Here is a 57671-nt window from a genome sequence, read left to right on the forward strand (position 1 = left end):
TGCGGTCGTGACCGGGTCGGCCGCGAGATGCACCAGGTCGGCGCGCATTCCGGGGTGCAGGACGCCCCATTCCTTCTCCTCGAACGCCTGGTGGGCGCAGCCGGCGGAGTAGGCGGCGAGAGCGGTCGCGGTGTCGATCCGCTCCTCGGGCAGCCAGCCGTCCTCGGGGGTTCCCTCGGGTGTCTGGCGGGTGACTGCGGTGGCGATGCCCCGCAGTGGTTCGTGGGCGGTGACCGGCCAGTCGCTGCCGAAGGCGACACGGGCACCGGAGGTGAGCAGGGTGGCGATCTGGTACTGCCGCCGGCCGCGCTCGGGGCCGATCCGCGGCAGGATGAGTTCGCTCATCAGGGGGTCGCACTGGGCCCACAGCGGCTGAAGGTTGGCGATCACCCCCAGTGCGGCGAAGCGGGGCAGGTCCGCTGGATCGATCAGTTCGGCGTGGGCGATGACGGGGCGGCGGTCGCGGAGGCCGTTGGTGCGGGCGGCCGTCTCGACGGCGTCCAGGGCGGCACGGATCCCGCCGTCGCCGATCGCGTGGATGTGCGGCCGGAATCCCAGGGCGTCGACGGCGGTGACGGCCTCGGCGAGTTCCTCGGGCGTCCAGGTGGCGATGCCGTGCGAGTGCGGGCAGTCGGTGTAGGGCTCCAGCAGGGAGGCGGTGCCGGACTCGATGACGCCGTCGGCGAAGAACTTCACGCTGCGTGCGGTGAGCAGTCCTGGCGCGCCGCTCTCCACGCGCCGGCGGTCGGCGGTGAACCGGGCGATGCGCTCGCGCCAGCCGTCGGGTTCCAGGATGAAGCAGAGGTCGGCGCGGACCGGCAGTCCCGGCCCGGTGGTCGCGGCGGTGACCCAGACGTCGGCGTGGTGCGGCGCCACCCAGGCGTCCTGCACCCAGGTGATGCCCGCGGCGGCGAACCGGGCGGCGGCCTCGCGCAGGGCGTCGACATGTGCTTCCGGGGACGGAGTCGGGATGAGGTCGAGGACGGGGTCGAGGGCGCCGAACTCGCGCAGGGTTCCCAGCGGTTCGGTGGAGCCGGCCCGGCGCACGATCTCGCCGCCGACGGGGTCCGGGGTGGTGGCCGAGTACCCGGCCCTGCGCAGGGCTTCGCCGTTCACCCAGGCCGTGTGGTGATCGGAGGTGCGCAGGGCCACGGGACGGTCCGGGACGGCGGTGTCGAGCCACTGTGCGTCGAACCGGCCGTCGGGGGCCAGCCAGGGGTCGAAGCCGTCCCCCGTGATCCACTCGGCCTCCGGGTGTTCGTCGGCCCATCGCCGTACGGCCGCGACGATCTGGTCGGTGGAGGTGCACTCCCGGACGGGCACGCCGCGCAGTCCCAGCCCGCCCATCACCGGGTGTGCGTGCCCGTCGCCGAAGGAGGGCAGCAGGACCCCGCCCGCCAGGTCGACCACGGTCGTGCGGGCCCCGCGGGCGGCGAGCGCCGCAGTGCCCAGCGCGGCGATCCGGCCACCGGTGACGGCGAGGGCGTCGTGGACGGGAGCGTCCGCGTTCCCGGTCCGGACGGTCCCCCCGGTGAAGACGATGTCGGCATGCATGGCGTGTGGCGATGCCCTTCCCTGACCCGAGCGGCTGACGAACACCAAATTGAATGGCATTCGGTTTCCGGCAATGTAGGCGTCGCCCGTACGGTCGGGGAAGGTTTGCCCGAAAGGCATTCAATAACGGTTCAGTAACGGCCCTAGGTAGGGGTGGGGCACGGCACGCCGCGGAGTGCCGTTCGCTTCAGCGGGATGTTCCCCCGCGCCGCAGGCCCCCTGCCGAGGTCATGCCTCCGGTCGGCAGCACCGAGGAGACCGGTTTTCGGGGCCCGTCCTCAGGTGTCCGTGCCGTTCAGGAGTCCGGCATAGTCACGGGCCTGCTTGGAGGCGTTGCGGTGCCAGTCGGCCTGTGTGCGGTGCTCCTCCGCCAGGGGGGACTCGGCGGTGACGAGCTGGTCGTAGACGTCGGCTATCTCCTCGTGCACCGCCGCGATGGCGAGCCGGTTGGCGCGCACGGCGTCTGCGTGCCCGCGGTGGGCGGCGATCACCGCGAGGGGATTGCCGTCGACCGACGGCCCGGCCGCGGGACCCTGGGCGTGCAGCGCTCCGTACTCGTCGTTCAGCCGCGTCGCCCGCGCGTCCAGGTCCGTACGGCGGGCGTGCAGGGCGGAGCCGCGCGTGCGGAGGCTGGCCTCGTACGCGTGGGAGCCGGGGAAACGGACCGCGTCCAGGCCCGACGTGATGGCGTGCGGCCGGTCCGGCCGCAACGTCGCGTACCGGGCATCGGCTTCCGCCGCCACTTCGAGCGTCTTCAGGTCCGGCGGCAGCGCGCTCCGGCCGATGGCCGCCCAGGCGTGCACGTCGCCGTACCACTTCTCGTGGGCGGACTGCCGGGTGATGCCGGCGGCCTCGCCGATCTGGAACCACGTGGTGCCGCGCTCGCGCTCGGCGACCACGGCCTCACGGACCACGTCCTCGACCCGGCGCTGCAGACGAAGGGCGGTACGGAGCAGATCACCCGGCGCGGGCTCCGGCGCCACCGGCACGGCATCGAGGACGGCGTCGGCCAGTTGACGGAGGGTCAGGGCCAGCGCGATGCGCGACTCATCGCGCGGGGACAGCCTGTGCGGCTCGGATGCGGCCGGAGTGGAGGAGGCGTCTGCGGCGTCGGTCATGCCGTCAGGCTATCCCTGACGGTCCGGGACAGGGAGAAGGAAGTCCGGCACCGGCCAAGGGAGCGCCCCGGGCAACGTAGTGATCATCGTCGTTCCACCGGACTGACCCCGGCCGAGAGCCCCGTGGAAAGCCCTTTGCGGGGCGGCACATGAGGCACCACGCCGTGTCCGGCGTCGTCCCCGGCCCGGGCAGGGGCTCAGTTCCCCGTACCGGAGAACCGCCGCGCGAGATCGCGATGCCTGTCAGCGGCCGGCTTTGCCTGGGCGGCGCCGATGGCCGAGCCGGGCATGCTGCTCAGGCGTTCGACCTGCTCCGCGAAGCGGAGGTGCTCGACCCGCGCGTGCTCACGGCAGGCGAGGCAGGTGACACGTTCCGGACGCGCGGAGGTCATGGCACGGGGCACCCGCAGTCCGCATCCCGTGGTCACGACGCTCGGCAGATCTCCGGCCAGACCGAACGTGGCCGCCAGCACGTTGCGGACATCGGCACCGCCGTTGACCACCTTCGACTCGACATGGATATGCGGATCCGTCCCGCCCATGCGTCCTCCCCGCCCGGCGACTGGACCGGCCGGCTCCCGGCCGGCCGCCGACTGGAACACGAGTCTGCCAGGCATCCCGACGACTGGGACACGAGTCTGCCGGGCATCCCCCAGCACCGGCGCCCCAGGATGGTGAGAAATCACCAGTAGTGAGTGAACCGGGCCCACGCACCGGCCGGTGCCGCCGCCTACCGTCGGAGCCATGACGAACACCAGTCCGCCTCTGCTGAGTTCACGGCAGATGGCACACTTCGTGGCCCATGGTTCACTGCGCCTGGACGGGATCGTCCCTCCGGAGATGAACGAGGAGGCGCTCTCCTTCCTGGCCGCCGGAGTACCCGGCATCCCGTTCGGAACTCCGGTGCCCGACGCCTACCCGGAGGGTTCCCTCCCGCGTCGTCTTCTCGGCATCCCGCAGGTGGAGGGCGCGTTGCGCAGCCTCGTGGGACCGGATCCGCTCGTCGACCACCACGCCGTCCACATCCGTGAGCCCAAGGAGGGCAGCGCTCAGCCGCTGCACGCGGACGCGATCATCGATGTGCGCGGCCGTGCCTTCGACGTGCAGCTCATGTACTACCCGCAGGACGTGACGCTGGAGATGGGCGGCACGCTGAGCGTGCCCGGCAGCCATCTGCGGCGCGTCAACGAGACCGACACCGGCCGCTACCAGAACCTCCTGGGTCAGAGCCGACTCGTCTGCCCCGCGGGCACGGTGGTGTTCCTGCACCACGGACTGTGGCACGGCGGCAGGCGCAACGACAGCGACACCGTGCGGTACATGTTCAAGATCCGCTTCAACCCGACCGTACGCCAGCAACTCCTGTGGGACACCTCGGACCTGCACTCGCCGGAGGTCCACGAGGAACTGACCCGTACCTTCCCCTGGTACGAACAGGCCACCGGCCGCCTGGAGATCTACAACCGGGCGTTGATGTGGCGCTTCCTGACCGGCGACGCCCGGTTCGACCTCGACCACTGGGTGACCCGCGTGACCAACGAGCCCACCACCGCGGCCCCTTCCACTCCCACTCCCACCTCCACTCCCAGTTCCCCTTCCACCGCCAACGCCACAACCGAGTTCGAACGAGGAAACGCATGAGCACCCGCCAGCAGGTTCTCGCCCTCTACCTGGGCACCTCCGCCCTCGACGCCAAGGTGGTCGGCTGGGCCCGGTATGACGGCACCGGCCGCACGACCCCGACCACCGGGGACAGCGACGAACCCCCCTACGTCACCGGCCTGGACGCCCTGCTCGACGGCTGGCGCCTCATCCAGGCCTCACCGATGCTGCCGCCCTTCCCCGGCCACGAGTACGACGTGTCCTTCCTCAAGCACGAGTTCCTCTTCGAGAAACTCGTCGACACCCGCATTTGAGGTCGTGGCTGCGACGGCTCCACCTCACCCCGCAGGACCCTGAACCGACCCGGGAGCCGGGCCTGGCTCGGCTCCACCGGCTCGGCACGAAGATGTATCGGGCATATCGAACATCAACCTTCACAAGGGCCACATGCATTGGCTAGCGTGCCAAGCGGACCGCTCGCCTCCACCGACGAACACCGCCGGGCCGAGCGGCCTCCGCCGAGTCCGGTGCGCCCCCGCGGCAGCCGGAGCCGGGGACCCACCGACCTTGGGGTGAATCGGCCCAACGCCCTTCGGGGCAGGGCCGTAGGGCACACCTTCCACAGCCGTTCCGCCCGAACCCGACAGCTAACTCGGTAGGCGGATGACGGAAGGAGTCGCCTCTCTTGGCGTCGCACCGCAAAGAGCGGACCACCATCAGTGGTGTCGCCGGCATCCGGACCCCAGCACTCGCCACGGCGGCCGTGACCTCCGTGGCCCTGCTCGCCCAGACAGCGGGCGCCACCCCGTCGGCCGAGCCGAAGCCCAGCATCGAGGAGGTGCAGAAGGAGGTCGACGACCTCTACCACCAGGCCGAGTCGGCCACCGAGAAGTACAACGCGGCCAAGGAGCGCACCGCCGAGCAGCAGGAACGCGTGGACCGCCTGCTCGACGACCTGGCGAAGCGCACGCAGAGACTCAACGAAGCCCGCGAGGAACTGGGCATGTTCGCCGCCGCCCAGTACCGCACGGGATCCTCGGCCTCCGACACGGCCACCTTCCTGCTGTCCGACGACACACAGGGCTACTTCGACAACAAGCAGTTGATGAGCCGTCTGACCGCCCGCCAGAGACAGGCCGTCGACGACTACCGGGCACAGCAGGCTCGGACCGCGAAGAAACGCGAGGAGGCGGCCGAGAGTCTCGAGGCCCTCCACGAGTCCCAGAGCGATCTGCGGACCAGCAAGGCCACCGTGCAACAAAAGCTCAGCGACGCACGGGAACTGCTCTCGAAGCTGACCGCGGAGGAGAAGGCGCGGCTGGCGGCGATCGAGAAGCAACGACAGGAGGAGGCCAGGCGCAAGGCGGAGGAACTGGCACGCCGGCAGGCCGAGGAGGAGGCCAGGCGCCAGGCCGAGGAGGCGGCGCGGCAGGAAGCGGCCTCGACCGCGGACTCCGGTTCGGCGGCCGACTCAGGCTCGGCGAGCGACTCCGGCTCCGCCTCGGGGACGGGCGCGGACTCGGGGAGCACGAGCGACACCTCCTACGCCACCAAGGCCGACAAAGCTCTCGCCTTCGCCCGCGCACAGATCGGCAAACCGTACGTCTGGGGTGCCACCGGACCGGAGTCCTACGACTGCTCCGGCCTCACCCAGGCCGCCTGGAAGGCCGCCGGGGTCACCCTGCCGCGCACCACATGGGACCAGGTCGACGCGGGCACCACGGTCCCGCTCGCCGATGCCCGGCCCGGCGACCTGGTCTTCTTCTACGACGACATCAGCCACGTCGGCATCTACATCGGCGAGGGCAAGATGATCCACGCCCCGAAGCCGGGGGAGTACGTCCGAGAGGAGTCGATCTACTACATGCCGATCCACAGCGTGGTGCGGCCGGCATAGCGCGACGCATCGGCGCCGCGCTCTTGTGCGGGCAGGATCAGCGGGCGAGATTGCGGGCGTCGTCCGGGTCGTCCTCCCGCTCGACGAGACCGCGGGGTCGGGTGGGCCGGTACGCGGTCCAGCTGCTCGCCACGCGCAAGGTGACCGTCGTGGCACCGGTACCGCCGACGACGTGGAACGGCTCACCGCCCTCGGGGCCACGACCGTCGTGGACTACACCGCCGGTTCCATAGCGGACCAGGTGCGCGACGCCCACCCCGACGGCGACGACGCGCTGGTCAACCGGGTCGGCTACACCGCCGCCGAGGTCCCGCTGGACACGGTCCACAGGGGCGGCACGGCAGCGACCACCTCCCAGGGCGGACCCCGAGCGGCATCGGTGGAAGAGCGGATCAGCCCAGCTTCCGGAACAGCCCCTCCTGCACCACGGACACCACCAACTGCCCATCCCGGTCGTAGATGCGACCCCGGGCCAGGCCCCGACCGCCCACCGCGATGGGGGACTCCTGGTCGTACAGCAGCCATTCGTCGGCGCGGAACGGCCGGTGGAACCACATCGCGTGGTCCAGGGAGGCCATGTCGAAGCCTCGCGGCCCCCACAGCGGTTCGACCGGGATGCGGACCGCGTCCAGCAGGGTCATGTCGCTGGCGTAGGTGAGCGCACAGGTGTGGACCAACGGGTCGTCGCCCAGCGGACCCACCGCACGCATCCAGACCGCGCTGCGCGGCTCGGCGCCCTGGAGTTCGTCGGGCGTCCAGCGCAGCCGGTCGACGTAGCGGAGGTCGAAGGGCTGACGCCGGGCCATGCGCTCGAACTGCTCGGGGAGGCTGCCCAGATGGGCCCGGATCTCGTCCGTGACCGTCGGCAGCGCCTCGGGGTCGGGAACCGTGCGGGCCGGCGGCAGCTGGTGCTCGAAGCTGCCCTCCTCCGGCTTGTGGAAGGACGCGGTGAGGTTGAAGATCGTGCGGCCCTGCTGCACGGCGGTGACGCGACGCGTGGTGAACGAGCGTCCGTCCCGGACCCGTTCGACCTGGTACACGATCGGCACGCCCGGTCGGCCCGGGCGCAGGAAGTACGCGTGCAACGAGTGCACCGGCCGGTCCCCGTCGGTCGTCCGGCCGGCCGCGACCAGCGCCTGGCCCGCGACCTGGCCGCCGAAGACCCGCTGCAGGGACTCCTGCGGACTGCGCCCGCGGAAGATGTTGACCTCGATCTGCTCCAGGTCGAGCAGATCGACGAGCCGCTCCGCCGGGTTCGTCATGGCTGATTCTCTCCTCTGCTGGGAAGCCGACCGATGCTCACAGCTGACCGACCTCGGTGACCCGGACCACGGCGCGGCCCTCGGCGTCGGAGGCCGCCAGGTCGATCTCCGCGCTGATGCCCCAGTCGTGGTCTCCGTTCGGGTCGGCGAAAGCCTGCCGCACCCGCCACAGACCGTGCTGCGGCTCCTCCTCGATCATCAGCAGCCGTGGGCCGCGCGCGTCGGGACCGGTGCCGAGCTCGTCGTACTCGTCCCAGTACTTGTCCATCGCCTCGCCCCACGCCTCGGCGTCCCAGCCCGACTCCGCGTCCATCTCGCCGAGTTCGCCGATCTGGTCGAGCGCGGCGAGTTCGACCCGGCGGAACATCGCGTTGCGGACCAGCACCCGGAATGCGCGGGCGTTGGAGGTGACCGGCTTGACCTGGTCGGCCTTCTCCTGGGCCTCCTCGGCCGTCATCTCCTCCGGGTTGGCGAGCTGCTCCCACTCGTCGAGGAGGCTGGAGTCGACCTGGCGCACCATCTCGCCGAGCCAGGCGATCAGGTCCTCCAGGTCGTCGGACTTGAGGTCGTCCGGGACGGTGTGTTCAAGGGCCTTGTAAGCGCTGGCCAGGTAGCGCAGCACGATGCCCTCCGTGCGGGCGAGCTCGTAGAAGGACACGAACTCGGTGAACGACATCGCCCGTTCGTACATGTCACGGATCACGGACTTCGGCGACAGGGGATGGTCGCCGACCCAGGGGTGGCTCTTGCGGTAGGTGTTGTAGGCGTGGGAGAGCAACTCCTCCAGCGGCTTGGGGTAGGAGACGTCCTGGAGCCGCTCCATCCGCTCCTCGTACTCGACACCGTCCGCCTTCATCGCCGCGACCGCCTCGCCGCGTGCCTTGTTCTGCTGGGCGGCGAGGATCTGCCGGGGGTCGTCCAGCGTCGACTCGACGACGGACACCATGTCCAGCGCGTACGAGGGTGATTCGGGGTCCAGCAGCTCGAACGCGGCCAGCGCGAACGTGGACAGCGGCTGGTTGAGCGCGAAGTCCTGCTGGAGGTCGACGGTCAGCCGCATCGTCCGGCCGGTGGCGTCCGGCTGGTCGAGCTTCTCGACGATGCCGCCGTCGAGGAGCGACCGGTAGATCGCGATCGCCCGCCGGATGTGCCGCAACTGCTGTTTGCGCGGCTCGTGGTTGTCCTCCAGCAGGTGCCGCATGGCCTCGAACGGATCGCCGGGCCGGGCGATCACCGACAGCAGCATCGCGTGCGTGACCCGGAACCGGGAGCTGAGCGGCTCGGGTTCGGAGGCGATGAGCTTCTCGTAGGTGTTCTCCGTCCAGCCCACGAAACCCTCGGGGGCCTTCTTGCGGACCACCTTGCGGCGCTTCTTCGGATCGTCGCCCGCCTTGGCGAGTGCCTTCTCGTTCTCGATGACGTGCTCGGGCGCCTGCGCGACCACCAGCCCGGCCGTGTCGAACCCGGCCCGTCCGGCGCGGCCCGCGATCTGGTGGAACTCCCGCGCGCGCAGCGTCCGTACACGGCTGCCGTCGTACTTCGTCAGGGCCGTGAACAGCACCGTGCGGATGGGGACGTTGACGCCCACGCCGAGCGTGTCCGTGCCGCAGATGACCTTCAGCAGCCCCGCCTGGGCCAGCTTCTCCACCAGCCGCCGGTACTTGGGCAGCATGCCCGCGTGGTGGACGCCGATGCCGTGGCGCACATAACGGGAGAGGTTGCGGCCGAACTTGGTGGTGAAGCGGAAGTTGCCGATCAGCTCGGCGATCTGGTCCTTCTCCTCGCGCGAGCACATGTTGATGCTCATCAGCGCCTGCGCCCGCTCCACGGCCTGCGCCTGGGTGAAGTGCACGATGTAGACCGGGGCCTGCCGGGTCTCCAGCAGTTCGGTGAGCGTCTCCGTCAGCGGGGTCAGCCGGTACTCGTAGGACAGCGGCACCGGCCGTGTCGCCGAGCGGACCACGGCGGTGGGGCGGCCCGTGCGGCGGGTGAGGTCCTTCTCGAACATCGAGACGTCGCCGAGGGTCGCCGACATCAGGACGAACTGCGCCTGCGGCAGTTCGAGGATGGGGATCTGCCAGGCCCAGCCGCGGTCGCCCTCCGCGTAGAAGTGGAACTCGTCCATCACGACCTGGCCGACGTCCGCCTGCTTCCCGTCGCGCAGGGCGATGGAGGCGAGGACCTCGGCGGTGCAGCAGATCACGGGGGCGTCGGCGTTGACGGAGGCGTCGCCGGTGAGCATGCCCACGTTCTCGGTGCCGAAGAGCTTGCACAGCTCGAAGAACTTCTCCGAGACCAGTGCCTTGATGGGGGCGGTGTAGAAGGTGACCTCGTCACGGGCCAGTGCCGCGAAGTGCGCACCCGCCGCGATCATGCTCTTGCCGGAGCCGGTGGGCGTCGAAACGATCACGTTCGCACCCGAAACCACTTCGATGAGCGCCTCCTCCTGATGGGGATAGAGGGTGAGACCGCGTTCCCCGGCCCACGACTCGAAGGCTTCGTAGAGGGCGTCGGGATCTGCGGTCTGCGGCAACTGATCGATAAGGGTCACATCCCCATCTTGCCTGTCCTGCCGCCCGATGGGGGAATCGCCTGCTGGTACGAAGATCGCAAACGCTACGCTGTGGCGCCGACGGAGCGTCAAGGCCCCGACGGACGGGGCGGCCAGGCAGAGGTTCGGGAAGAACGGGGCGGGACACGGCCATGATGGGACCAGCACACTCACTCTCGGGAGCCGCGGCCTGGCTCGGCGTCGGCGCGGCGGCCGCCGCCACGGGCCACACGATGCCCTGGCCGGTGCTCGTGACCGGCGCGCTGATCTGCGCCGGTGCGGCACTCGCCCCGGACCTGGACCACAAGGCGGCCACCATCTCGCGGTCCTTCGGCCCCCTGTCCCGATGGGTCTGCGAGATCGTCGACAAGCTCTCCTACGCCGTCTACAAGGCGACGAAGAAGCAGGGCGACCCACGTCGTTCCGGCGGTCACCGCACGCTGACGCACACCTGGCTGTGGGCGGTACTGCTCGGCGCGGGCACCGCGGCCGCGGCGATCACCGGGGGACGCTGGGCGGTCCTCGGCATCCTCTTCGTGCACATCGTGCTCGCGATCGAGGGGCTGCTGTGGCGGGCGACCCGTGGCTCCAGCGCCGACGTCCTGGTCTGGCTGCTGGCCGCGACCAGCTCCTGGATCCTGGCGGGCGTGCTGGACGAACCGGGCAACGGCTCGGACTGGCTGTTCACCGCGCCGGGGCAGGAGTACCTGTGGCTGGGGCTGCCGATCGTGCTCGGGGCGCTGGTCCACGACATCGGGGACGCGCTCACGGTCTCCGGCTGCCCGATCCTCTGGCCGATACCCATCGGCCGCAAGCGCTGGTACCCGGTGGGCCCGCCCAAGGCCATGCGGTTCCGGGCCGGCAGCTGGGTCGAGCTGAGGGTGCTGATGCCCGCGTTCATGCTGCTCGGTGGAGTGGGGTGCGCGGCGGCGCTCAACGTGATCTGAGCGCCGGGAACGCGTGGGTCGAGCGGGTCAAGCGGACGCGCGGCGCCGTCTCACCCGCATACGCGCGGCAGGGTCTCACCCGTATACGCGCGGCACGGTCCCGCCTGTAAAACGCGGCGCCTTCTCACCCGTACACGGTGTCGTCGTCGACGATGTGCACCGCGGCCTCCTCCGCCGACGCCGCGGCCCCGTCGATGCCGATGTCGGTGGCGACCAGCCCGCTCTCGTCGTCCTCGCGGGTGCCCTCGTCGGGGGCGACCAGACGGCCCGAGCGCAGATGGCCCACCTCGTCGTCCAGGAGCTCACCGTCGGTGTCCTGGCAGTCGCCCATGCCGTCCCCGTTGGGCGCCTGGAGGTCGGGCAGCTCCTCGGCGAGGCGTTCGTCGAGGGTCTCGCCGCGCAGGCGCTCCGCCGCGGTCACCCCCAGGTGTTCCACTGCCCACGGCCGTTCCGGCGGCGACCAGCCCCGGTCGAGGGGGTCGGCGACACCGTCGGAATCCAGGGTGTCGGAGGAATCCAGCAGCCCCGCGTCGTCCTGCACCTCGGATCCGTCGGGCTGGTAGACGTCGTCCCCCCAGCCCTCGCCGCTGTCCACGTCAAACCTCCAGGTCGTGGGACGAGCGGATCCACCACGGCCGGCGGAAGGCCGGGTGCTGATCCGGCCGTCCGCAAAGCCGCACTTCCCGGACACCACCGAACCGGTGCCACATCCAGCCTTCCACTGTCGATCGATGCCGCGCAACGGCACGGGACACACGACCGTCACGACCCCGTGAGGCGGCAGGGGCGCGCGCCCGCCACGACACTGTGAAGGCGCACAGGCCCCGACCGCCACGACACTGTGAGGGGGCACTCACCCGTGCCAGGACCGCCACAGCGCCGCGTACGCGCCGTTCGCCGCGACCAGCTCGTCATGGCTGCCCAGCTCGCTGATCCGGCCGTTCTCGACGACGGCGATGACGTCGGCGTCGTGCGCGGTGTGCAGCCGGTGCGCGATGGCGACCACGGTCCGGCCGTCCAGGACCCGGGCCAGCGAGCGCTCCAGATGACGGGCCGCGCGCGGGTCGAGCAGCGAGGTCGCCTCGTCCAGCACCAGAGTGTGCGGGTCGGCCAGGACCAGCCGCGCCAGCGCGATCTGCTGGGCCTGCGCCGGGGTGAGCGCGAGCCCGCCGGAGCCGACCTCCGTGTCCAGGCCGTCGTCCAGCGCCCGCGCCCAGCCGTCCGCGTCGACCGCGCTCAGCGCCGACCACAGCTCGGCGTCCCCCGCCCCGCTGCGGGCCAGCAGCAGGTTGTCGCGCAGGGAACCCACGAAGACGTGGTGCTCCTGGTTGACCAGCGCCACATGGGAGCGCACCGCCTCGGCCGGCATCCGGGACAGCTCGGCGCCGCCCAGCGCGACCCGGCCCTCGCGGGGCGCGTAGATCCCGGCGAGGAGCCGGCCCAGCGTGGACTTGCCCGCCCCGGAGGGGCCGACCAGGGCGAGCCGGGCGCCGGGCGCCACCTCCAGCGACACCTCGCGCAGTACGTCCACCCCCGCGCGGTAGCCGAAACGGACCCGCTCCGCGTGCACATCACGCCCGTCGGGCACCACGGAGGCGTCGCCCGCTTCCGGCTCGATGTCCCGGACGCCGACCAGCCGGGCCAGCGACACCTGGGCGACCTGCAGCTCGTCGTACCAGCGCAGGATCAGCCCGATGGGGTCGACGAGCATCTGTGCGATGAGCGCGCCCGTGGTCAGCTGACCGACGTCGATCCAGCCCTCGAGGACGAAAGCGCCTCCGATCATCAGCACGGACGCGAGGACGGTCACATGGGTGAGGTTGATGACCGGGAACAGCACGGTCCGCAGCCAGAGCGTGTACCGCTCCCACTGGGTCCACTCGAAGACGCGCCGGTCCGACAGCTCGATCCGGCGGGCGCCGAGCCGGTGCGCCTCCACGGTGCGGCCGGCGTCCACGGTCTCGGTGAGGGCGGCGGCGACCGCCGCGTACCCGGCCGCCTCGGACCGGTACGCGGACGGCGCCCGCTTGAAGTACCAGCGGCAGCCGGCCACCAGCAGCGGCACCGCGACCAGGACGGCGAGTGCGAGCGGCGGCGCGGTCACCGCGAGACCACCCATCAGCAGTGCCGCCCAGACCACCCCGATGGCGAGCTGCGGCACGGCCTCGCGCATGGCGTTGGCGAGCCGGTCGATGTCGGTGGTGATCCGGGACAGCAGATCACCCGTGCCCGCGCGTTCCAGGACGCCCGGCGGCAGCCCCACCGACCGGACGAGGAAGTCCTCCCGCAGGTCGGCGAGCATCCGCTCACCGAGCATCGCGCCGCGCAGCTGCACCTCCCTGACGAACCCGGCCTGGACGACCAGGGCGAGCACGAACAGGGCGGCGGTGCGTTCCAGGTGGAGCTCGGCCGCCGAGGCGTCGGCGACGCGTTCCACCAGGCCGCCCAGCAGGTACGGGCCCGCCATGGAGGCGATCACGGCGGCCGTGTTGACGCCGATGAGCAGCAGGAAGGCCCGCCGGTGCCGACGGAACAGCTCGACCACGTAGGCACGTACGGTCGAGGGGGCGCCGACGGGCAGCGTGTTCGCCGTCGTCGGCGCGGCGGGGTCGTACGCCGGTGGCGCAACGCCGATCATGCGGTCTCCTCGATCTCTTCCAGCTCGTTCAGCTCGTTCAGCTCGTCCAGTGGTTCCAACTCGTCCAGTGCGACGGCCCGGGCCGCGGTCTCCTCGTCCGTCTCGCGGGTCACCACCGCCCGGTACCGCGGCTCCGTGTGCAGCAGTTCGTGGTGCACGCCCACCGCGACGACCTCGCCGTCGTGCACCAGCACCACCCGGTCGGCGTGGTCCAGCAACAGCGGCGAGGAGGTGAACACCACCGTGGTACGGCCGGTCCGTACCGACCGGATGCCGTCGGCGACGCGGGCCTCGGTGTGCGAGTCGACGGCGGACGTCGGCTCGTCCAGGACCAGCACCTCCGGATCGGTGATCAGCGACCGGGCGAGCGCCAGGCGCTGGCGCTGGCCGCCGGACAGGGAGCGGCCGCGTTCGGTGATCCTGGCGTCCAGGGGGTCGTCGGCGTCCAGCGAGCCCTGGACCAGCGAGTCCAGGACGTCGGCGCACTGGGCGGCGGCCAGCGCCTCGTCGGGGCCCACGTTCCCCGACGCGGGGACGTCGAGGAGTTCACGCAGGGTGCCGGAGAGCAGGACCGGGTCCTTGTCCTGGACGAGGACGGCCGTACGGGCCGCTTCGAGCGGCAGCTCGTCCAGCGGGACGCCGCCGAGGAGTACCGGGGGACCCTCGGCGTGCCCGCCGAGCCGTTCGGCGAGCGCTCCGGCCGCGTCCGGGTCGCCGCACACCACCGCCGTCAGCCGTCCCCTGGGAGCGAGCAGCCCGGTCGCGGGGTCGTACAGGTCGCCGGCCGGTACGACCGCGTCGCCAGGGGCGCCGTGGGCAGCCCTCTCGGGGGCCCCGCCGGTGTGCCGCTCCAGTGACAGCACCCGCGCGGCCCGCCTGGCGGACGGGCGCGAGAAGGAGTACGCCATCGCGATCTCCACGAAGTGGCGCAACGGGTAGGTGAGCACCATGACCGCGCTGTAGACGGTCACCAGCTCGCCGACGGAGATCCGTCCCGTACGGGCCAGGTGCACGCCGTACCAGACGACGACGATCAGCAGCACCCCGGGCAGCAGCACCTGGATCGCGGAGATCAGGGCCCACATGCGCGCACTGCGCACGGCGGCGTGGCGCACCTCCTGCGAGGCCTCGCGGTAGCGCGTCAGGAACAGCTCCTCGCCGCCGATCCCGCGCAGCACCCGCAGGCCCGCGACCGTGTCCGAGGCCAGCTCGGTGGCCCGCCCGGCCTTCTCGCGCTGGAAGTCGGCGCGCCGGGTGGCGCGGGGCAGCAGCGGCAGCACCGAGATCGCGAGGACGGGGACGCCCACGGCGACGACGACACCGAGCGCGGGCTGGTACACGACGAGCCCGACGCAGACGCACCCGACGGTGAGCGCCGCCGCGGTGAACCGGGACCACGCCTCGACGAACCAGCCGATCTTCTCCACATCGCCCGTGGAGACCGCGACGACCTCACCGGCCGCCACCCGCCGGGTCAGCACGGACCCCAGCAGGGCGGCCTTGCGGGCCAGCAGCTGCTGGACCCGCGCGGCGGCGGTGATCCAGTTGGTGACCGCGGACCGGTGCAGCATCGTGTCGCCGAGCGCGATGCCGACGCCGAGCACCGCGAGCAGTCCGCCCGCGAGGGCGAGGCGCCCGCCGGAGCGGTCCACCACGGCCTGCACGGCGAAACCGACGACATACGGCAGCCCCGACACGGCCAGGAAGTGCAGCAGGCCCCAGGCGAGGGCCTTCAGCTGACCGCCGAGCTGGTTGCGGAAGAGCCACAGCAGGAATCGGGGCCCCGAGCGCGCGTCCGGCACGCCCGGGTCGGGATACGGAAGGTCTTGAATCTGCATGGCGTCCCAGCGGCTCGTCTCGGGGGTGGAAGGGGAGGGGGCGCGACCACCTGTGTGTCGCAACAAACCGTGAAAGGTTCGCGTCGCAGCGTGTCCGAAGGCAAACGATTTTCCGTCGCGGAGCAAAGTTTCGGCCCGGACCGTGCGGCATCGGCCGGTGAGCACCGAGGGCGAGCGCCATCACCCGGACCGCGGTGCGACGATGGAGCGCATGCGACGTGGCGGTGCGATGCGCACGGGGCTCGCGATGGCGGCCTGCGGTGCGTTCTTGATGTCCCTGACGGCGTGCGGTGGCGCGGACGGCGGTGGCGAGGGAGGCAAGGCCGGGACCGAGCCGGGCAAGGCCCGCGAGTCGGAAACGCGCCCCGTCGACCTCACCCGAATCCCCGGCGTCGGAGACCGGCTCCAGCGGCGGATCCCGGCCGACTCCCGGCAGATCGTGGCGGTGTACGGCGAGGGCAGGAACTCGGCGGACTCGACGGTCGTGCTGTATACGAAGTCGGGTTCGGTGTGGAAGAAGACGCGCACCTGGGCGGGGCACAACGGCAAGAGGGGCTGGACCACGAATCACCGCGAGGGCGACCGGCGCAGCCCGGTGGGCGTGTTCACCCTGAGCGACGCCGGCGGTGTGCTGGCCGACCCGGGGGCCAAGCTCCCCTACACGCGGTCCGCCTCCTTCCAGGCCCCGCGCTACTGGGCCAAGTCCCACTGGAACGACTTCGACTACGTGATCGCCATCGACTACAACCGCGTCAAGGGGACCTCGCCGAACGACCCGACCCGCCCGGAGGGGCAGTCGAAGGGCGGCGGCATCTGGCTGCACATGGACCACGGCAGCGGGACGTCGGCGTGCGTCAGCCTGCCCAAGTCGGGCATGCGGTACCTGCTGCGCACGCTCGACCCGGCCCTGCATCCCGTGGTGGTCATGGGGGACGAGGCGGATCTGAAGGCCTGAGACGGGGTCGGGCGCGGCGGTTTCAGCAGCCGGGCGCCGGTGGTTCAGCGGTCGGCCGAGGCGGTCCGAGCGGTCGGCCGGGGCGGTTTCAGCGGTCGGCCTCGGCGGTGCTCAGTAGAAGTGCCGCAGTGACGGCCACAGCGTCGACCAGGGCCGCGTGGGTCCCGAGCACAGTGCCACCACCGAGCCCTGCTCCTCGTTGTCCACTCCCTGCCCGTTGTCGACGCGAGCTACGGTCCGGCAGCCGGTGAAGTACCGCTCGATGCCCTCCTCGCCCTCCTGACGGACGAGGAGGACGGCCGCGTCGGCGGAGTCCGGCGGCGGACCCCAATCGGCGTAGCTCATATGGCCCGAGTAGGGGCGCGGCAGCCCGCGCTCGGGGCCGAAGCGGTCGAGGGCACCTGCCTGGCCGTAGTTCTGGGTGAGGATCACGGAGCGGGCCCGGCGGTCCGACGGGATCCGAAGCCATCCCTCGCGGACCGCGTCGGTCAGTTCCGGCCATCCGATCTGCTCGCCCTGCTCCTTGTTGAGCGCCATGGGGACGGCGAGCGCACCGGGCGGCAGCACGGGAAGCGTGACCATCGCACTCATCGCGGCGGTCGTCGTCACCGCGGCCCCCGCGGTCACCACTCCGGTTCGGCCGTGCCGCCCTATCCAGTCGAGCAGCGGCGCGCAGCCCGCGACCAGCAGCACGTTCAGCAGCGGCAGCGCGTAGTAGCCCTTGCCCCCGAGCGCCAGCACGAGCAGACACAGCAGCGGGTACGCCACCGCCGTCGAACGGGCCCAGCGCAGCGCCGGATCCCGCCACAGCCGCAGCCAGCCCGCGATCCAGACCGGTACTAACAGCGGGGAGATGTAGAGGAGTTGCCCGGGCAGGAACATGATGCGGTTCTCGGTCCCGTCGTCCCCGCTGATGCCGCGGGCGACGGTCAGCTGGGGCCAGTCGTGGCTCGCCTGCCACCACAGGTTGGGCAGTGCGACGGCGAGGGCGACGCCGACCCCGGCCGGCAGCCAGGGAGTTCGCAGCACCCGCCGGGGCCCGACGGCGGCCACGGCGGCGAACAGCACCACGGCGAGCAGCAACACCAAGTACTTGTTGAGCATCCCGGCCCCGACCGCGGCCCCGATCGCGAGCCACCAGCGCCCGTCGCCGGTTCGCAGCAAGCGCAGGACCAGCCAGCAGATCACCAGCCACATCGGCAGATCGAAGGTCGCGGTCGACGCCATGTGCCCGGTTCCGAGCGCCTGCCCGCCCAGTCCGACGAGACCGGCCGCGACCACCTGAACCCTGCGGGGCCCGCCCAGCTCCCGTGCCAGCAGAGCGGCGACGACCACGGAGAGCACGAAGGCGAGCGTGGCCGGGACCCGGAGCCCGGCCGGGCTGTCCCCGAAGAGCGCGGTGGCCGCGCGGGCGACGAGCGGAGTGAACGGGGGCTGGTCCACGTAACCCAGGGCGGGATGGTCGCCCGCGGCGAGGAAGTACAACTCGTCGCGGTGGTAGCCGTACCGGCCGGACAACGCGGTCAGCACGGTGGCGAAGGCGGCCGCCAGGGACAGCACGGGAACGGCGGCGAAGGCAGGCAGACCGCGCTCGTGTTCTGTTTCTTCGTCCATGCGCACCCCCAAAGGCACCGTACTGAGGGCCCCGGCCCCTGTCATGGCTCAAGCACGCCATTGCGGACCGGCCCGACTCCCCGTAGAACACCGCCCATGAGTAGACGGATCATCATGTCCATGCTCGCCACAGTGACCCTGCTGGCGAGCACCCTCCTAGGCATGAACCCCGCCCAGGCCGCCCCCCGACCCGCCGACGTGCCCGCCGAGTTCGGCAGTGACTGGCACGACCCGCTGACCGCCGCGCCGCCGATCGGCAAACCCGCCACGAAGTCCTGCGAAGTGACCGTCGCCGAGGCGCAGTTCCGCGACTTCACGCCGTACCGCGGGACCTACGCGCCACCGCGCGGCTGCGGTGACCGCTGGAGCAAGGTGGTGCTGCGGCTCGACGGCAAGGTGAAGGGCCGTCAGTTCGACCGGCTCGGCTATCTGCACATCGGTGGCATCGAGGTCTTCCGCACCTCCACCCCGCAGCCCTCACCCGACGGCATCGAGTGGTCCGTGGAGAAGGACGTCACCCGCTACACCGACACCCTCCGCCGGAGCCAGGACGTCGAGATGCTCATCGGCAACGTTGTCGACGACACCTACACGGGCGTCCTCGGCGTCAAGGTGAAGCTGACGTTCTACTCGGGCAAGCCGCCGACAGGCACGCCCGACCGGGTCCTCACCCTTCAGGACGGCAAGCTGACCACTCCCCGCAACAGCGAACGCATCATCGCCGAGGTGTACGCCACCGGGTCCGGCGGCGGCTGCGAGGAGTACTGGTACCTGACCGTGCCCGACGCGGCACCGTACTCCTGCAAGGCGGACAAGGGCCCGTACCGAGAGGTCCAGATCAAGGTCGACGGTCAACTCGCCGGAATCGCCGCGCCGTTCCCGACCGTCTGGACCGGCGGCTGGTCCAACCCCTTCCTCTGGTACGTGACGCCGGGTCCGCGCGCCTTCGACATCAAGCCGATCGAGTACGACCTCACTCCGTTCGCGGGGCTGCTCAACGACGGCCGCCCGCACCGGATCGACGTCTCCGTCCTCGGGGTCCACGAAGGGCAGACCGGCTGGAGCACCCCGGTCAACGTCCTCGTCCGGCAGGACGCCGGAAGCAGGCACGTCACGGGCGCGCTCACCGCGAACCGCGCGAGCGAGCTGACCAACTCCTCGGTGCACACACCGCGTTCGGCGGAACACCGGCTGGACACCAAGGGCGGCCACCGGCTCACCGTCAGCGGATACGTCGACACCTCCCACGGCCGGGTGACCACCACCGTGCGGCGGACGCTCGCCAACACCTCCGTCCACCGCTGGACCGAGTCGGAGAGCACGGACGGGCTGACGGCCACCTGGACCGACGACGAAACCGTCACCGTCGGCGGGCGCGGACCGGCCGAGGTGACCCGCGAGCACCGCACGTACACCATGGACGGCACCACGACGATCGCTGCCGACGCGCGGCTGCGGACCGTGCTGACCCTCGGCGACCGGGCGGCGGTCGAGGAGTTCCGGGGCGGGCGGCGTACGGGGTGGTCCCGGCTCGACGACACCTACACCGGTGACGCCACGTACACGACGAACGTGCCGCGTGACCAACGGCACGCGGTCGGCACCACCAGCGAGCGCTACCGCCTGTACGGCCCGGCTACCTGCCACGACCGCACGGTCGGCACCCAACAAGGAGTCATCACCGTTGCTGACGACGGCTGTTGAGGCCCGCGTGGACCCAGGATTTACACGGATGTGACACGGGTGTCCTCCGAGGTAACGGGGAGTGGCCATAGTGAGCCCGCAGCGGAAGGAAACTTCCGCATCCCAGAAGTCACCTCGGAGGAGTACCTGTGCCGCCGTCCCCCGCACCCTCCCTGCCGCGTCGCGCCGGGCGCCTGTTGCGCACCTCGCTGTTCACCCAGGTCGCCGTCGCGCTCGTCCTCGGAATCCTCCTCGGGCGGTTGTGGCCCGATGTGGCCACGACCGTCCAGCCGCTGGGAGACGGATTCATACGGCTCATCAAGGCGATGATCTCCCCCCTCGTCTTCTGTGTGGTCGTCGTCGGCATCGCCAAGGCCGGTGACCTGAAGGCGTTCGGGCGGATCGGACTGAAGGCACTGATCTGGTTCGAGGTCGCCACGACCTTCGCGCTGCTCCTCGGCCTTCTCGCCGCGAACGTCTTGGGGCCGGGCGACGGAATGAACGTCGACCCGTCGAAGCTGGACGCCTCGGCGGTCGACGGCAAGACGAACGGCGGATCGCTCCCCTCCACGAGCGAGTTCGTCCTCAACGCACTTCCTCAGAGTTTCATCGGCTCCTTCGCCGAGAACGCCCTCCTCCAAGTACTGGTGCTGGCCTGCCTGGTGGGCGCCGCGCTGCTGCACCTCGGACACACCAAGGTCCCCGCGATCCTGCCCGCCATCGAGCAGGCCCAGGAGGTCGTCTTCGCCGTCGTCGGCTTCATCATGCGACTGGCGCCGCTCGCCGTGTTCGGTGCCATGGCACATCTGGTGGGGGAGTACGGGCTCGGCGTGATGTCGACGTACGCCAAGCTCATCGCGCTCTGCTACGGCGTCGCGCTGGTGTTCCTCGTGCTGCTGGCTGTCGCCCTGCGGGTGGTCACCGGGCTCAGCCTGTGGAAGTTCGTCCGCTACACGCGTGAGGAGATGCTGCTCGCACTGGGCACCGCCTCCAGTGAGACCGTGATGCCGCGCATGATGCAGAAGCTGCGCAAGGCGGGGTGCCGTGAGGACGCGGTGGGGCTGGTGCTGCCGACCGGGTACTCCTTCAACCTCGACGGGGCGTCCATCTACCTCTCCATCGGCACGCTGTTCATCGCCCAGGCCGTCGGAGTGGATCTGAGCTTCAGTCAGCAGGTCACGGTGATCCTGGTGCTGATGCTTACCAGCAAGGGGATGGCGGGTGTGCCGGGTTCGGCGTTCCTGGCGCTGTCGGCGACGGCCTCCGCGATCGGTGTCATCCCGGCCGGTGCGGTCGCGTTGCTCCTCGGCGTGGACCGGATCATGGACTCGATGCGGGTCGCGACGAACCTGCTGGGCAACTGTGTGGCCGTGTTCGCGGTGTCGCGCTGGGAGGGCGCGCTGGACGCGGTGCGGGCGAGGAAGGTGCTGGACGGGGAGACGGTGGCCGATGAGCCGGAGCCGTCACCGGAGGTGCCCGAGCCGGTGGGGGCGGTGCCTGCGCAACCGGCCAAAGAACAGGTACAGGCGGCCAAGGAGCCTGCACGGGATGCCAAGGAGCTTGCACAGGCGGCCAAGGAGCCTGCACGGGATGCCAAGGAGCTTGCACAGGTGGCCAAGGAGCCTGCACGCGATGCCAAGGAGCTTGCACAGGTGGCCAAGGAGCCTGCATCCGAGGTGAGTTGACCGACAGCCCGCGACGCCGGGGCCGCGTGCTCCACTCCCGCACGTCGACGTGTCCGTACGTCATGTGCCGGGGTGCCGGAGTGCGCGGCTTCGGCGTTTCCGCCACGCCTCAGCAACTGCCCTCCGCGACCCCCACTCCGTCGATGAGGGTGTCCAGCAGCACGCCCAGCACCTTGCGCTGCTCGTCGGTCAGCGGCGCCAGGATGTCCTCCGCCGCCGATCGTCGTGCCGCGCGCAGCTCGCGCAGTGCCTGCCGTCCGGCCTCCGTTACCTCGATCCGGATCACCCGGCGGTTGGCGGGATCGGGGACCCGGCGCACCTTGCCGCTCGCCTCCAGGCCGTCCACCAGGGTCGTCACGGCCCGCGGCACCACCTCCAGCCGCTCGGCCAGGTCGGCCATCCGCGGCGGCGACCCGTAGTGCGCGAGCGTGCGCAGCAGCCGGCCCTGCGCCGGGGTGATACCGAGCCCGCTCTTCTCCAGATGGCGTTTCTGAATGCGGTGCACTCGGCGGGTGAGCCGCAGCAGCTGCTCGGCGAGCAGGCCGTCGGGATCCGGGGTATTCATGGCGGGAACAATATCAGGACTTCGTTCATTGTGAGTAGAGGTAACAATGAGCTACGCTCCGTTCGTCGCCGCCGGGCAGTCCGGCGGTCCGTGATCCGCGCGTCACGCCGTCCCACCCCTCCGTAGGAGCCCATGCACCCCGAGGAACCCACCGTGAACCCAGCGCCCGCCGACCCGACGCAGCCGCGGCAGGTGCGCCGCATCCTGAGACTCTTCACGCCCTACCGAGGCCGCCTGGCAGTCGTCGGCCTGCTGGTCGGCGCCTCCTCCCTGGTCTCCGTCGCCACGCCCTTCCTGCTGAAGGAGATCCTCGACGTAGCGATCCCGCAGGGCCGGACGGGCCTGCTCACCCTGCTCGCGCTCGGCATGATCCTCAGCGCGGTCGTCAACAGTGTCTTCGGTGTCCTGCAGACCCTGATCTCGACGACCGTCGGGCAGCGCGTGATGCACGACCTGCGCACCGCCGTGTACGGGCGGCTGCAGCGGATGTCGCTCGCCTTCTTCACCCGGACCCGCACCGGGGAGGTCCAGTCGCGCATCGCCAACGACATCGGCGGAATGCAGGCGACGGTCACCTCCACCGCCACCTCGCTGGTCTCCAACCTCACCAGCGTGGTCGCCACGATCGTCGCGATGGTCGCCCTGGACTGGCGGCTCACCGCGGTCTCGCTGATCCTGTTGCCGCTCTTCGTCTGGATCAGCCGCCGGGTGGGCAACGAACGCAAGAAGATCGCCACCCGGCGCCAGAAGCAGATGGCCGCAATGGCCGCCACGGTCACCGAGTCGCTCTCGGTCAGCGGCATCCTGCTCGGCCGCACGATGGGCCGCGCGGATTCGCTCACCACGTCCTTCGCGGCCGAGTCCGAGCGACTGGTCGACCTCGAGGTGCGGTCGAACATGGCCGGCCGCTGGCGCATGGCGGTCATCGGCATCGTCATGGCCGCGCTGCCTGCCTTCATCTACTGGACGGCGGGACTCGCCCAACAGTTCGGCGGCCCGGCCGTGTCGATCGGCACGCTCGTCGCCTTCGTCTCGCTCCAGCAGGGCCTGTTCCGGCCGACCGTCAGCCTGCTGTCCACCGGTGTGCAGATCCAGACCTCGCTCGCCCTGTTCCAGCGCATCTTCGAGTACCTCGACCTGCCCATCGACATCACCGAGCCCGAGAAACCCGTCCACCTCGACCGGGTCAAGGGCGAGATCCGCTTCGAGGACGTGGAGTTCCGCTACGACGACAAGGGCGCACCGACGCTGCGAGGCATCGACATCACCGTCCCGGCGGGCGGCAGTCTCGCCGTGGTCGGCCCGACCGGTTCCGGGAAGTCCACGCTCAGCTATCTGGTGCCCCGCCTCTACGACGTCACGGGCGGCCGGGTCACCATCGACGGCGTCGACGTGCGCGACCTGGACTTCGACACGCTCGCCCGCGCGGTCGGCGTGGTCTCGCAGGAGACGTACCTCTTCCACGCCTCCGTCGCGGAGAACCTGCGCTTCGCCAAGCCCGACGCCACCGACGAGGAACTGCACGCGGCGGCGAAGGCAGCCCAGATCCACGACCACATCGCGTCCCTGCCCGACGGGTACGACACGGTCGTCGGTGAACGCGGCCACCGCTTCTCGGGTGGTGAGAAGCAACGCCTGGCGATCGCCCGGACGATCCTGCGCGACCCGCCCGTGCTGATCCTCGACGAGGCCACCAGCGCCCTGGACACCCGTACGGAGCACGCGGTGCAGGAGGCCATCGACGCGCTCTCCGCCGACCGCACCACGATCACCATCGCGCACCGGCTGTCCACGGTCCGCGACGCCGACCAGATCGTGGTCCTCGACACCGGTCGCGCCGTCGAACGCGGCACGCACGAGGAACTCCTGGAACGGGACGGGCGCTACGCCGCGCTGGTCCGCCGGGACGCCCAACTGGAGCCGACCAGATGAACCGCCGAATGACCAAATGAAGATATGCCGGGTTTGCGGTGATCTGCGGGTTAGCGTGCCCGCATGCACATGCACACTTCGCGACGGAGCAGGGTTCGACTGACGCGTCGGGGCCGGATCGCCCTGATCGCGACCGGTGCGGTCGTGGCGGGCACCGCCGTGGCTGTTCCGCTGCTGAGCCAGGACGAGCAGAGCCGGCGGGCCACCTCCCTGGTCATCCCGGAGGGCTGGCGGGCCCGGCAGGTGTACGACGCGGTCGACAAGGCCCTCCAGGTGCCCGCGGGCACCACCCGGAAGTCCCTGGACAAGGCCGCGCTCAAGCTGCCCCCGGACGCGGGAGGCAATCCCGAGGGCTACCTCTTCCCGGCCACGTATCCGATCGACGCGCAGACCACTCCGGCGTCACTGCTGTCGTTCATGGTCAACACCGCCCAGGACAAGTTCGGCAGGAGCCAGGTCACCGCGGGGGCGCAGCGCAACGCGCTCAACGTCTACCAGGCGGTCACCATCGCCAGCATCATCCAGGCGGAGGCCGCGACCAAGGCCGACATGGGCAAGGTGTCCCGGGTCATCTACAACCGCCTGGAACGCGGTATGCCGCTCCAGATGGACTCCACCCTCAACTACGCGCTGAACCGCTCCACGCTCACCACCACCAGCAAGGACACCAAGCTGGACAGCCCGTACAACTCCTACGAGCGCATGGGCCTGCCACCGACGCCGATCGCCAACCCGGGCCAGGACGCGATGCGCGCGGCGATCAATCCGGTGCCGGGCGACTGGCTGTACTTCGTGACCGTCAAGCCCGGTGACACCCGCTTCACGGCGGACCACGAGGCGCACCAGCGGAACGTGGAGGAGTTCAACCGGAACCGCATGAGTACATCGCCGAGCCCGTCGGACTGATCGGACTGAGCTGTACGGAGCTGCGGCTTCCCGGTGACGGCGCGTCGGTGCGTCACGCCGCGACCGGGCGTCGTGGCCCGAGCGTCCGCGATGACCCGACCGTGTGTCATCGCCCGCTGTGTGTCTTGGCCGGACCGTGCGTCACGCTCCGACCGCCGTCAGGCACCGACCGCCGTCCCGCCGAAACCGCTGTCAGGCACAGACCGCCGTCCCGCCGTCCCGCCGTTACGCCGGAACCGCTGTCACGCCCCGACCGCCGTCACGCCGCGACCCGCTCCGCGGTCTCCGCCGCCAGCAGCCGCCGGATGTCCCGCACTGCCGCGCGTCCGGCACGGTTGGCGCCGATCGTGCTGGCCGAGGGGCCGTAGCCGACCAGATGGACGCGCGGGTCGGCGACCACGCGCGTCCCCGCGACGCGGATGCCGCCGCCCGCCCCGCGTAGCCCGAGCGGCGCCAGATGGCCGATCGCCGGGCGGAAACCGGTCGCCCAGAGGATGACGTCGGCGTCCACGTGCCGCCCGTCGTCCCACTCCACACCGTCCGGGACGATCCGGTCGAACATCGGCCGACGGTCCAGAACGCCGTCCTCGATGGCCCGGCGGACGGCGTCGTTGAGGGGCAGCCCCGTCACCGAGACGACACTGCGCGGCGGCAGCCCCTGTCGCACCCGCTCCTCGACGAGCGCCACGGCCGAACGCCCGGCGTCCTCGTCGAAGGGCCCCTCGCGGAAGACCGGCGGCCGACGCGTGACCCAGGTGGTCTCCGCCGCGTACGGCGCGATCTCCATGAGGTGCTGGGTGCCCGAGGCCCCGCCGCCCACCACGACCACCCGCAGGCCGGCGAACGCTTCCGGCCCCGGGTACTGCGCGGTGTGCAACTGCCGCCCCCGGAAGGTTTCCTGCCCGGGGTAACGCGGCCAGAAGGGCCGGTCCCAGGTCCCGGTGGCGTTGATCAGCGCCCGCGTGGACCAAGTCCCCGCCGAGGACTCCACAGTCAGCCGCCCCGCCTCGCCCTCCCGCACGGCCTGTACGTCGACGGGGCGTCGCACCCGCAGATCGAAGGCCCGCTCGTAGGCGGCGAAGTACTCCCCGACGACGTCGGAGGACGGCCGCAGCGGATCGGCTCCCGTCAGCTCCATCCCGGGCAGCGCGTGCATCCCGTGGACCTTGCCGTACGTCAGCGACGGCCAGCGGAACTGCCAGGCACCGCCCGGCCGGGGCGCATGGTCCAGGACCACGAAGTCCCGCTCCGGCTCCAAGCCGGTGCGCCGCAGGTGAAAGGCACTGGACAGTCCGGCCTGCCCGGCACCGATGACCACGACGTCAACACGGCCGCCGCCGACGCCCGCCTGTTCCTGCACCCCGAAGTCGTTCACGCCTGTACCAACCCCTCGGGGTCCCGGGATCTTCCCGGGCCCTGCCGCGCCACGGGCTCGCCGTGTTCGCCCGGGCCCCGGCCCGGTGGCCGCCGTGCATGCGGTGACGGTGTCCGGGCCCGTTCGCAGGTGTGGGACGGGATACGTGGGTGAGGATGGAACCATGTCCGATGCCTTCACCACCCGCGTCCTCAACGTCGCCTCGGGCTCGTCCGAGACGATCGTCGACCTCACCCGAGACTGCGAGACGTTCCTGAGCGAGACGGCGGCCGGCCGGGACGGTCTGCTCAACGTCTTCGTCCCGCACGCGACCGCCGGGATCGCGATCATCGAGACGGGGGCGGGCAGCGACGACGACCTGCTCGCCGCCCTGCACACCCTGCTCCCCGCGGACGACCGCTGGCAGCACCGCCACGGCAGCCCCGGCCACGGCCGCGACCACGTACTCCCCGCCGTCGTCCCGCCGCACGCGACGCTCCCGGTCCTCTCCGGCCGCCTGGAGCTGGGCACTTGGCAGTCGGTGTGCCTGGTGGACACGAACCGGGACAACCCCAACCGTCAGGTGCGGTTGAGCTTCCTCGGCGGTTGAGCCGAGGTGTCCCGGGATACCGCGGGTGCGCGCCGCGTCGCCGTACGCCGCAGGGTCACCATCAGCGCCGTGCCCAGCACGATGCCCAGCGCGGGGAACACGGGGAACCGGCCGTCCGGCGAGAAACCCCGCACGGCGAAGCGGGCCAGCGCGGCGACGCTCGCCGCCAGGCCCAGCCACATCGGCCAGGAGCGGCGCAGGCCGAGTTCCGGACGGGTCCTCTCGTACAGCAGCGCCGGCCCGCGCTCCACGAGCCGCAGCGCCGGCATGACTCCGGCCATGACGCCCCCGAGCACCAGCAGCCACGGCACCCGCAGCCCCCACCACGCCAGGGACCCGAACGCGGGCTGGGGCGCGAGACCGGTCAGGTAGAAGGCGGCGGCGACCACCAGCACCGGCAGCATGTGCCAGAGATAGAGCGTCATGCTGGCACCGCCCACGGGCCGCACCACCCGCCAGATCCGCTCTCGGTCCAGAAGCCGGCGCACCGTCGGCTCGGCGAGCAGACACACACCGGTCTGGGCCACCGCCCACGCCAGCATCGCAGCCGACGGCGGATCGGTGTTGCTCGGGTTCTGCCCGGTCACCAGGATCAGACTGACCGGGAACGGCCCGAGGACGACCAAAGCCGCGAAGGCCAGCCCACCGCCCGCCGCCATCACGATCGGCACCGGCCGACGCCTCGTCAGCAGGCCGTCATGCCAGCAGAAGCCCAGCTGGTAGGCCACACCCCACACGAGGACGTAGTTGACCAGTCCGACGTGCGGCGTGCGCACCGTCATCACCAGCACGCCGACCGCTACGGCCACCGCGCCCATCGTCACCGGGACGAGGAGCCCCCAGCGCCGGTGCGCCGCGTGCAGTGCCGGCGTCAGAGCACTGAGGAGCAGATACACCGGAAGGAACCACAACTGCATCGCCATGGCCCACCCCACCAGCGCGAGCGTGCCCGGATCCACGCCGGCGGCCGAGCAGATCGCCACGGCGAGCAGCACCAGCCCGCAGTACGCGGCGGCCGGAAGCAGCAGCCGCGACGCCCGCCGCCCCACCCACCCGGCAGCCGTGCCACCCGCCGCGCGGGCACGCGACCAGGAGCCGCCCGCCGCATGGCCCCCGGCCAGGAAGAACAGCGGCATGATCTGGAATCCCAGGGTCAGCCACTGGGTCCAGGGAATGGCCGACAGCAGCTCCGGCGCGAAGATTTCACCGCCGGGCCCCCGGACGAGGGCGGTGATCAGCCAGTGGCCGAGCACCACCAGGACGATCGCCAGCGCGCGCAGGAAGTCGACATATCGGTCCCTGCTCATGCGTCACAACGGTTTCTGCTCATGCGTTGTCATGTTGCCGCCGGGCAGACGGAACCGCTGTGGCGAGCCGATGCCGCAACCAATTCGTGCCCGGTACGACATCACCCACATCTCATGGCGCCCGAACATGCGGATGTGCACCCGGAGTTGGTCCCGGGCAGGCGGAGCGGCAGCGAGCCCTGCCCGGGTGTCGGGGGCCGGTCAGTCGGCGACCGCCTCGGCGACTTCGATGAGTGCCGCGAGGCTGTGGCCGCTCACGAACGTGTCGCAGTGGGGGAGCGCGGCGGCCATGCCCGCGGTGCGGGGGGCGTAACCGGGGGCCGCCTTGCGGGGGTTGACCCAGACGATGCGGTGGGCGAGCCGTGCCAGGCGGGCCATCTCCCGGTCCACGGCGCGGGGGTCCTCGCCCTCCCAGCCGTCGGAGAAGATCACGACCACCGCACCGCGCGCCATGCCCCGACGGCCGAACCGGTTGTTGAACTCCGCCAGCGCGTGGCCGATCCGGGTGCCGCCCGACCAGTCGGACGCGGTGCTGCCCGCTCGTCGCAGTGCCGCGTCCACACCAGACGGACCGGTGCTGCGCAGTACCGGAGTGAGCCGGGTGAGTCTTGTGGCGAAGACGAAGGCCTCGGCCGCCGCCCCGGACGCGGCGCGCGGGAAGAGACGCAGGTAGGCGCGGGTGTACGGCTCCATGGAGCGGGAGATGTCGCACAGCAGCACCAGTCGTCGGCGACGCAGCCGGTTGCGGCGGCGGGCCGGCAGCACCGCCTCCCCGCCGGTGTGCTGCCCGGCGCGCAGGGTTCGGCGCAGGTCGATACGGGGCCCTCGGCGGTCGGCCTCCCGGCGTCGGCTGCGGCGCAGCGGGGTCCTCAGCAGCAACAGGGCCAGCAGCCGGTCCAGTTCGGCGAGCTCGGTGGGTTCGAGGGAGGCGAAGTCCTTGTGGGCGAGGACCTCGGCCGTACTGCCCGCCGCCCGAAGGCGGTGGGTCGGTGGGTCCGGGTCTTCCGGACGGTTGGAACCACCGTGGCGCGGCGTCGCGTTGAGGATTCCGGACGCAAGCGGTTTGCCGGCGGGGGATGGGGCGGCTCCGGACGGCACCGGGCCCCGCCCGGGACCGGGCTCGACCCCGGCTGACGGGCCGGGTTCACCACGACCGCGGCGGACGGCGACCGCGCGCGGTCCGCCCGCGAAGACCGCGTCGAAGACCCGGTCGAAGGACTCGATCTCCTCGCGATCCGTCACGAAGGCCAGCCGTGCCGCCCAGTACAGGGCCGTGCGGTTCTGAGGCGGTACCAGCCGCAGTGCCTCGAGGAACCGCACCGAGCGTTCCGGAGTCACCGCCACCCCGGCGCGCCGCAGTTCCTCGCCCAGCCGGACCCCGAACTCGGCCTGGGGGAACAGCGGAACCGCTCCGGCGGTCACGGCCGTCGGCCCGCGACCAGCCAGTCCAGGCCGTGTTCGAGGACCAGCTCCTTGTCCTCCCGGTACTTCAGCAGGGAGCCGAGGGTGCTCCCGGCGATGCCGGCGTCGAGACGCGGCACGCCGAGCAGGTTCAGCGCGGCGATCCAGTCGATGGTCTCGGCGATACCGGGGGTCTTCTGCAACGGAAGACCTCGCAGCCGCCCCACCGCGGCCGACACGGTCTCCGCCAGTTCGGCCGACGTACCCGGTACGCGGCGGCGGACGATCTCGACGAGCCGCTCGGTGTCGGGGTAGCCGATCCAGTGGTAGAGGCACCGGCGCTTGAGCGCGTCGTGCAGATCACGGGTCCGGTTGGAGGTGAGCAGCACGACGGGCCGCACGGCCGCCCTGATGGTGCCGATCTCGGGGATGGTCACCGCGGCCTCGGCCAGCACCTCGAGCAGGAACGCCTCGAAGTCGTCGTCGGCGCGGTCGATCTCGTCGATCAGGAGGACCGCGGGTGCGGGACCCGGGTGGCTGAGGGCCGCAAGGACGGGGCGCCGCAGCAGGTACTCCTCGCTGAACAGATCGGCCTCGGTGAGCTGTTCGTGCCGGGCCTCGGCAAGCCGGATGCCCAGCAGCTGTCGCGGGTAGTTCCACTCGTACAGGGCCTCCGCGGAGTCCAGGCCGTCGTAGCACTGCAGGCGGATCAGCGGGCTGCCCAGCACACCGGCCACCGCCTTGGCCGCCTCGGTCTTGCCGACCCCCGCCTCGCCCTCCAGCAGCAGGGGCTGGGGCAGGCGCAGGGCGAGAAACAGGGCGGTGACCAGGCCCTCGTCGGCGAGATAGCCGAGTGAGTCCAGCGCGGCGCCGAGGGAGCCGACGTCCGGCAGACAGCGCGCCACGTACTCGTTGTCGTCGCTGCCTTGGCTGTGGCGCTCGCCTTCCTCTCTGGGCTCGCCGTGCCCGCCTTTTTCGCTCACGCGCGATCCGCCTCGTAGGCGGTGCGGCAACCGAGGCAGCAGAACCAGCGGCGCTCGCCGCCCCTGTCGGAGTACGGCGTGCCGTCCCCCACGGTGACCGTCATGCCGCACACGGGGTCCGTGGCCGTACCCGTCCCCGTCCCCGCGGCAGTCGTGGTCGCGCCGGCAGTCGTCGTCGCCGTCACCGGAATGAGGTCGGTCGCGGCCCCCGGCCGGCTTGTGCCCGAACGTGAGCGGCTGCCGTGAACGTCCTGGATCATCTCCGCCAGGATCGACACCGCGATCTCTCCCGGGGTGCGGGCACCGATCCACAGGCCCGCCGGGGTACGGATGCGGGCCCGCTCGGGCTCGGTGAGGTCCAGTCCGGCCACCACCGCGGCACCGCGCCGGGGGCTCGCGACCAGTCCGACGTACGGCACCCCTGCCCGTACGGCCGCGACCAGCGTGGGCTCCTCGTCCCGGCCGTGCGAGGCGACCACCACTGCCCGGGCGTCGGTGAACTCCTCGTCCGCACCGGCCGACGCGACGTCGTACCCCAGGACGGGGCCGAAGGCCAGCAGCGCCCGGGCGATGGGTGTGTCGCCCCGCACCCGGACGCGCGGGGCGGGCCGCAGCGGTTCGAGGAAGATCTCCAGCTCGCCTCCGGACAGGCAGGGGTTGGCCACCGTCAGGGCACCCTCCTCCGGTTCGTCGGCCCCTTCCGCCGCCGGGGAGATGCGCAGCAGCAGGGACTCGCCGCTGTGGAGCGTTCGCAGGGCCTGGACCCGGACGGTCGCCTCCGCGCACCTGCCGCCGACGAAGCCCTCGATACGGCCGTCCTCCAGCACCAGGGCGGTGTCGCCGGGTCGCGGGGGGGGGGGGCGGGGGGGGGGGGGGGCGGGGGGGCGCGCGCCCGCGGGCCGCCGCCCCCCCACCACGGTGGCCCTGACAAAGGGCACATGGCCCTCCGTCAGTTCCGTCATGCGCCGTTCCAGGAGCGGTCCCGCCGTCACTGCGGTGCCTCCACCCCGCCCTGGTTGAGGGCCTGCCACACCCGGCCGGGCGTCAGCGGCATGTCGGCGTGCCGGACGCCGATGGCGTCGAGGACCGCGTTGACGACGGCCGGCGGCGAACCGACGGTCGCGGACTCGCCGATGCCCTTCGCGCCGATCGGATGGTGCGGGGAGGGGGTGACGGTGTGGTCCAGTTCCCAGGCCGGGACCTCCAGCGCGGTCGGCAGCAGATAGTCCATGAAGGACCCGGACAGACAGTTGCCGTCCTCGTCGAAGCCAATGATCTCCATAAGGGCCATACCGACCCCGTCGGCCAGCCCGCCGTGCACCTGCCCCTCGATGATCATGGGGTTGATACGGGTCCCGCAGTCGTCGACCGCGACGAACCGCCGCACCTTCACCACGCCCGTGCCCGGGTCGACGTCGACCACGCAGACGTAGGCGCCGAAGGGGTACGTCAGATTGGGCGGATTGTAGACGGTCGTCGCCTCCAGATGACCCTCGACACCCTCCGGCAGCTCCAGCGCACCGTGGGCGGCGAGCGCGATCTCCTGGATCGTCGTCGTCATCGCCGGGTCACCCTTGACCGACCAGCGGCCCTTGGTCCACTCGAGGTCGTCGGGGGAGACCTCCAGCATGGCGCCCGCGATGATCCGCGCCTTGTCCCGCACCTTGCGCGCCACCACGGCCGCCGCGGCCCCCGACACCGGCGTGGAGCGACTGCCGTAGGTGCCGAGCCCGAACGGGGTCTGGTCGGTGTCGCCGTGCACGACGTCGATGTCCTCCGGCGGAATGCCCAGTTCCTCGGCGACGATCTGCGCGAACGTCGTCTCGTGGCCCTGCCCCTGGGTCTGCACACTGAGCCGCACCACCGCCTTGCCGGTCGGGTGGACGCGCAGTTCGCAGCCGTCCGCCATACCGAGACCCAGGATGTCCATGTGCTTGCGCGGTCCGGCGCCGACGGTCTCGGTGAAGAACGACAGTCCGATGCCCATGAGTTGACCGCGGGCCCGCTTCTCGCTCTGCTCCTTGCGCAGTTCCTCGTACCCCGCGAGGTCCAGCGCCTTGCGCAGACAGGCCGGGTAGTCGCCGGAGTCGTAGGTCCAGCCGGTCTTGTTCTCGTACGGGAACTGCTCCGGTCGCAGCAGGTTCCGCATCCGCAACTCGGCCGGGTCGGCGCCGAGTTCGGCGGCCAGGCAGTCCACCATGCGCTCGATCAGGTACACGGCCTCGGTGACCCGGAAGGAGCAGGCGTAGGCGACGCCGCCGGGTGCCTTGTTGGTGTAGACGCCGGTGACCTCGCAGTGCGCGGCCTCGATGTCGTACGAGCCGGTGAAGATGTGGAAGAAGCCGGCCGGGTACTTGGTGGGCTGTGCGGTGGAGTTGAAGGCGCCGTGGTCGGCCAGGACCTTGACCCGTACGCCCAGGATCCTCCCGTCACGGGTCGCGGCGATCTCGCCGGTCATGTGGTAGTCACGGGCGAACGAGGTGCTCATCAGGTTCTCGGAGCGGTCCTCCATCCACTTCACGGGCCGCCCGGTGACGATCGAACCGACGATCGCGCAGACGTAACCCGGGTAGATTCCCACCTTGTTGCCGAAGCCGCCGCCGATGTCCGGGGCGACGACCCGGATCTTGTGCTCGGGCAGTCCCGCCACCAGCGCGTACAACGTCCGGTGCGCGTGCGGGGCTTGGGTCGTTGCGTAGAGGGTGAGCTTGCCGTCGACCGGGTCCATGGAGGCGACGCAGCCACATGTCTCCAGCGGAGCGGGATGGACGCGCGGGTAGAGCATCGTCTGCTCCACCACCACGTCGGCTCGGGCGAACACCTCGTCCGTTGCGGCCTTGTCGCCGGCCTCCCACTCGAAGATGTGGTTGTCGGTGCGGCCTTCCAGGTCGTCGCGGATGACGGGGGCGTCCGGGTCGAGGGCGTGCCGGGCGTCGACCACCGGGTCCAGAGGTTCGTACTCGACGTCGATCAGCTCGATCGCGTCGCGCGCCGCGTAGTGGTCCTCGGCGACGACGAACGCGACCTCCTGGCCCTGGAAACGCGCCTTGTCGGTGGCGAGCACGGCCTGCGTGTCCATCGACAGGGTGGGCATCCAGGCCAGCCCCAGGCCCGCCAGCGTCTCGCCGGTGATCACCGCCTTGACCTTGGGGTGGGCCTCGGCGGCCGAGGTGTCGACGGAGACGATGCGGGCGTGCGCGAACGGGCTGCGCAGCACGGCGCCGTGCAGCATGCCGGGCAGTTTCACGTCGTCCACGTAGCGGCCTTTGCCGCGGACGAAACGGGGGTCCTCCTTGCGCTTCATCCGGCCGAAGCCGATGGGCCGTTCGTCGGAGCGTTCACCGGTCCGTTCGCCCGGCTGTTCGCCCGGCGGTGCGGCGGACGGTGCGCCGGGCTGTTCCTCCGGGGGAGCGGAGGGCTCGTCCACCGTGGTCATGACTGGCCTCCCGCAAGGGTCGCGGCTGGTGCGGCGGTTGGCGCGGCAGTCGCCGCGGCGGCGGACTCGGCCTGTTTCTTCGCCGCCCACTGGATGGACCTGACGATGTTCAGATAGCCGGTGCACCGGCACAACTGACCCGAGATGGCCTCACGGATCTCCTGCTCGGACGGATCCGGGTTGCGGTCGAGCAGTGCCCGGCCGGTGAGCATCATCCCCGGAGTGCAGAACCCGCACTGCAGACCGTGCTCCTCGATGAACCCCTGCTGTACGGGGTCGAGTTGATCGCCGCCCGCGGTGCCGGCGAGGCCTTCCACGGTACGGATCTCGTGCCCGGCCGCCATGACCGCCAGGACGGTACAGCTCTTGACCGGCTCGCCGTCCATCAGCACCACGCAGGTACCGCAGTTGCTGGTGTCGCAGCCCCAGTGAGTGCCCGTCAGGTCCAGGTCGTCACGGAGGAAGCGCACGAGCAGATGGCGGGGCTCCACCTCACGGGTGTGGTCCTCGCCGTTCACGTTGACGGTGATCCGCATATGCCTCACGCCTCCCGTTCCACGGCGGCCCCGGCCCGGGCGACCGCCCGCCGCAGTGCCCGCCTGGTGAGTTCGCCGGCCAGATGCCTCTTGTATTCCGCGCTGCCCCGGCTGTCCGTGACCGGCGAACAGTGCTCGGACGCGAGCCGGCCCGCCTCCTCGTACAGGGCCTCGGACGGTTCGCGGCCGTCCAGCAAGTCCTGCACGGCGGGCAGTTCGAGGGCACCGGCGCCCACCGCCGCCAGGCCCACGCCCGCGTCGGCGATCCGCCCCTCACGCAGGGTCAGGGCGACCCCCGCGGCCGCGACGGCCCAGTCCCCGGCCTTGCGCTCGACCTTCTCGTACGCGCTGCCCGCCCCCGGCCGGACGGGGATCCGCACCTCGACCAGCATCTCCCCGACGCCCACCGCCGTCTCGTACGGCCCTCGGTGGAAGTCCGCCATGGGCACGATCCGTTCACCGGCCGCCCCGCGGATCACAGTGCGGGCGTGCAGCGCGCCGCACACCGCCGACAGATCCTCCGACGGGTCGGCCTGGCACAGGGAGCCGCCGATGGTTCCCCGGTTGCGGACCGGGGGATCGGCGATCACCTTCTCCGCGTCGTGGACGATCGGGAAGTGGCGGCCGACCAACTCCGACTCCAGCAGGGCGCGGTGCCGGGTCAGCGCACCGACGCGCAGCTCGTCACCGACCACTTCGATGTAGTCGAGTTCGTGCAACTCGTTGATGTCGACCAGGAGTTCGGGACCGGCCAGCCGCAGCTTCATCATCGGCAGCAGACTGTGTCCCCCGGCCACGACCCGGGCCTCCTCGCCGTGGCGCCGGAGCAACTCCAGCGCCTCGTCCACGCTCTGGGCGCGCTGGTAGTCGAACGAAGCGGGTACCTGCACGGCACGCTCCCTCCCGTGAGGACCGGCCGGTTTCCGGCGGTCCTGGTCCGGGGGAACCTTCGCGCCGCCGGGCGCGTGGGTCAACGGCGACTGAAGCGAATGCTTAAGACACCAGTGCAGCGGGGGTCCCAAGGGCTCGGACAACCGGTGTAATGACGACATGACGCTGACTCAGCTGCGTGCGTTCGTGACGGTGGCCCGACTCGGTTCCGTCAAGGCCGCCGCCGAGTCGCTGGGGGTGACCGAGGCGGCGGTCTCCGGTGCGGTCGCCGCGCTCCGCCGCGAACTCGGTGACGTGCTGTTCGTCCGGGCGTCCGGCGGCATCAGGCTCACCGCGGGCGGCCGGCGTCTGGCGGCCGGGGCGGCGGAGATCGTCGGCCTCGCCGAGGAGACCCGCCACCGGGTGCGCCAGGCGGCCTCCGACACCGCACAGTTGCGTGTCGCGTCCACCGGGGCGGGCGCCGAGCAGGTGCTCCCGGCGCTGCTGGCGGCCTTCGGGCGCCGTCAGCCCGACCTCGACGCGGACACGCTCGCCGTACCCGTCTCCGTCTTCGCCGATCTGCTGCGCGACCGCCGCGCCGACGTCACCATCGGCCCGGCACCGCGCCCCGAACCGGCCATCGAGTCGATACCGTTCCTCCGCTTCCAACTGGCCGTCGTCGCGGCACCGGATCACCCGCTGCGGCACAGACAGCGGCTGACGCCCGCCCAACTGGCCCACGAACCATGGTTGCTCGGGCCGGGAGGACTGGACCCGGGCACCCTGTCCGGTGCCTTCCTCTCCCACATCGGAGTCGAGGCCACCAGGGCCAAGGCGTTCCCCAGCGTCACGGCCTCGCTCAACGCGGTGACCGGTGGTGCCGGACTGTCCATCGCCTTCCTGCACGTGGTGCGCGAGGAGGTGCGCCGCGGGTCCCTGGCCGTGCTCGACGTCTGCGGCGCCCGCCTCGGCGGCATGCTGTACGCGAGCGCCCTCACCGGCGAACGGCGCTCCACCACCGCCGCCGCGCTGTGCCGGTTCGTCACGACACCGGCCGCGACGCAGGCGGTGCTGACCCGCTCCGAGGGCGTTCCCATGAACGAGTTCCGACCACCGGTCCATGTCACGATCTGGAGCTGAGAGACCGCCGGACCGGCCTAAGGGCTGTCCCGTGATCCCCGGCGGGCGCACGACGACAGCTACGGCACCTCGCTGCGTTGTCGGATCGCCCGAATACATCCAGTATGCGAGCGACCCTCCGCCTTGCGATGCACCGCTCCCCCAAGCTCTCGACTTCGCTCGAGCAGGGGGGACCCCCATGACGCGCGCTGATCCGCCGGGGATACGGGACAGCCCTTAGCCGGATCGAGGTCCTCGGCAATTTTCTGACGAGCTCATTGACGCCCCGCCCGACCGCGCCCATCGTGCTCGGTCATGGACTTCACGAACGAGTTCCGAGTGAACCTGCCGGTCGACCGGGCCTGGGCCCTGCTGACCGATGTGGAGCGGATCGCTCCGTGCATGCCCGGTGCTCAGCTCACGGGCGTGGAGGGCGACGCGTACAACGGCGTCGTCAAGATCAAGGTCGGCCCGGTGACCGTCCAGTACAAGGGCGTCGCCTCGTTCGAGGAGAAGGACGACGCGAGACGCACGGCCACGCTGCACGCGCGCGGCCGCGACACCCGGGGGCAGGGCAACGCCGATGCCCGCGTCACCGCCAGGCTCGTCCCGGACGGGGACGGAACACGGGTGACGGTGGACACCCGGCTGACCATCACGGGGAAGATCGCCCAGTTCGGCAAGGGGATGATCCAGGAGGTCAGCGCAAAGCTGCTGGCACAGTTCGTGGACAACCTGGAGGAGCAACTCACGGCCGACAGGGAGCGGAACCTCGACGGAACCCGGGGAGCCCCGGAACCGGTTGCGGGCGGCGGCGCGGACGCACGAGCAACCCCGACAGCCGAGGACTCCCGAGGACCCCAAGAGCCCCGAGGTCAGGGACCGGTGGCCTCGGCGCCGGAGACCGGCGCGGGTACGGCGGCGGGGGCCCGGCCGAGGACCGGGGTCACCGGGGAGTCGGCCTCCGTCGCGGCCGGGCCGGAACCCCTGGACCTGCTGGGAGTCGCCCGCGGAGCCGTCCTCAAACGAGCCCTGCCGGCGGCGATCGCCGTCGCCGCGCTCGTCGTCGTCCTCGTCGTCTGGCTGGTCTGAGGCGGCCTTGACCTTGTGCACGCGCAGACGGCCGGAGCCGGCCGGCGAGCCGGACCGCCTCGACGTCAGGCGTCGCGCAGCGCTTTGAACCCGGTCAGCAAGGCGCGCAGGCCGAGGTCGAAGCCGTGCTCGGCGCGGCCACGGTCGGCGGGGATCGCGTCCAGGGCGGCGCTGAGGTGGGGAGCGGTCTCCCGGGCGACGTCGGAGACCATCACGGCGGGCGCCACCAGGTCGAGCGCGGACCCGAGCAGGAAGCTCTCCAGCGAGGTGATCACGGCCATCACATCCCGGTCCGCGAACCCGGCGTCCAGCAGCACCCGCGCCAGCTGCTCGTACATCGCATGCATGAACGGTTCGGTGAGCGGGGCGGTGGCGAGCAGCGGTACGGCACCGGGGTGGGAGATGAAGGCGTCGCGGTAGGAGTGGGCCCAGGCCCGCAGGACCTCTTCCCAGGGCCCCGACCAGTCCAGGTCGAGGCCCGTGGTCAGCGCCAGCTCCTCACGCATCAGCGAGACGATCTCGGCGCGGCCGGAGACATGGTGGTAGAGCGCGGACGGGGCCACGCCGAGGGCCTTGGCCAGTGCTGGGATGGTGAGCGCGCCCTGCTCGTCGGCGAGCTTGAGTGCCGCGGCACCGATGCGCCGACGGTCCAGCAGGGGTGTACGCGGCCGTCCCACAGTGGCTCCTCGTTTCTTCCGGTGGGCCCACTCTACCGAAGAAACCGAATGCCATTCAGATTCGGCCCCGCGGCCTCAGCGCGGTGCCATGCGCAGCGCCCCGTCCATTCGGATCGTCTCGCCGTTGAGGTAGTCGTGGGCGACGATCGACAGGACGAGCTGTGCGTACTCCTCGGGGCGGGCCAGACGGCGCGGGAAGGGGACACCGGCGGCGAGCGAGGTGCGGAACTCCTCGGAGACCGTCGCCAGCATGGGGGTCTCCACGATGCCGGGCGCGATCGTGCACACCCGGATGCCGTACTGGGCGAGGTCGCGGGCGGCCGGCAGGGTCAGCCCGACGATGCCGCCCTTGGAGGAGGAGTAGGCGGCCTGGCCGACCTGGCCGTCGTACGCGGCGATGGAGGCCGTGTTGACGACGACACCGCGCTGGCCGTCGTCGTCCGCCTCGGTCTTGGCGATGGCCTCCGAGGCGAGCGCCAGGACGTTGAACGAGCCGATCAGATTGATCTGGACGACCTTCGCGTACAGGGCCAGGTCGTGCACGCCCTTCTTGCCGAGGATCCGCATCGAGGGCCCGACGCCGGCGCAATTGACCACCGTGCGCAGCGGGACCCCGCCGTCCGCCGCCGTGGCTACCGCGGTCCGCACCTGCTCCGGGTCGGTGACATCGGCCTCCACATAGGTGACGCCCTTGGTCTCGGGAGCCTTCTCGATGCTCGCCGCGAGGTCGACGGCGTAGACCGTCGCGCCCTGCTCGGCGAGGGCTTGCGCGGTCGCCGCTCCGAGGCCGGACGCTCCGCCGGTGACGATGGCGGCGGTGTGGTCGAGCTGCATCATTTCTCCTTGCAGAGCGCGGTGGTCTTGTGGTGCAGGACGGCGGTCAGCCGCCGGTGCCCGTGTTCTCGCCGACCACGGTGACGGCGCCACCGGGCCTGCCCAGCGCGCGGCTGATCACCATGCGCTGGATCTGGTTGGTCCCTTCGAAGATCTGCATGACCTTGGCCTCGCGCATATGGCGCTCGACCGGGAAGTCACGGGTGTAGCCGTAGCCGCCGAGCACCTGTACGGCGTCCGTGGTCACCTTCATGGCGTTGTCGGTGGCAACCAGTTTGGCGACCGACGCCTCCAGCGTGAAGGGCAGTCCCCGGTCCTTCAAGCGGGCGGCGGCCAGGGTGGTGGCGCGGGCGGACTGGATCGCCGCGTCCATGTCGGCCAGGACGAACGCCAGGCCCTGGTGCTCGATGATCGGCTTGCCGAACGTCTCCCGCTCCAGGGCGTAGCGCACCGCGTGGTCGAAGGCGCCCTGTGCGAGACCGGTGGCGACGGCGGCGATACCGAGCCGGCCCGAGTCCAGTGAGGCCAGCGCGATCCGCAGCCCCTGCCCCTCCTCGCCGATCCGGCGTTCGACGGGGACGCGTACGTCGTCCAGGCGCATGGTGGCGGTCGCCGATCCCGTCAGGCCCATCTTCCGCTCCGGCGGATCGGCGCTCAGGCCCGCGGTGCCCGCCGGGACGAGGAAGCAGGAGACGCCGTGCGAACGGTCGTCCGAGGTGCGGGCCATCACGGTGTAGAAGTCGGCATGTCCGCCGTGCGTGGTCCATGCCTTGGCGCCGTTCAGCACGTAGTGGTCGCCGTCCCGTACGGCGCGGGTGCGCATCGCGGCCGGGTCGGAGCCGGCGTGCGGCTCGGACAGGCAGTACGCGCCGAGCAACTCGCCGCCCAGCATGTCGGGCAGCCACTCCGCCCGCTGCTCCTCGGTGCCGAAAGCGACCAGCGGGAAGCAGGACAGCGCGTGCACGGAGACGCCGACCGCGACGCTGGACCACACCGCGGCGATCTCCTCCAGCACCTGGAGGTACACCTCGTACGGCTGGCCGCCGCCGCCGTACTCCTCGGGATAGGGCAGTCCGAGCAGTCCGCTGCGGCCGAGCGTCCGGAAGACCTCCCGGGGGAAGGTCTCGTCGGCTTCCGCGTCGGCAGCCCTGGGCGCGAGCTCCTTGGCCGCGAGCGTACGGGTCAGCTCGACGAGGTCCGCGGCTTCCTCGGTCGGCAGGGTGCGAGTGGCCGGCATGTGGCGCCTCCACGAAGTGATACTGAGGTGTGTACGACAGTATCATTCGCAGTACGGCTACAGGAAGCGCCGAAGCCCCGCCGAAGAGGAGCCGGAGGCCCCGACGCACGGGGAAAACCGCTGGCGGCGGCGGTGTCTGGGGACCAGATGGCTGGTGGTTTCCGAGGGCCAGACGAATGGTGGTGTCTCTGCACCAGACGGCTGGTGGTGTCTGCGAACCAGACGGCTGGTGGTGTCTCAGGAGGAGACGGCGTGCACGATCAGCGACGCGAGTTGCGCGTACGCCTCGGAGTCGGACAGCCCGGTGCGGGCCGCCACCTCGCCCAGCCGGATCTGCCGCATCGTGGCGGCGGCGACCTCGCCCACGAACGCGGCGTGCACCTCGCGGAAGGCGCCGGCCCTGACGCCTTCGGCGATCAGCTGCCGCACCCGGTCGGCGGCCAGCCGCGTATTGGACTCGTAGACGTCCCGCGCGGGCGGGAAGTCCGCCATGTCGTCGAGGAACGTCCGGGACAGCGGCCGGAGCTGCTCGGCGACGGTGTTCAGATAGACACGTACGCGGTCCGCCGGATCCACGGTCTCCGCGACCCGCTTCTCCACGGCCTCGGTGGCACCGCGGAAGTAGTGCTTGACCGCCTCCCTGACCAGGTCCTGCTTGCTGCCCGCGAGCTGGTAGAGCGTCGTCTTCGAGCAGCGCAGCCGCTCCGCGAGGTCGTCCAGGGTGAAGGCGGAGAACCCCTCGGCCGCCAACAGTGCCACCAGTCTCTCCAGCAGGTCGGCTTGACGGGCGGTGCGGCGGGTGGACGGCATGTGATCAGCCTAACCGCCGTCATATGCGTTCCGGCAGGTGAGCGCGGCCACCGGATGTGTTCCCCGCACGCTTTTCACCAGGTGTCTACGAAGCCCCGCCGTCCCTGCCCGTCGTCACCCTGGTACCCGTCGAGCGCCGCCAGGATCCACCCCCGCGACTGCACCGGGTCGATGACGGCGTCGATCTCCAGCGCCGCCGCCGCGTTCACCGCCTTGCCGCGTTCGTACAGTTCGGCCACCCGTGCCTCGAAGACCCGGGCCCGTTCCCCGGGATCGGTGATCGCGGCCAGCTCCCTGCGGTGGCCGAGCCGCACGGCGCCCTCCAGGCCCATGGCGCCGAACTCGCCGCTCGGCCAGGCGGCCGTGGCCAGGGGCGCCCGGGTGGAGCCGCCCATCATGGCCATCGCTCCGAGCCCGTACGCCTTGCGCAGCACCAGACTCACCAGCGGAACCCGGAGGTTGGCCCCCGTGACGAACAGGCGCCCGAAGTGCCGTACCGCCGCGTCCCGTTCGGAGTCCGGGCCCACCAGGAAACCCGGCGTGTCGCACAGCGAGACGACCGGCAGGCCGAAGGTGTCGCAGAGCTGCAGGAAGCGGGCGGTCTTGTCGGCCGCGTCCCGGTCGATGGCACCGCCCAGGTGGGCGGGGTTGCTGGCGATGAGCCCCAGGGGGCGGCCTTCGAGCCGGATCAGACAGGTCAGGACACCGATCCCGAACTCCCGCCGCAGCTCCAGCACCGAGCTCGTGTCCGCAAGGACGTCGATCACCGCCCGCACGTCGTACGCGCGCCGACGGTTCTCCGGGACGGTGTGCCGCAGCAGCCGCTGATCCGAGGCCCCCCAGGGCGTCCGCTTGCCCCCGAAGCGGCGTGCGTGCCGGGGGTCCGGGTCCGGATCCGTCCGGAAGTACGACAGGTACTGCCGGGCCACCCGCACGGCCTCCGCCTCGTCCGGCACCGCGATGTCGACGACCCCGTTGGGGATCTGGACCGACAGCGGGCCGACCTCGGCGGGGCGGTACGAGCCGAGCCCGCCGCCCTCGATCATCGCCGGGCCGCCCATCCCGATGGTCGCCTCCGGGGTGGCGATCACCACGTGGCAGCACCCGAGCAGCGCCGCGTTGCCCGCGAAACAGTGGCCCGAGGCGATCCCCACCAGGGGCACCAGACCGCTGAGCCGCCCCATCTGCTGGAAGGTGGTGAGGTCGAGCCCGGCGATCGCGGTGGTGTCCGTGTCACCGGGCCGGCCCCCGCCGCCCTCCGCGAACAGCACCACCGGCATGCCCCGCCGCTCCGCGAGGTGCAGCATGCGGTCCGTCTTGCGGTGGTTCTGCAGTCCCTGGGTGCCCGCCAGGACCGTGTAGTCGTACGACATCGCCACGCACGGCGCGCCGTCGACCAGGCCGGTGCCGGTGACCATGCCGTCGGCCGGGGTCGAGCGGATCAGGTCCTCCAGCGGGCGCCGCTGCCGCTGCGCGGCGACCGCCAGGGCGCCGAACTCGGTGAACGTACCTTCGTCGCACAGGTCCTCGACGTTCTCGCGGGCGGTCCGCCGGCCCGCCGCACGACGCGCGGCCACGGCGTCGGGCCGGTTCTGGTCCTGTCCGAAGGAGTGGCGGTGCAGTACCTCGGCGAGGTCGGACCTGCGGGCGTCGAGATCCACGGGTGGCTCGGCGGTGTCCTCCTCGGGCCCGCCGGGCTCCGCGTCGATGGTCACCAGGGGAGCGCCTTCGGCGATCGTGTCGCCCACGCGCGCGTGGACGGCCCGTACGAGCCCACAGCTCCGGGTGCGCACGACGTGTTCCATCTTCATCGCTTCGAGGACCGCCAACTGCTGTCCGGCCCGGACCCGTTCACCGGGCGCCACGTCCACGGAGACCACCGTGCCGCTCAACGGTGACCGCTCGGCGCCGGCGCAACTCGCGTCCACTCCCGCGCCGACCGCCGCGTCCCCGGCCGTCTCCACCGCCGTATCCGCGCCCGCGCCCGTCGCCGTATCCACGCCCGCGCCGGCTGCCGAATCCGCGCCCGCGCCCGTCGCTGTATCCGCGACCGCATCCTCCTCGACAACCAACTCGGCCAGGTGTTCCTGGAGGAAACCGGTGTGCGCGCCGCCCGAGGTGAAGCCCGGGTGGGCGAGGATCGCGCGCAGCAGCGGAATGTTGGTCCGTACGCCTTCGACGGCGAACTCGTCGAGCGCCCGCCGCGCCCGGGAGCAGGCCGCCGGGAAGTCCCCGGACGGCACGTGCGCGACCACCTTGGCGAGCAACGGGTCGTACCGCGTGCCCAGACGGACGCCGGCGCGGGCGGCCGTGTCGACGCGGACACCGGGCCCGGTCGGCACGTCGAACCGGGCGAGCACTCCCGTCGACGGCCGGACCGACCCGTCGGGGCCCGTCACCTCGGAGTTGACCCGGGCCTGGACGGCGTAACCGCGCGGCTGCGGGGGCGGTCCGGCGAGGCCCAGTGCCGCGAGCGTGTCCCCCAGCGCCAGCCGCAGCTGTACGGCGACGAGGTCGACCCCGGTCACCTCCTCGGTGACCGTGTGCTCCACCTGGAGCCGGGGGTTGGCCTCGATGAAGTGCAACTCCTCGTCCCGGACGAGGAATTCGAAGGTGCCGAGCCCCGTGAAACCCGTGGCGCGGGCCAGCCGCAGAGCCCGGTCCACCAGCTTGTCCCGTAAGGCGGGGGCCAGTTCGGGCGCGGGCGCGACCTCCACCAGCTTCTGATGGCGGCGCTGGACGCTGCAGTCCCGTTCCCAGAAGTGGGTGACCGCTCCGGTGGTGTCACCGGCGATCTGGACCTCGATGTGCCGGGCGCCCGTCAACAGCCGCTCCACGTACAACTCGCCCCGCCCGAAGCCCTGCCGGGCCTCCGAACGGCAGCGCTCCCAGGCCTCGGGCAGTTCCTCGGGGGTGCGTACGACACGGATGCCGCGGCCGCCGCCCCCGCCGACCGCCTTGATCATCACAGGGCCTTCGGACAGCAACTCCCGTGCTTCGTCCAGGTCCGCGGCAGCCGTGCTGCCCGGCAGGACGGGAACGCCCAACTCGACGGCGAGGGCACGCGCGCGGGCCTTGTCGCCGAAGAGACCGAGCACCTCGGGGTCGGGCCCCACGAAACCGATGCCCGCCTCGGCGCAATGGCGCGCGAACGACGGGTCCTCACTGAGGAATCCGTATCCCGGGTGCAGCAACTCGCACCCGGTGCGCCGCGCGGCGGTGAGTACGGCATCCGCGTCCAGGTAGCCGCCGACCGGCACCGCCTCGTCGGCCAGACGCACGTGCGCGTCGTCCTCCGCCGCGTGCACCGCGACCGTACGCAGTCCCAACTCGGAGGCGGTACGCAGCACTCGTACGGCGATCTCCCCACGGTTGGCGACGAGGACGGACCGAGTACCCATCAGTCTCCTAGCGAGCGGACCACCGGCTTCAGCCAGTGGGGGAATCGCTTCCCTGGCCTCTGGTTTCCCTTTCCTCCCGCAGGGAATCGGTTCGGGCTGGACCGCAACCCTCGGGTCGGCAGCCGCCTCCTCCTCCAGGTGGGGGAGCGGAGTCGAGTACCCCTCCGGAAGCGGTCGGCGTCGTCATGCTCACGGACGGCGGCAGCCGGGTCAATCGGTCGTCGTCCGCCCGGACCGCTGTGCGGCGGTCGACGTCCCGGGCGCGCCGGACGACTTCCCTGGTGCGGCAGACGACTTCCCGGTCGCGGTGGACGGCTTCCCAGGCGCGGTGGACGACGGACCCGGCCGCTGTGCGGCCGAGGGCCCCAGCAGCCAGTCGTAGGCCTCCCGCGCCCGGAACTCCGCCTGCCCACCGCGCACCAGCAGTCCCGCGGTGGCGAACCCGGGTTCGTCGGCCTGCGCGGCGACGTACGGGATCGCCACGCACCGCATCCCGGCCGCGTGCGCCGCCTCCGCGCCGGGGGCCGCGTCCTCAAGGACCACACAGTCCGCCGGATCGGCGCCCAGCCGCCGCGCGGCCTCCAGGAAGACGTCCGGGGCCGGCTTGCCGCGGGCGACCTCGTCGGACGAGACGACCGTGGTCAGCCGGTCGGCGAGGCCCGTGCCGGCCAGGATCGCGTCGATGGCCTCCCGGGTGGAGCCAGAGGCCACCGCCATCGGCACACCGGCGTCGGCCAGCAGGTCGACGAGCGCGCGCATCTCCGGGAACACCCGGGTCGAGGCCCGGGCCAGGGCCAGATAGCGGCGGTTCTTGTCCGCGAGGAGGACGTCGAGCGGGGTCTCGATCCCGTACCGCTCCTTCCACAGCGCGATGGTCTCCTGGGTGCTGATCCCCACGTACTTCTGATGGTCGGCCCAGGTGAAGCCGGTGATGCCGTGGTCGGCCAGCATCTGACGGCCCGCCTGGAAGTAGTTGGGCTCGCTGTCCACCAGGGTGCCGTCGAGATCGAAGATGACCGAGAGAGAGCTCATGACGTCCAGCATGCCAAGGGGGCGCCCGCTCACCTCCCGGCGGCCCGGCTTCCGGTGGCGGAGCTTCCGGCGGTCCTGCTTCCGGTGGCGGGGTTTCCGGCGGTCCCGCTTCCCGTGGCGGGGTTTCCGGCCGGCCGGCTTCCCGTGGCCTGGTTTCCGGCGGTCCCGATTCCCGCGGCCCGGCCGACCGACTCGACGAGCGGGAGCAGCCGGTGCGGCACGCGCTCACGCAGCGCCACTTCGGTCCGGGTGCGGACGACGCCGGGCAGGCTGATCAGCTTCTGGATCACGTCCTCCAGGTGCCCGTTGTCCCGCGCCACGACACGCGTCAGCAGATCGCCACCGCCGGTGATCGAGAACGCCTCGACGATCTCCGGCACGGCGGCGAGCGCCTCACCGACCTCGTCGAGATGGCCCTGGGTGACCTCGATGTGCACGAAGGCCAGCACGGGATGACCGAGTGCGGCGGGGGACAGGGACGGACCCGTGCCGGTGATCACCCCGTCCCGTTCCAGACGGTCCAGCCGCGCCTGGAGCGTGCCACGGGCGACACCGAGGATCCGGGCGTACTCCCGGACGCTCGTGCGCGGCTGCTGAAGCAGGAGCCGCAGGATGCGGGTGTCGAGTGCGTCCACGGGCATGGTCCGTTGGTCTCCTTCCGGCACCCCGTGGTTCTCCTTCGCTGGGCCAATGGCCCACTCCGACGGGCTTCGCTTGAGCCACGGGTTCCTCGAATGCTCTCATGTACGCGTCGATGGCGCTGCGGATCCCCGCGGCGCCTTTTCCATGCGTGCCGTGCGGCGGAAGGACGGGTGTGCAGCGGTGCTGAAGAGGGCGTTCGTGGCTCCGGATCCGGGGCGTCTGCGGTTGCGCGCCGCGGCCCGGGCCGTGCTCGGCGTCGGCCTGGCCGTGACCGTCTGCGGTTTCGCCGGTCACTCGCTCGTGGCGGCCGTCACGGGCGGGCTCGCGGCGGTGCTCGCGCTGTTCACGGTCACCGACGCGACCGTGCGCGGGCAGGCCGTCACCACCGCGCTGCTGCCCGCCGTCGGGTTCCCCGTCCTGGCCCTCGCCGCCGCGCTGCACGATGCTCCGGTCGCCCGTGATCTGACCTTCCTCGCCGTCGTCGGCGCGGGCGTCTACGTCCGTCGCTGGGGGCCGCGCGGGCACAGCCTCGGGGTGTTCGCGTTCATGACGTTCTTCGTGGCGCAGTTCCTTCGCACGACTCCCGGGCAACTGCCCGAGTTGTACGCCGCCGTGGCCCTGTCCCTGCTCGCCTCCTCGGCCGTCCGTTTCGGGCTGTGGTGCTACGAGCACAGGCTGCCGCCCGCCGCGGTGCCTGCCCCGCCCGTGGGCCGGGGGCTTTCCCGTACGACCACCCGTCAAGCGGTCCAGGCCACCGCCGCCGCCGCGTTCGCCCTGGTCGTGGGTCAGCTCCTCTCCGAGCAGCGCTGGTACTGGGCCGTCGGCGCGACCTGGTGGATCTTCGTGAACACCACCTCGCGCGGCGAGACGCTGGTCCGGGGTTTCCGGCGGGGCCTGGGCACGGTGATCGGGATCGCCGTGGGCCTGGCCGCCGTCGTCCCGCTGCACGGCGCCGGGGTGCCCACGGCGGCCCTGGTCGCGGTGTGTGTCTTCGGCATCTTCTACTCCGCCCCGGTCTCCTACACCTGGATGATGCTGTTCGTCACGGTCCTGGCGAGCCTGCTGTACGGGCTGCTCGGGGTGCTGGACCCGGGGCTGCTGGCGCTGCGGCTCGCCGAGACCGCGGCCGGCGCGGTCGGTGCCGCGCTCGCCGTCGCGCTGGTCCTGCCGGTCACCACGGACGCCGTCACGGACGGCTGGCTGCAGCGGGCCCTGCACGCGGTGCACGCCTGCACCGCCCAGACGGCCGCACGGCTCGCCGGGGACCCCACCGCGGACCCGGCACCGCGGGCCGCCGAACTGGAGGCGCTGCTCGGCAGGTTGCGTACGGCGGTCGCGCCCCTGGTGCATCCGCTCAACCCGCTGCGGGCACGCAAGGCGCGGGCCCGTCAGGTGCTGGCCCTGCTCGACGACTGCGCACGGGAGGCACGGGGGCTCGCCGCCGTCGCCGCCGACCCGGACGCCTCGCACGACGCCCGGCTCACCGCCGCCTGCCGACGGGTCGAGGCGGCGATCGAGACGTTGGTGGGGGCGGTACCGGGGAAGGCCGCAGAGGCGCCGACCGGTGCCTCGGCCGGCGCTGCGGCACCCGGCCACCACCCCGGTGCCGACCGGGCCCTCGTACATCTCGAGGGTCTGGAACGCGCACTGGCCGCGCTCGCCGCACCGCTGGTGAGGGCCTGATCCGGCGGGGAAACGTCGACCCCACCTCCATTTGGTCTAGACCGCCTGCTATCTTCGCCCCCAATCGCCCCCGCGGGGCGCGCACGGAGAGGGGACGGCAGTGGCGGTGGCTGGGGCCGGCAGACGGCACGGACGGGCGTTCATCGGGTCGTTCACCACGGCGGGAGGCCTGGGTGTCCTCACCGCCGCACTGGAAGAGGGGACGGGCGCGCTGACGGCCCTGGGCGCGCTGGACGGGGTCGCGAACCCCTCCTATCTGGCCCTCGCGGGCGACATGCTCTACGCGGTCAGCGAGACGGACGACGGCGCGGTCGCCGCGTTCCGGGTGACCGGTGACATGCCCGAGCCGGCCGGGGACCCGGTCCCGGTCGACGGCAGCGACCCCACGCACCTGACGGTCTTCGACGGGCACGTCCTCACGGCGAACTACAGCTCCGGCAGCTTCAGCGCCGTGCCGGTACGCCCCGACGGCGGCCTGGCGGACAAGGTGTCGGGCGTCCTGGCGCACCAGGGCTCCGGCCCCGACACCGCACGCCAGGAAGCGCCGCACGCCCATCAGGTCCTGCCCGACCCGAGCGGACGCCGGCTGCTCGGCGTGGACCTCGGAACGGACTCGGTCCGGGTGTACACACTCGTCGACGGGGCGCCCGTGGTGCACCGCGAGACCGCCCTGCGTCCCGGCTCCGGGCCGCGCCACCTCGCCTTCCACCCCGGCGGCGAACGTGCCTACGTGCTCAACGAACTTGCGCCGACCATCACCGTCTGCGGCTGGGACGCCGCCGAGGGCGAACTGCGGCCGCTCGCCGAGACACCGGTGCTGCCCGGCACCCCGGACGGCGACGCCTACCCGTCGGGCATCGTCGTATCGCCCGACGGACGCTTCGTGTGGACCGCCACCCGCGGCCAGGACGTGCTCTCGGTGCTTTCGGTGGACGGGGGGCTGACCCTGGTCGCCACAGTGCCCTGCGGCGGCGCCTGGCCCCGCGACCTCGCCCTCCATCCGTCGGGCCGCTTCCTGTACGCGGCGAACGAGCGCTCCGGCGACGTGACCTGGTTCGCGGTGGACCCGGAGACCGGGATCCCGCGCCGGAGCGGTTCGATCGCGGTGCCGGCGGCATCCTGCGTGGTGTTCGGCTGACGACGCCCCGGGTGACCGGTCCCGCGCCGGGACCCGCTGAAGCGCCGTGAAGCGTGCGGGCGGCACGGAGGGCCCGTCCCCGTGGGGCGGGCCCTCCGTCGTGCGTTCAGCGCTCCGTGCGTCCGGTCAGCGGACCGGTGCCCCCGTCGACTGCTGAGGGGTGATGCCCAGGGCGGTCATGTACTTGGACAGCGCCAGCTTGCCGATCGCCGGATAGGCGCCGAGCGCATCGGCGGCGGAGCAACCCGCCTCCTTGGCCGCCGCGTCCAGCAGGCCGTCGTCCAGCTCGGGGCCGATCAGGTACGGGGCGAGCGCCAGGTGCTGGGAGCCCGAGGTACGCAACTGCTCGGCCGTCGCCGCGATCGCGCCCTCCTGGTCCAGCGCCGCCGCCATCACCGGTACCGCGAGGCGCGCGGCGAGCAGCATCCCGGTGATCCCTGCCGCCTGCACCGCCTCGTCGCCACCGACGGAGGCGAGAATGATGCCGTCCGCCGCCGTCGCCACGGTGAACAGCCGCGCACGGTCGGCGCGGGCCAGACCCGCCTCGGACAGCCGCACGTGCAGTGCCTCCGCGAGCAGCGGGTGCGGGCCGAGGACGTCCGTGAGTTCGGCCGCGATCTTGCTGTCCATGACTGCCTGGCGCAGACGGCGCAGCAGCGCGCTGTCCGGTCCGGCCAGCAGCGGCACGACGACCGCCACGGGGCCCTCGGGCCGGGGCGCGTCCACACCGGCGGCGCGGGCCTGCTCATAGCGGGCCGTGCGCTCCTCGGCGGCGCGTGTGAGTACGGACTGGAGTGTGGGGAACTCCGAGTCGTCGCCGTCCAGGTAACCGATGCGCGCGTCCAGGCCGGGGAGCTCGGAGCGGGCGATGCTCACGACCTCGTCGGCAAGGCTGCGGGTTGCGGTACCCGGCGCACCCGGGACCGCCAGAAGGAGCGCGGGCGCGCCCTCGGGAGCCGCCAGCGGTTCGGGACGGCGGTGCCGGCCCGGCTGGCGGGGGCGCGGCATTCGTACAGGCAGGCCGGATGCGGGCCCAGTGGGGGAGCTCATGGGGCGGCATGTTACTGGCTACTGAAGCTCCTCTGTTCGGGGAGGGGGCAGCTGAGCGATATCCGTCCCGTTTTGTCGGATGAGTTCTTTGCTGATCAGAAGTGATCCGTACGGTGTGACTGTCCTGATCTGTGACGTGCTCAACTCCCGTTCAGCGGACTCGTCTCACGCCCATGACAACGCTCCCGGCCTGAAGCCCCTGTCGATCACCTCAGCCGGCTCGGCTCCCGCTCACGACGCAGAGCAGCTCCGCGTCGCGGGGCAGAGCGAGGCGGTCGGCGGCGAGCTCCGTGGCGATACGCAGGGCGCCGTGCAGCGGGTCGCCCTCGGCCGGAACACGCCGCGCCTGCGGGACTTGGCAGGCCAGTTCCTCCTCCAAGGGGACGAGGAGCGGAGTGCCCAGCTGGAAAAGACCCCCGGTGAAGGCGATTTGCGTGTCCGCCCCGGTGGGGCAGACCGCGGCGGCGGACTCGGCGATGTTCCGCGCCGCCGCTCGCAGGATCGCCGCCGCCGAGGGATCCGTCGCGGACGCCTCCGCCACTTCGGGCGCGAAGGAGGCGAGGACCGCGGGACGGTCCGTCCGCGGGTACAGCCGGCCCGGCAGCCCGGAAGCCGGGCCGAACATCGCCTCCGCCCGAGCCAGCAACTCCGCCGAGCCACCCCGCCGCCCGTCGTGGGCGCGCAGCGCCGCTTCCAGCCCGGACCGGCCGATCCAGGCCCCGCCGCCGCAGTCGCCGAGCAGATGACCCCAGCCGTCCGCCCGCCGCCAGGCTTCGAGGTTCGTACCGATCGCGATCAGCCCCGTACCGGCCGCCACGACCGCGCCGGGACGCGCACCGAGCGCACCGGCGTACGCGGTGACGGCGTCCGCGACGAGCGCGACCGTGCCCGCGCCGAACTCCCGGATCAGGGCGGACGGCAACTCGGCGCGCAGCCCGTCCCCGAGACCGGCGAGACCGGCGGCACCGACGACGACCGTGCCCAGGCCGTTCAGCCCCGTCTCGGCCAGCAACCGCCGGGCCATGGGAACCAGTTGTTCCAGCAGATGCCCCGGATCGATGCCGCGCGGTCCCGTCGGCACCGCCTGTTGTGACGCCGACCGGGCCAGAGCCTCGCCCCCGGACGTACCGACAACCACCCGCACCCCGGAGCCGCCGGAGTCGACGGCGAGAACGCCGCAGCCGGCCGGACCGTCCGCGCCGGTCACTCCGGTGCCCGGACCCGGGTGCCGCGGCATGGTCACGGCAGACGCCAGTCCACCGGCTGCGCGCCCTGCTTGACCAGCAGGTCGTTGGCCCTGCTGAACGGGCGGGAACCGAAGAAGCCGCGGTCGGCCGACATCGGCGACGGGTGCGCGGACTCCACCGCCGGCAGGTCACCGAGCAGGGGGCGGAGGTTACGGGCGTCACGCCCCCACAGGATCGACACCAGTGGACGGCCACGCGCGGCCAGCGCCCTGATTGCCTGCTCCGTCACCTCCTCCCAGCCCTTGCCCCGGTGTGCGCCCGGGCGGCGCGGAGCGGTGGTCAGCGCCCTGTTCAGCAGGAGGACGCCTTGCCGCGACCAGGGAGTGAGGTCGCCGTTGGACGGCTGCGGAAGCCCCAGATCGGTGTTCAGTTCGCGGTAGATGTTGATCAGACTGCCCGGCAGCGGCCGTACGTCGGGCGCGACCGAGAAGGACAGTCCGACGGCGTGTCCCGGCGTGGGATAGGGATCCTGACCCACGATCAGAACCCTTACATCGTCGAAGGGTTGCTGGAAGGCCCGCAGTACGTTCGGGCCCGCCGGAAGATAGGTGCGCCCCGCGCCGATCTCCGCGCGGAGGAAGTCACCCATCGCGGCGATCTTCTCGGCCACGGGCTCCAGCGCCTTCGCCCAGCCCGCTTCGACGATTTCATACAACGGTCGTGGTGCCACGGGCGTCACCCTACTGCCGCGCACACACGGACGATCAACCGATGACCGAAGGACGACCGAGGATGTTCCGCCCGTTGCCCGGGAAGGGGGCGTAACCGACCGAGCGGGGCCGCTGGTTGACCCCGGGAGCAGGAGGCGCCGGGCCCGCGGCGGCGCACGCGCACACCGTGTTCCCGCGCCCGCCGCCTCCCCTTGTCTTGCCGTGCGCGTGCGGCCGCGCTCGCGTACGCGACGCGCACACTCACCCGATCACCGCCGCCCGTACGCACAGCACGTCCGGCAGGTGCGAGGCCAACGCGCGCCAGCTGTCCCCGTCGTCGGCCGACGCGTACACCTCGCCGTTGCGGTTGCCGAAGTACAGGCCCGCCGGGTCCGCTCCGTCCGTACACATCGCGTCGCGCAGCACCGTGCCGTAGTGGTCCTCCTGCGGGAGCCCCGCCGAGAGCGGCTCCCAGCTCTTGCCCGCGTCCGCCGTGCGGAAGACCCGGCAGCGCCGATCGGCCGGGACCCGGTCGGCGTCCGCGTTGATCGGGAACACGTACGCGGTGTCACCGCGGTGCGGGTGCGCGACGGCGGCGAAGCCGAACGTGGACGGCAGGCCCTCGCCGATGTCGTTCCACCGCGCACCACCGTCGTCACTCCGGTACACGCCCCAGTGGTTCTGCAGATAGAGCCGGTCCGGAGTCGCCGCGTCCTGCGCGATCTTGTGCACGCACTGGCCGAACTCGGGGTTGGGGTCCGGCAGGAACACCGCGGAGACACCCGCGTTGGAGGGCCGCCAGCTCTGCCCGCCGTCCTGCGTGCGGAACACCCCGGCCGCGGAGACGGCGATCGTCACCGCGCGGGCGTCCCTCGGATCGGTGATCACCGTGTGGAGTCCTTCTCCGCCGCCGCCCGGTGCCCACTGCGAGCGGGTGGGGTGCTCCCACAGGGGGCGGACGAGCTCGAAGCTCTCGCCGCGGTCCTCCGAACGGTAGAGCGCGGCCGGTTCCGTGCCCGCGTACACCACGTCCGGTTCGGCCGCCGCCGGGTGCAACTGCCACACCCGCTCCAGCGAGGCGCCGGTGTCCTGGGGGAACTTCACCGCCGGCCGGGAGGGTTCCGTCCACGTCCGGCCCAGGTCGTCCGAGTGGAATACGGACGGGCCCCAGTGCGCGCTGTCCGCGCCCGCGAGCAGCCGGGGGGTCTCGCCGCGCGTGTCGATAGCCACCGAATACACGGCCTGCGCGTTGAAGTACGGAGTCTCGTCGAACTCCCAGGCTCCACCGCGTCGCCGTCCGATGAAGAGTCCCTTGCGCGTGCCCACCGTGAGCAGTACGTCCGTCATGCCGGCCACCTCCGAAACACCGTCGTCCCAGACACGAGCCAGTCTGCACCCCACCACTGACAGTGACCTCTGGGCGCGCCGTTCGAGCTGGTCAGAGCGGCGATGGGGCCTCGGTGCGGGCTCGGCGGGGACGGACTCCCCCCGGGCGCCGGTCGACCGCAGGAGGGACCCTCAGGCCCCGGCACCCCGTACCTGCGCGGCCACGCCCGAGATCGCCGCGGGACCCACCCGGCAACACCCGCCCACGACCCGCGCCCCGGCCGCGCGCCAGCCCGTCACCTGGTCCGCCGTGAAACGGTCCGGGCCGGTCCAGCCCCGGGCCCGCGCGTCCCACGTCTCACCGCTGTTCGGGTACACGACCACCGGCTTCCCGGTCACCCTCGCGGCCAGAGCCACCGCCGCGTCCGCGTCCTCGGGGGCACAGCAGTTCACCCCGACGGCGACGATCTCCTCGACGTCGGCGGCCAGGGCGAAGGCCTCCTCGAGGGGCTGCCCCGCGCGGCTACGGTCCCCGGCGACGCTGTACGACAGCCACGCCGGCACGCCGAGGCCGCGTACGGCCCGCACCAGAGCCTCGGCCTCGTCCGTGTCGGGAACCGTCTCCAGGGCGAGCGCGTCGGGCGCCGCCTCGGCGAGTACCTCCAGGCGCGGCCGGTGGAAGCGCTCCAGCTCCGCCACGCTCAGCCCGTACCGGCCCCGGTACTCCGAGCCGTCGGCCAGCATCGCCCCGTAGGGGCCCGCGGAAGCGGCCACCCACAAGGGCCGTTCCGTGCCCGCCTCGGCGGCCGCCTCGCGCGCCAGGGCGACGCTCCGGCGCAGCAGTTCCGCGGTGCCCGCCCGGTCGATGCCCCGGTGCGCGAAACCTTCGAAGGTGGCCTGGTAGCTCGCGGTGATGGCGATGTCGGCGCCCGCCTCGTAGTACGCGAGATGGGCCGCGGTGATCTCCTCCGGCCGGTCGGCGAGGAGGCGGGCCGACCAGAGCTCGTCGCTGAGGTCGTGTCCGGCGGATTCCAGCTGGTTGGACATGCCGCCGTCGAGCACGAGCGTGCGGCCCTCCGCCAACGCGTCCGTGAATGTCATCGCCTGGTTCACCCTTCCGACGCTAGCGGACCCGGGGTGGCCGGACAGGTGCCGTCCACCCCGCGGTTCCGGCCCCGCGATGTGTGATGGCTCATGGTCGTGAGCGCTTCGCCGATCTCCCGCGTATGGGAAAGCGGTTCCTGGTGAGGAGGTGGCCCCCGAATGGTGGCATTCCGTGGCCCGAAGGTCTGGCTGTGGCGGTGGCGGCGCAATTCGCTGCGGCGCCGCAGCGATCGTATGGAGGCCTGGGTCGGACTCGGCGTGTGGGCGCTGATCCTGTTGGTGGGCATGGGGGCGGGCCTGTGGGCGGAGCACTCGGTGGAGAGCAGTCTGGCCCGGCAGCGCGCCGAGTGGCACCCTGTCTCGGCCCTGCTCGCCGAGAACGCGCCGCCCGCCGACGACAAGGCCGCGGCGAGCGGCGAGCGGGTCTGGGTGAAGGTCGGCTGGACCGCGGACGACGGTACGGAGCACACCGGCCAGACCCGGGTCGCACCCGGCAGCATGGCGGGCAGCGCGGTGTCCATCTGGACCGACCGCGAGGGCTTCCTGGTGAGCAGGCCCGCCAGCGCGTCGCAGGCCCAGCTGCGGGCGTCGATGGTCGGTGTGCTGGTCGGCGTGAGCGCGGCGGCCCTTCCGTGGGGCGGCGGCCGTTTCGTCCGTGGACGGCTCTACCAACGCCGTCTGGAGGAGTGGGACGAGGCCTGGGCCCGCGTCGAGCCGCAGTGGCGACGCAAGGCGGGGTGAACCGGGGCCCTGGGGCTTAGGGGTCCTTTCACTATGCCCGCCCGGGTCGCGTGGTCTGGCACCGCTCCCCCAAGCTCTCGGCTGCGCTCGAGCAGGGGGCACCCCATCGCCGCGTTGCCAAAAGGTCCTCGTAGCGGAGCTACGAGGACCTTCCGGCGCCTTGCGATGCACGGCACCGGACCACGCGACCTGATCGGACGCTCATAGTGAAAAGACCCCTTAAGGGCGGCTCGTGACGGCTGGGGGGCAGGCGGGGGACGGGCGGGTGCCGTGGCAGGCGCTCGCAGCCAGGTAGCTGACGGTGAGGCCGCGCGGCCTGGTACGGCCGGCGGCCGACCGCGCGGCCTTGCGACGGCTGGGTGTTCCTCTCCCCGTGCCTTCCGGCGGTCAGGCGTTCGGCGCGGCGTTGTGACGGTCCTTCTGAGGGCCGGCGCTCGCTGTGGGGCTGTGACGGCCAGGTGTTCCTCGCCCTGTGCCTTCCGGCGGTCAGACGTTCATCGCGGTGTTCTGGCGGTCAGGCGTTCGCCGCGGTCCGCCGACGGCTAGGCGCTGCCATCGCCTGGACGGGTCAGGCGCCTGCCGTCGCGTCTGGACGGTCAGGCGCCTGCCATGGCCCGCTGACGGCTGCCCACCGTCTCCCGCAGGTGTCAGACGGACCGGTGGTACTGGTCCGGCACGTGGATTTCGGCGCCCTGTTCGCGCGCGGCGAGGCGGGCGAAGGACGGGTTGCGCAGCAGTTCCCGTCCCAGAAGCACCGCGTCGGCCTCCTCGTTGGCCAGTATCTTCGCGGCCTGTTCGGCGTCGGTGACGAGTCCGACGGCGGCGACCGGCAGGGCGGTCTCCGCCTTTACCCGGGCGGCGAAGGGGACCTGATAGCCGGGACCGACCGGGATGCGGACACCGGAGGCGTTGCCGCCCGTCGAGACGTCCAGCAGGTCCACCCCGTGCGCCTTCAGTTCCGCGGCGAAGCGGACCGTGTCGTCGGCCGTCCAGCCGCCGTCAGCAAGCCAGTCGGTGGCGGAGATTCTGAAGAACAGCGGCTTGTCCTCGGGCCATACCGCGCGCACGGCGTCCACGACCTCGAGCGCGAAGCGGGTGCGGTTCTCGTACGAGCCGCCGTAGGCGTCCGTGCGGTGGTTGGAGTGCGGCGAGAGGAACTCGTTGATGAGGTAGCCGTGGGCGCCGTGGACCTCGACGACCTCGAACCCGGCGTCGAGGGCGCGCCGCGCCGCGTCGGCGAACCTGCCGACGATCTCCCGGATCCCGTCCACGGTCAATTCCGTCGGCACGCGATGGTTCTCGTCGAACGCCACCGCGCTCGGCCCGATCGGCTGCCAGCCGTACGCGTCCGTCCCGACCGGGGCGCCGCCCTTCCAGGGCCGGTCGGTCGACGCCTTGCGGCCGCTGTGGGCGAGCTGGATCGCCGGCACCGTGCCCTGACTCTTGAGGAAACGCGTGATCCGGCGGAACGCCTCGGTCTGGGTGTCGTTCCAGATGCCCAGGTCGTACGGGCTGATGCGGCCCTCGGGGGCGACCGCGGTGGCCTCGACGACAATCAGACCCGTACCGCCGGTCGCCCGCGCCGCGTAGTGCGCGAAGTGCCAGTCGTTCGGGGCGCCCGTCGCGGGCCCCTCCTGTGCGGCGGAGTACTGGCACATCGGGGACATCCACACCCGGTTCGGGATGGTCAGGTCGCGGAGGCGGTAGGGCTCGAAGAGGGCGCTCATGGCGGCTTCCATTCGTCGCGGAGTCGGGTTCTGCCCGGAGATCGGCCCCGGGTTCAGCCCGGGGGCCGGGTCGGGCGCGGGGCCGGGTACGGCTCGTACGATAGCCATCGTAGTACGGCGGATGTCAAACTACGAGAGCTCTCGTACAATGGGGTCCGGTGGAGCCCCGTCCGGAGACGTCACGGATGCGGAGCGCACCCCGAGGAAACGGAGCCGTCGTGACGACCGCCGCCCCCACCCCACCCACGACTCCCGCCGCAGGCGGCCGCGATCTGCCCCACCCCGGGCGTCACGAGATCCGCCTGGAGAGCGTGCTGCACGCGCTCGCCGACCCGATGCGGCTCCAGGTCGTCCGGGAACTCGCCGCCGTCGGCGACGAGCTCTCGTGTTCGCACTTCGACCTCCCGGTCACCAAGTCCACGACCACGCACCACTTCCGGGTGCTGCGCGAGAGCGGAGTGATCCGGCAGATCTACCGGGGCACGGCGAAGATGAACGGACTGCGCCAGGAGGACCTGGACGCGTTGTTCCCCGGACTCCTCGACAGCGTCCTCGCCGCCGCCACGAGCCAGGCCGCCCGTCTCGCCGATGCCGGCGCCACCGACGCCTGACCTGACCCAGGCGTCCTAGGCATCCCCTCGGCGTCCTAGGCATCCCCTCGGCGCCCTTGGCATCCCCTCGGCGTCCGAGGCGGTCCCTCGGCGTCCGAGGCGTGCGTCCCCGCGGCGTCCTGGGCGTGCGTCCCCGCGGCGTCCTGGGCGTGCGTCCCCGCGGCGTCCGAGGGTGCATCCCCTCGGTGGGCGTCCCCTCGGTGTCCCTGGTGTCCTCCGGCGTCCTGGGCGTCCCCTCGGCGTCCGAGGCGGTCCCTCGGCTCCCTGCCTCCCCGCCTCACGGGCCTCTTCCCCGTCACAGCCAGG

Annotated in this window: 46 protein-coding genes, 2 pseudogenes and 1 riboswitch (1 of these 49 running past the window's edge); of the genes and pseudogenes, 16 read left to right on the top strand and 32 right to left on the bottom strand. The window is 71.8% G+C overall.

The features are described from left to right. The 3 genes from EF387_RS20420 to EF387_RS20430 form a co-directional block, all read right to left on the bottom strand. Positions 1-1554, bottom strand: partial view of an amidohydrolase gene (locus tag EF387_RS20420; RefSeq protein WP_128378042.1) — the 5' portion only. It extends 102 nt beyond the left edge of the window; the window shows 1554 of its 1656 coding nt (coding positions 1-1554); it begins with the start codon at positions 1552-1554; its stop codon lies beyond the left edge, outside the window. A 278-nt stretch (positions 1555-1832) separates the two neighbouring features. Next, entirely contained in the window at positions 1833-2672 is an 840-nt protein-coding gene (locus EF387_RS47505) for a hypothetical protein (RefSeq protein WP_202918324.1), read from the bottom strand. 197 nt (positions 2673-2869) lie between these two features. Next, on the bottom strand, positions 2870-3214 hold the full coding sequence (locus EF387_RS20430; protein ID WP_128378043.1) for a hypothetical protein: 345 nt from the start codon (positions 3212-3214) through the stop codon (positions 2870-2872). A 202-nt stretch (positions 3215-3416) separates the two neighbouring features. Here EF387_RS20430 and EF387_RS20435 point away from each other — a divergent pair, with 202 nt between their 5' ends. From EF387_RS20435 to EF387_RS20445, 3 genes are all read left to right on the top strand, one after another. Beyond that, positions 3417-4313, top strand: a complete 897-nt coding sequence (locus EF387_RS20435; RefSeq protein WP_202918325.1) for a phytanoyl-CoA dioxygenase family protein — start codon at positions 3417-3419, stop codon at positions 4311-4313. After that, complete coding sequence (locus EF387_RS20440; RefSeq protein ID WP_128378044.1) at positions 4310-4588, top strand: hypothetical protein; 279 nt, start codon at positions 4310-4312, stop codon at positions 4586-4588. Before EF387_RS20435 ends, EF387_RS20440 begins: the two co-directional genes overlap by 4 nt. A gap of 192 nt (positions 4589-4780) precedes the next feature. Then, a riboswitch (cyclic di-AMP (ydaO/yuaA leader) is annotated at positions 4781-4951 on the top strand. 8 nt (positions 4952-4959) lie between these two features. After that, a complete protein-coding gene (locus EF387_RS20445; RefSeq protein WP_128378045.1) occupies positions 4960-6171 on the top strand; it encodes a C40 family peptidase in 1212 nt (403 codons plus the stop codon). Between the two features lie 37 nt (positions 6172-6208). On the opposite strand, the gene EF387_RS20450 is transcribed toward EF387_RS20445, so the two are convergent. The 3 genes from EF387_RS20450 to EF387_RS20460 form a co-directional block, all read right to left on the bottom strand. Next, positions 6209-6499 carry a hypothetical protein gene (locus EF387_RS20450; RefSeq protein WP_128378046.1) on the bottom strand — a complete coding sequence of 97 codons (291 nt, stop codon included), beginning with the start codon at positions 6497-6499 and terminating at the stop codon, positions 6209-6211. A 64-nt stretch (positions 6500-6563) separates the two neighbouring features. Then, positions 6564-7433, bottom strand: a complete 870-nt coding sequence (locus EF387_RS20455; RefSeq protein WP_128378047.1) for an acyl-CoA thioesterase — start codon at positions 7431-7433, stop codon at positions 6564-6566. A gap of 37 nt (positions 7434-7470) precedes the next feature. Then, positions 7471-9984 (bottom strand): DEAD/DEAH box helicase, encoded by a 2514-nt coding sequence (locus EF387_RS20460; protein ID WP_162467175.1) that lies wholly within the window; start codon positions 9982-9984, stop codon positions 7471-7473. A gap of 152 nt (positions 9985-10136) precedes the next feature. Between EF387_RS20460 and EF387_RS20465 the strand changes: the two genes are divergently transcribed. Beyond that, on the top strand, positions 10137-10931 hold the full coding sequence (locus tag EF387_RS20465) for a metal-dependent hydrolase (protein WP_128378048.1): 795 nt from the start codon (positions 10137-10139) through the stop codon (positions 10929-10931). Positions 10932-11055: 124 nt separating this feature from the next. Here EF387_RS20465 and EF387_RS20470 read toward each other — a convergent pair whose 3' ends face one another. The 3 genes from EF387_RS20470 to EF387_RS20480 form a co-directional block, all read right to left on the bottom strand. After that, positions 11056-11526: a DUF5709 domain-containing protein gene (locus tag EF387_RS20470; protein WP_128378049.1), complete on the bottom strand. Its 471-nt coding sequence runs from the start codon at positions 11524-11526 to the stop codon at positions 11056-11058. Positions 11527-11784: 258 nt separating this feature from the next. Then, positions 11785-13569 carry an ABC transporter ATP-binding protein gene (locus tag EF387_RS20475; RefSeq protein WP_128378050.1) on the bottom strand — a complete coding sequence of 595 codons (1785 nt, stop codon included), beginning with the start codon at positions 13567-13569 and terminating at the stop codon, positions 11785-11787. Beyond that, positions 13566-15407: an ABC transporter transmembrane domain-containing protein gene (locus EF387_RS20480; protein ID WP_128378051.1), complete on the bottom strand. Its 1842-nt coding sequence runs from the start codon at positions 15405-15407 to the stop codon at positions 13566-13568. The genes EF387_RS20475 and EF387_RS20480 overlap by 4 nt, the downstream gene beginning before the upstream one ends. 211 nt (positions 15408-15618) lie before the next feature. On the opposite strand from EF387_RS20480, the gene EF387_RS20485 reads away from it, so the two are divergent. Continuing rightward, entirely contained in the window at positions 15619-16362 is a 744-nt protein-coding gene (locus EF387_RS20485) for a hypothetical protein (RefSeq protein WP_162467182.1), read from the top strand. 111 nt (positions 16363-16473) lie between these two features. Here EF387_RS20485 and EF387_RS20490 read toward each other — a convergent pair whose 3' ends face one another. Then, the gene (locus tag EF387_RS20490; RefSeq protein ID WP_128378052.1) at positions 16474-17976 is read right to left on the bottom strand and encodes an ArnT family glycosyltransferase; all 1503 of its coding nucleotides are present in this window, start codon (positions 17974-17976) and stop codon (positions 16474-16476) included. A gap of 96 nt (positions 17977-18072) precedes the next feature. Here EF387_RS20490 and EF387_RS20495 point away from each other — a divergent pair, with 96 nt between their 5' ends. Both EF387_RS20495 and EF387_RS20500 read left to right on the top strand, forming a co-directional pair. Next, a complete protein-coding gene (locus EF387_RS20495; RefSeq protein WP_128378053.1) occupies positions 18073-19680 on the top strand; it encodes a peptide-N4-asparagine amidase in 1608 nt (535 codons plus the stop codon). Between the two features lie 128 nt (positions 19681-19808). Next, a complete protein-coding gene (locus tag EF387_RS20500; RefSeq protein WP_128378054.1) occupies positions 19809-21344 on the top strand; it encodes a cation:dicarboxylate symporter family transporter in 1536 nt (511 codons plus the stop codon). 109 nt (positions 21345-21453) lie between these two features. Here EF387_RS20500 and EF387_RS20505 read toward each other — a convergent pair whose 3' ends face one another. After that, positions 21454-21909 carry a MarR family winged helix-turn-helix transcriptional regulator gene (locus EF387_RS20505; protein ID WP_128378055.1) on the bottom strand — a complete coding sequence of 152 codons (456 nt, stop codon included), beginning with the start codon at positions 21907-21909 and terminating at the stop codon, positions 21454-21456. Between the two features lie 132 nt (positions 21910-22041). Here EF387_RS20505 and EF387_RS20510 point away from each other — a divergent pair, with 132 nt between their 5' ends. Continuing rightward, positions 22042-23841: an ABC transporter ATP-binding protein gene (locus EF387_RS20510; protein WP_128378056.1), complete on the top strand. Its 1800-nt coding sequence runs from the start codon at positions 22042-22044 to the stop codon at positions 23839-23841. 63 nt (positions 23842-23904) lie between these two features. After that, positions 23905-24747, top strand: coding sequence for an endolytic transglycosylase MltG (gene mltG / locus EF387_RS20515; protein ID WP_128378057.1), 843 nt, complete (start codon positions 23905-23907; stop codon positions 24745-24747). 259 nt (positions 24748-25006) lie between these two features. On the opposite strand, the gene EF387_RS20520 is transcribed toward mltG, so the two are convergent. Further along, positions 25007-26122 (bottom strand): NAD(P)-binding domain-containing protein, encoded by a 1116-nt coding sequence (locus EF387_RS20520; RefSeq protein WP_238431608.1) that lies wholly within the window; start codon positions 26120-26122, stop codon positions 25007-25009. A 163-nt stretch (positions 26123-26285) separates the two neighbouring features. Between EF387_RS20520 and EF387_RS20525 the strand changes: the two genes are divergently transcribed. Then, positions 26286-26711 (top strand): secondary thiamine-phosphate synthase enzyme YjbQ, encoded by a 426-nt coding sequence (locus tag EF387_RS20525; RefSeq protein WP_128378058.1) that lies wholly within the window; start codon positions 26286-26288, stop codon positions 26709-26711. On the opposite strand, the gene EF387_RS20530 is transcribed toward EF387_RS20525, so the two are convergent. The 7 genes from EF387_RS20530 to EF387_RS20560 form a co-directional block, all read right to left on the bottom strand. Continuing rightward, complete coding sequence (locus tag EF387_RS20530) at positions 26681-28018, bottom strand: acyltransferase family protein (RefSeq protein ID WP_128378059.1); 1338 nt, start codon at positions 28016-28018, stop codon at positions 26681-26683. The genes EF387_RS20525 and EF387_RS20530 overlap by 31 nt on opposite strands. A 201-nt stretch (positions 28019-28219) precedes the next feature. Continuing rightward, on the bottom strand, positions 28220-29440 hold the full coding sequence (locus EF387_RS20535) for a vWA domain-containing protein (protein WP_202918326.1): 1221 nt from the start codon (positions 29438-29440) through the stop codon (positions 28220-28222). After that, a complete protein-coding gene (locus tag EF387_RS20540; protein WP_420802600.1) occupies positions 29437-30402 on the bottom strand; it encodes an AAA family ATPase in 966 nt (321 codons plus the stop codon). The genes EF387_RS20535 and EF387_RS20540 overlap by 4 nt, the downstream gene beginning before the upstream one ends. Then, positions 30399-31364, bottom strand: coding sequence for an XdhC family protein (locus EF387_RS20545; protein ID WP_128378060.1), 966 nt, complete (start codon positions 31362-31364; stop codon positions 30399-30401). The genes EF387_RS20540 and EF387_RS20545 overlap by 4 nt, the downstream gene beginning before the upstream one ends. A gap of 26 nt (positions 31365-31390) precedes the next feature. Continuing rightward, complete coding sequence (locus EF387_RS20550; RefSeq protein WP_238431610.1) at positions 31391-33838, bottom strand: aerobic carbon-monoxide dehydrogenase large subunit; 2448 nt, start codon at positions 33836-33838, stop codon at positions 31391-31393. Next, positions 33835-34374, bottom strand: a complete 540-nt coding sequence (locus EF387_RS20555) for a (2Fe-2S)-binding protein (protein ID WP_128378061.1) — start codon at positions 34372-34374, stop codon at positions 33835-33837. Before EF387_RS20555 ends, EF387_RS20550 begins: the two co-directional genes overlap by 4 nt. 5 nt (positions 34375-34379) lie before the next feature. Beyond that, positions 34380-35264 carry an FAD binding domain-containing protein gene (locus EF387_RS20560; RefSeq protein WP_128378062.1) on the bottom strand — a complete coding sequence of 295 codons (885 nt, stop codon included), beginning with the start codon at positions 35262-35264 and terminating at the stop codon, positions 34380-34382. A 160-nt stretch (positions 35265-35424) separates the two neighbouring features. On the opposite strand from EF387_RS20560, the gene EF387_RS20565 reads away from it, so the two are divergent. Together EF387_RS20565 and EF387_RS20570 are read left to right on the top strand one after the other, a co-directional pair. Further along, entirely contained in the window at positions 35425-36384 is a 960-nt protein-coding gene (locus EF387_RS20565; RefSeq protein ID WP_128378063.1) for a LysR family transcriptional regulator, read from the top strand. Positions 36385-36678: 294 nt separating this feature from the next. Then, complete coding sequence (locus EF387_RS20570; protein ID WP_128378064.1) at positions 36679-37455, top strand: SRPBCC family protein; 777 nt, start codon at positions 36679-36681, stop codon at positions 37453-37455. Between the two features lie 65 nt (positions 37456-37520). Here the strand turns inward: EF387_RS20570 and EF387_RS20575 are convergent, their stop codons facing one another. From EF387_RS20575 to EF387_RS20605, 7 genes and pseudogenes are all read right to left on the bottom strand, one after another. Then, positions 37521-38132, bottom strand: coding sequence for a TetR/AcrR family transcriptional regulator C-terminal domain-containing protein (locus EF387_RS20575; RefSeq protein ID WP_128378065.1), 612 nt, complete (start codon positions 38130-38132; stop codon positions 37521-37523). Between the two features lie 75 nt (positions 38133-38207). Then, positions 38208-38966 (bottom strand): SDR family NAD(P)-dependent oxidoreductase, encoded by a 759-nt coding sequence (locus EF387_RS20580; RefSeq protein ID WP_128378280.1) that lies wholly within the window; start codon positions 38964-38966, stop codon positions 38208-38210. A gap of 46 nt (positions 38967-39012) precedes the next feature. Further along, complete coding sequence (locus EF387_RS20585; RefSeq protein WP_128378066.1) at positions 39013-40203, bottom strand: acyl-CoA dehydrogenase family protein; 1191 nt, start codon at positions 40201-40203, stop codon at positions 39013-39015. A 237-nt stretch (positions 40204-40440) separates the two neighbouring features. After that, positions 40441-41013 (bottom strand): TetR/AcrR family transcriptional regulator, encoded by a 573-nt coding sequence (locus tag EF387_RS20590; RefSeq protein WP_128378067.1) that lies wholly within the window; start codon positions 41011-41013, stop codon positions 40441-40443. Between the two features lie 74 nt (positions 41014-41087). Beyond that, positions 41088-44414: a carboxyl transferase domain-containing protein gene (locus EF387_RS20595; protein ID WP_128378068.1), complete on the bottom strand. Its 3327-nt coding sequence runs from the start codon at positions 44412-44414 to the stop codon at positions 41088-41090. 366 nt (positions 44415-44780) lie between these two features. Continuing rightward, positions 44781-45458, bottom strand: a pseudogene (locus tag EF387_RS20600) (HAD family hydrolase); the annotation flags it as partial. 161 nt (positions 45459-45619) lie between these two features. Continuing rightward, positions 45620-46087 (bottom strand): annotated as a pseudogene (locus EF387_RS20605) (Lrp/AsnC family transcriptional regulator); the annotation flags it as partial. Positions 46088-46268: 181 nt separating this feature from the next. Here EF387_RS20605 and EF387_RS20610 point away from each other — a divergent pair. Both EF387_RS20610 and EF387_RS20615 read left to right on the top strand, forming a co-directional pair. After that, a complete protein-coding gene (locus EF387_RS20610) occupies positions 46269-47771 on the top strand; it encodes an FUSC family protein (RefSeq protein ID WP_128378070.1) in 1503 nt (500 codons plus the stop codon). 106 nt (positions 47772-47877) lie between these two features. After that, on the top strand, positions 47878-48909 hold the full coding sequence (locus EF387_RS20615; protein WP_128378281.1) for a lactonase family protein: 1032 nt from the start codon (positions 47878-47880) through the stop codon (positions 48907-48909). 126 nt (positions 48910-49035) lie between these two features. Here the strand turns inward: EF387_RS20615 and EF387_RS20620 are convergent, their stop codons facing one another. The 5 genes from EF387_RS20620 to mmuM form a co-directional block, all read right to left on the bottom strand. Further along, positions 49036-49959, bottom strand: a complete 924-nt coding sequence (locus EF387_RS20620; RefSeq protein ID WP_128378071.1) for a sirohydrochlorin chelatase — start codon at positions 49957-49959, stop codon at positions 49036-49038. Between the two features lie 211 nt (positions 49960-50170). Then, positions 50171-51196, bottom strand: a complete 1026-nt coding sequence (locus EF387_RS20625; protein WP_128378282.1) for an N-acetylglucosamine kinase — start codon at positions 51194-51196, stop codon at positions 50171-50173. Positions 51197-51198: 2 nt separating this feature from the next. Beyond that, positions 51199-51876: a uracil-DNA glycosylase gene (locus EF387_RS20630; RefSeq protein ID WP_128378072.1), complete on the bottom strand. Its 678-nt coding sequence runs from the start codon at positions 51874-51876 to the stop codon at positions 51199-51201. A gap of 241 nt (positions 51877-52117) precedes the next feature. Continuing rightward, complete coding sequence (locus EF387_RS20635; RefSeq protein WP_128378073.1) at positions 52118-53260, bottom strand: WD40/YVTN/BNR-like repeat-containing protein; 1143 nt, start codon at positions 53258-53260, stop codon at positions 52118-52120. 114 nt (positions 53261-53374) lie between these two features. After that, entirely contained in the window at positions 53375-54283 is a 909-nt protein-coding gene (gene mmuM / locus EF387_RS20640; RefSeq protein ID WP_128378074.1) for a homocysteine S-methyltransferase, read from the bottom strand. 162 nt (positions 54284-54445) lie between these two features. Here mmuM and EF387_RS20645 point away from each other — a divergent pair, with 162 nt between their 5' ends. Then, a complete protein-coding gene (locus EF387_RS20645) occupies positions 54446-55027 on the top strand; it encodes an Rv1733c family protein (protein ID WP_128378075.1) in 582 nt (193 codons plus the stop codon). Positions 55028-55674: 647 nt separating this feature from the next. Here the strand turns inward: EF387_RS20645 and EF387_RS20650 are convergent. Beyond that, complete coding sequence (locus EF387_RS20650; protein ID WP_128378076.1) at positions 55675-56754, bottom strand: NADH:flavin oxidoreductase/NADH oxidase; 1080 nt, start codon at positions 56752-56754, stop codon at positions 55675-55677. Between the two features lie 218 nt (positions 56755-56972). Between EF387_RS20650 and EF387_RS20655 the strand changes: the two genes are divergently transcribed. Beyond that, the gene (locus EF387_RS20655; protein WP_238431611.1) at positions 56973-57365 is read left to right on the top strand and encodes an ArsR/SmtB family transcription factor; all 393 of its coding nucleotides are present in this window, start codon (positions 56973-56975) and stop codon (positions 57363-57365) included. The last annotated feature ends 306 nt before the right edge of the window (positions 57366-57671 follow it).

Source organism: Streptomyces cavernae (genome assembly GCF_004023625.1).
In the GTDB taxonomy this organism is placed as follows: Bacteria; Actinomycetota; Actinomycetes; order Streptomycetales; family Streptomycetaceae; genus Streptomyces; species Streptomyces cavernae.

Coding starts and splice junctions, on each gene's coding strand:
- EF387_RS20550 (WP_238431610.1), bottom strand. CDS start 33,838: ATGACCACGGTGGACGAGCCCTCCGCTCCCCCGGAGGAACAGCCCGGC.
- EF387_RS20625 (WP_128378282.1), bottom strand. CDS start 51,196: ATGCCGCGGCACCCGGGTCCGGGCACCGGAGTGACCGGCGCGGACGGT.
- EF387_RS20570 (WP_128378064.1), top strand. CDS start 36,679: ATGGACTTCACGAACGAGTTCCGAGTGAACCTGCCGGTCGACCGGGCC.
- EF387_RS20440 (WP_128378044.1), top strand. CDS start 4,310: ATGAGCACCCGCCAGCAGGTTCTCGCCCTCTACCTGGGCACCTCCGCC.
- EF387_RS20555 (WP_128378061.1), bottom strand. CDS start 34,374: ATGCGGATCACCGTCAACGTGAACGGCGAGGACCACACCCGTGAGGTG.
- EF387_RS20505 (WP_128378055.1), bottom strand. CDS start 21,909: ATGAATACCCCGGATCCCGACGGCCTGCTCGCCGAGCAGCTGCTGCGG.
- mmuM (WP_128378074.1), bottom strand. CDS start 54,283: ATGACATTCACGGACGCGTTGGCGGAGGGCCGCACGCTCGTGCTCGAC.
- EF387_RS20650 (WP_128378076.1), bottom strand. CDS start 56,754: ATGAGCGCCCTCTTCGAGCCCTACCGCCTCCGCGACCTGACCATCCCG.
- EF387_RS20435 (WP_202918325.1), top strand. CDS start 3,417: ATGACGAACACCAGTCCGCCTCTGCTGAGTTCACGGCAGATGGCACAC.
- mltG (WP_128378057.1), top strand. CDS start 23,905: ATGCACATGCACACTTCGCGACGGAGCAGGGTTCGACTGACGCGTCGG.
- EF387_RS20620 (WP_128378071.1), bottom strand. CDS start 49,959: ATGAGCTCCCCCACTGGGCCCGCATCCGGCCTGCCTGTACGAATGCCG.
- EF387_RS20465 (WP_128378048.1), top strand. CDS start 10,137: ATGATGGGACCAGCACACTCACTCTCGGGAGCCGCGGCCTGGCTCGGC.
- EF387_RS20490 (WP_128378052.1), bottom strand. CDS start 17,976: ATGGACGAAGAAACAGAACACGAGCGCGGTCTGCCTGCCTTCGCCGCC.
- EF387_RS20530 (WP_128378059.1), bottom strand. CDS start 28,018: ATGAGCAGGGACCGATATGTCGACTTCCTGCGCGCGCTGGCGATCGTC.
- EF387_RS20525 (WP_128378058.1), top strand. CDS start 26,286: ATGTCCGATGCCTTCACCACCCGCGTCCTCAACGTCGCCTCGGGCTCG.
- EF387_RS20645 (WP_128378075.1), top strand. CDS start 54,446: ATGGTGGCATTCCGTGGCCCGAAGGTCTGGCTGTGGCGGTGGCGGCGC.
- EF387_RS20595 (WP_128378068.1), bottom strand. CDS start 44,414: ATGGGTACTCGGTCCGTCCTCGTCGCCAACCGTGGGGAGATCGCCGTA.
- EF387_RS20485 (WP_162467182.1), top strand. CDS start 15,619: ATGCGACGTGGCGGTGCGATGCGCACGGGGCTCGCGATGGCGGCCTGC.
- EF387_RS20590 (WP_128378067.1), bottom strand. CDS start 41,013: ATGCCGTCCACCCGCCGCACCGCCCGTCAAGCCGACCTGCTGGAGAGA.
- EF387_RS20475 (WP_128378050.1), bottom strand. CDS start 13,569: ATGATCGGCGTTGCGCCACCGGCGTACGACCCCGCCGCGCCGACGACG.
- EF387_RS20495 (WP_128378053.1), top strand. CDS start 18,073: ATGAGTAGACGGATCATCATGTCCATGCTCGCCACAGTGACCCTGCTG.
- EF387_RS20480 (WP_128378051.1), bottom strand. CDS start 15,407: ATGCAGATTCAAGACCTTCCGTATCCCGACCCGGGCGTGCCGGACGCG.
- EF387_RS20510 (WP_128378056.1), top strand. CDS start 22,042: ATGCACCCCGAGGAACCCACCGTGAACCCAGCGCCCGCCGACCCGACG.
- EF387_RS20580 (WP_128378280.1), bottom strand. CDS start 38,966: ATGCAGCTCGACCACACCGCCGCCATCGTCACCGGCGGAGCGTCCGGC.
- EF387_RS47505 (WP_202918324.1), bottom strand. CDS start 2,672: ATGACCGACGCCGCAGACGCCTCCTCCACTCCGGCCGCATCCGAGCCG.
- EF387_RS20585 (WP_128378066.1), bottom strand. CDS start 40,203: ATGCCGGCCACTCGCACCCTGCCGACCGAGGAAGCCGCGGACCTCGTC.
- EF387_RS20565 (WP_128378063.1), top strand. CDS start 35,425: ATGACGCTGACTCAGCTGCGTGCGTTCGTGACGGTGGCCCGACTCGGT.
- EF387_RS20545 (WP_128378060.1), bottom strand. CDS start 31,364: ATGACGGAACTGACGGAGGGCCATGTGCCCTTTGTCAGGGCCACCGTG.
- EF387_RS20455 (WP_128378047.1), bottom strand. CDS start 7,433: ATGACGAACCCGGCGGAGCGGCTCGTCGATCTGCTCGACCTGGAGCAG.
- EF387_RS20430 (WP_128378043.1), bottom strand. CDS start 3,214: ATGGGCGGGACGGATCCGCATATCCATGTCGAGTCGAAGGTGGTCAAC.